Source organism: Arthrobacter crusticola, from assembly GCF_004357995.1.
Lineage (GTDB): Bacteria > Actinomycetota > Actinomycetes > Actinomycetales > Micrococcaceae > Arthrobacter_D > Arthrobacter_D crusticola.
Genome location: NZ_SMTK01000003.1, coordinates 559,199 through 614,723, shown reverse-complemented (window position 1 = coordinate 614,723; position 55,525 = coordinate 559,199). Strand labels below are relative to the sequence as shown.

Genomic DNA, 55,525 nt, shown 5'->3' with positions numbered 1-55,525 from the left:
GGCCCCGGAGCGCGCGAGCGACACCAGCGTCGTCGCGTTGAGCAGGCCGAGGGCGATCGTGAGGTAGCGCGTGTACTGGGTCAGGCGTGACTGGCCCTGGGCACCTTCCTCATGGAGTTCCTGGAAGCGGGGAATCACGACGCGCAGCAGCTGCGTGATGATGCTCGCGGTGATGTAGGGGGTGATGCCCAGGGCGAACACCGACACCTGGAGCAGGGCTCCGCCGCTGAACAGGTTGACGAACTCGTAGAGGCCGCCCTGCGTGTTGCCGAGGCTCAGGCACTGCTGGACGTTGCCGTAGTCGACTCCGGGGGCCGGGATGAAGGCGCCGAGCCGGAAGATGGTGATGATGCCCAGCGTGAACAACAGCTTGCGCCGCAAGTCTGGCGTCCGGAATGCCCGGCCAATAGCGCTTAGCAAGCGTCCTCCTGAAGGTCTTGGATGTCCGAAGCGGACAGTACACAACAACCGAGTCTAACGGTCGCAGCCCGGTGTTCTGGAACCGGACGGTGTTGGGTCGGCGCTTAAGCCGGAAAACTCCTGGTGGGCCGGATTGCACCGGCCCACCAAGAGTCTAGTTCCTGGCCGTGGTTGAACACAGCCGGATCACGAGCAGATCTGCCTAGAGCTGGCTGATGGAGCCGCCGGCGGCAGCGATCTTCTCGGCTGCGGTCGAGGAGAAGCGGTGAGCCTTCACATCGACTGCCACGGTGATGTCGCCGGTCCCCAGCACCTTCACGGGCTGGTTCTTGCGCACCGCACCCAGGGCGACGAGCGACTCGACGGTCACGTCGCCACCGTTGGGGTAGAGCTCCGAGATCTTGTCCAGGTTCACGACCTGGAACTCGACGCGGAACGGGTTCTTGAACCCGCGCAGCTTGGGCAGACGCATGTGCAGCGGCAGCTGGCCGCCTGCGAATCCTGCCTTCACCTGGTAGCGGGCTGCGGTTCCCTTGGTGCCACGGCCTGCCGTCTTACCCTTCGAACCTTCACCACGGCCCACACGGGTCTTCTTGGTTTTGGCTCCGGGGGCCGGACGCAGGTGGTGGACCTTCAGAGCGTGGACGCGCTCCGTCTTTCCTTCGGCTACAGCCGTTGTCTTTTCCTCTGCCATTACTTGGCCTCCTCAACCTTCAAGAGGTGCGGAACCGTGTTGACCATGCCGACGGTCACAGCATCGGCTTCACGGACCACGGTGTGGCCGATCCGCTTCAGTCCGAGGGACCGCAGGGTGTCGCGCTGGTTCTGCTTGCCGCCAATGGCGGACTTGATCTGAGTGATCTGCAGCTTCGCCGTGCTCACCTGCACGCGCTTGGGAGTGATCGCGGTCATTACGCACCTACCTTCTGTGCTGCGATGGCGCGGAGCATCTGGTGCGAGGCAACCTCGTCCAGGGGCAGGCCACGGCGGGCAGCCACGGCCTGGGGCTCTTCGAGCCGCTGCAGCGCGTCAACGGTCGCGTGAACGATGTTGATGGCGTTGGAGGAACCGAGGGACTTCGACAGGACGTCGTGGATGCCGGCGCACTCGAGGATCGCGCGGACCGGACCACCGGCGATAACACCGGTACCCGGGGACGCGGGACGAAGGAGCACGACGCCGGCAGCGGCTTCACCCTGCACCAGGTGCGGGATGGTTCCACCGATGCGCGGGACGCGGAACATCGTCTTCTTGGCTTCCTCGACGGCCTTCTGGATAGCCGAGGGAACTTCCTTGGCCTTTCCGTAGCCGACGCCGACCATGCCGTTGCCGTCGCCTACCACCACGAGGGCGGTGAAGCTGAAGCGGCGGCCGCCCTTGACGACCTTGGCGACGCGGTTGATGGTGACGACGCGCTCAATGAACTTGTCCTTGTCGTCACGGCCGCCGTCGCGCCCGTCGCGGCCACCACGGCCGCCACGGTCGCTCTTGCCGCCACGCTCGCCGCCGCGCCCGCTTCCGCGGGAGCCACGGTCGCCTCGGCTGTCGGCCGATGCGGTCTCAGTCGAACCGGCAGCCGGGGCGTCGGTTGCTGGCTGCTCTGTAGCCGTATTCAATGGCGCTTCCTTTGCCTTGTTTTCTTCGGTCACAGTGACAGCCCACCTTCGCGTGCGCCGTCTGCGATGGCCGCGACACGGCCGTGGTACTTGTTACCGCCGCGGTCGAAAACGACAGCTTCGATACCGGCAGCCTTCGCGCGCTCTGCGACGAGCCCGCCAACACGCTTGGCCTTGGCGGTCTTGTCGCCGTCAAAGGCACGCAGGTCCGCTTCGAGCGTCGAGGCGGAAGCCACGGTGATGCCCTTGGTGTCGTCGACGACCTGCACGAATACGTGCCGGGCCGAACGGTTGACGACCAGGCGCGGACGGACCGCGGTCCCCGAGACGCGCTTGCGCACGCGCAGGTGGCGGCGTCCGCGGGAGGCGGACTTGCTCTTGGAGGAGCGCTTCTTATTGATGCTGATTGCCATGGTTACTTACCGGCCTTTCCGACCTTGCGGCGGATGATCTCGCCTGCATAGCGGATGCCCTTGCCCTTGTACGGGTCGGGCTTGCGCAGCTTGCGGATGTTTGCAGCGACCTCGCCGACCTGCTGCTTGTTGATGCCCGACACCGAAAGCTTGGTGGGGGAATCGACAGTCAGGACAATGCCCTCGGGGGCCTTGACGGCAACCGGGTGGCTGTAGCCCAGAGCGAACTCCAGGTCGCTTCCCTTGGCCTGGACACGGTAACCCGTACCCACGATCTCAAGGTTCTTCTTGTACCCCTCGGTGACTCCGACAATCATGTTGGAGATCAGCGTGCGGGTGAGGCCGTGCAATGAGCGTGAAACACGCTCGTCATTGGGCCGGCTGACGGTGAGAGTGCTGTCCTCGAGCGAGACCTCGATCGGGCTGGGCACGGTGTGGCTCAGCTCGCCCTTGGATCCCTTGACGGAGACTTCACTGCCGTTGACCTTGACCTCAACACCTGCAGGTACGGTGATGGGGAGACGTCCAATACGTGACATTTTTCTTTCCCTTCCCGCTACCAGACGTAGGCGAGGACTTCCCCACCCACACCCTTCTTGGATGCCTGGCGGTCCGTGAGCAGACCGGAGGACGTGGACAGGATGGCAATTCCCAGGCCGCCCAGCACGTGGGGCAGGTTGGTGGACTTCGCGTAAACGCGGAGGCCCGGCTTGGAGATGCGGCGGATGCCGGCGATGGACCGCTGGCGGTCCGGGCCGAACTTGAGGTCGATGGTCAGCTTCTTGCCGACCTCCGCTTCCTCTTCCTTCCAGCCGGCGATGTAGCCTTCGGCCTTCAGGATGTCGGCTACGCGAGCCTTGAGCTTGCTGTACGGCATCGACACGGAGTCGTGGTACGCCGAGTTTGCATTGCGCAGACGCGTGAGCATGTCTGCGACAGGATCTGTCATTGTCATGTGGGCTCTTGCCCTTCCTCGTAACGGTTTCCGGGTCCCGGGTCAGGAACGGGCTTTCGCTCGCCCCGGCCGGAACGGACCTGCAACGTAGTTAGATTAATCTTCGGATTTGAACGGGAAGCCAAGCGCCTTCAGCAGCGCGCGGCCCTCGGCGTCGGTCTTGGCTGTGGTGACGACGGTGATGTCCATGCCACGCACGCGGTCGATACGGTCCTGGTCGATCTCGTGGAACATCGACTGCTCCGTGAGGCCGAAGGTGTAGTTGCCGTTGCCGTCGAACTGCTTGCCGTTGAGGCCGCGGAAGTCGCGGATACGGGGCAGGGCGAGGGTCACCAGGCGGTCGACGAATTCCCACATGCGGTCGCCGCGCAGCGTCGCGTGGGCGCCGATGGGCATACCCTCACGAAGCTTGAACTGGGCGATGGACTTGCGGGCCTTGGTCACCTGGGGCTTCTGGCCGGTGATCGCGGTGAGGTCCTTGACGGCGCCGTCGATGAGCTTGGAGTCCTTGGCGGCATCTCCAACACCCATGTTTACGACAACCTTCACCAGGCGGGGAACCTGGTTGACGTTGGCGTAGCTGAACTCTTCCTGCAGGGCAGACTTGATTTCAGCGGCGTAGCGGGCCTTGAGGCGAGGGAGAACCTTGGTCTCTGCGGTTTCAACAGTCATTACAGATCCTTCCCTGATGACTTGGCCACGCGGATGCGGACGGTGCGCTGCCGGCCGTCGCGCTCGACGGTCTCGGTGCGGTAGCCCACGCGGGTCGGCTTCTTGGTCTCGGGGTCGACGATGGCAACGTTGCTGATGTGCAGCGGTGCCTCGACGACCTGGATTCCGCCGCCGTGGCTGTGGCCCTCGTGCTGGGTGGCCTTGGTGTGCTTGGTGATCCGGTTGATGCCCTCGACGAGCACGCGGTTGGTCTCCGGGAACACCTTCAGGACCTTGCCCTGCTTTCCGCGGTCGCCGCCGCGCTCCTGCTTGGCTCCGGTGATGACCTGAACCAGGTCACCCTTCTTGATCTTGAGCTTTCCAGTCTTCTGTGCCATGGGCTAGAGCACCTCCGGCGCCAGTGAAATGATCTTCATGAAACGCTTGTCGCGCAGTTCGCGGCCGACAGGGCCGAAGATACGGGTACCGCGGGGGTCGCCGTCGTTCTTCAGGATCACTGCTGCGTTTTCATCAAACTTGATGTAGGAACCGTCCGCGCGGCGGCGTTCCTTCTTGGTGCGGACGATGACCGCCTTGACGACGTCGCCCTTCTTGACGTTGCCGCCGGGGATTGCGTCCTTGACGGTGGCGACGATTACGTCGCCGATGCCTGCGTAGCGGCGTCCGGATCCTCCGAGAACACGGATGGTCAAGATTTCCTTGGCCCCCGTGTTGTCGGCGACCTTGAGCCGCGACTCCTGCTGAATCACTTATTACTCCTGTCGTCGCGCTGGTTCTCTCATCGAGCCTTGCGGAACGGATATGGGTGGGCCCCGTAATACTGGTACTCAGCACAAACGCGCGCCGAAACGCGCTGCGGTTTAGAGCGGATTTGTGTTGAACAAGATCATCGGGCTTTTGCCTATTTGCCGGTGTGAGGGCATGCGCCAGCCCACCAGACAGACAAGATTCTTATCATATCGCGAAAATGCCCCGGACACGAATCGTGTCCGGGGCATCTGCGCAGCTGGTGCTACTTGGCCTTTTCGATAACCTCGACCAGGCGCCACCGCTTGGTGGCGGACAGCGGCCGGGTCTCCGAGATCAGAACCATGTCGCCGATGCCGGCGGTGTTCTGCTCGTCGTGGGCCTTGACCTTGGACGTACGGCGGATGACCTTGCCGTACAGGCCGTGCTTCACGCGGTCCTCGACCTGGACGGTGATGGTCTTCTCCATCTTGTCCGAAACGACGTAGCCACGGCGGACCTTGCGGTACCCGCGTGCCTCGGCGTCGGTCACGGCTGCGTTTTCGCTCTTCTGCTCACTCATTTGGCGTCCTCCTCAGAAGCCTCGGTGTCCACGGACTTGGCGTCCTTAGTGGAGGCCTTCTTGGATTTCTTGGCCGGCTTTTCCTCGGTCTTTGCTTCCTCAACGGTCACAACGACGTCGGGCCGGATGCCCAGCTCGCGCTCACGCAGCACCGTGTAGATGCGGGCGATGTCGCGCTTGACCAGGCGCAGGCGGCCATGGCTCTCCAGCTGGCCGGTGGCCGACTGGAAGCGGAGGTTGAACAGCTCCTCCTTGGCCTTGCGGAGCTCCTCGACGAGACGATCCTTGTCGAACCCGTCAAGCTGATCCGTTGCTAGTTCCTTTGAACCCAATGCCATGCTATTCACCACCCTCACGACGCACGATGCGTGCCTTCAACGGCAGCTTGTGGATCGCGAGGCGCAGGGCTTCGCGGGCTACCTCTTCGGAAACACCGGACAGTTCAAAGAGAACCCGTCCCGGCTTGACGTTGGCCACCCACCACTCGGGCGAACCCTTACCGGAACCCATGCGGGTTTCGGCAGGCTTCTTGGTCAACGGGCGGTCCGGATAGATGTTGATCCAGACCTTGCCGCCACGCTTGATGTGGCGGGTCATGGCGATACGGGCCGACTCGATCTGGCGGTTGGTGACGTATGCCGGGCTCAGAGCCTGGATACCCCATTCGCCAAAGCTGACCTCGGTGCCGCCGGTCGCAGCGCCGGAACGACCCGGGTGGTGCTGCTTACGGAACTTGACTCGACGTGGGATAAGCATTTAAGCCTGTCCTCCTTCAGCCGCTGCGGGTGCTGCGGCGGTTTCGGCGGGTGCAGCTGCCGGCGCCTCGGCGGCGGGACGGCGGCGGCGGTCTCCACCGCGGTCGCGGTCGCCACCGGCGGGGCCACGGCCCGGACGGTCTCCGCCACGGCCGCGCGACGGAGCTGCCGCAGCCTGGGCTGCCAGTTCCTTCGCGGTGACGTCACCCTTGTAGATCCAGACCTTCACGCCGATGCGGCCGAAGGTGGTCTTGGCTTCGAAGAACCCGTAGTCGATGTTCGCGCGGAGGGTGTGCAGGGGCACACGGCCTTCGCGGTAGAACTCCGAGCGGCTCATTTCGGCGCCACCCAGGCGGCCGGAGCACTGGACACGGATGCCCTTGGCTCCTGCGCGCTGTGCCGACTGCATTGCCTTCTTCATCGCGCGGCGGAAGGCCACGCGGGAGGAAAGCTGCTCGGCGACGCCCTGGGCGACAAGCTGAGCCTCGATCTCGGGGTTCTTGACCTCGAGGATGTTCAGCTGAACCTGCTTGCCGGTGAGCTTTTCGAGCTCGCCGCGGATGCGGTCCGCTTCGGCGCCGCGGCGGCCGATGACGATGCCCGGGCGTGCCGTGTGGATGTCCACGCGGACACGGTCGCGGGTGCGCTCGATCTCGACCTTTGCGATGCCGGCGCGGTCCATGCCCGTGGACATGAGCTGGCGGATCTTGATGTCCTCGCGGACGAAGTCCCTGTAGCGCTGGCCCGGCTTGTTGCTGTCAGCAAACCAGTGAGACCTGTGGTCCGTGGTGATGCCGAGTCGGAACCCGTGCGGGTTTACTTTCTGTCCCACTTAGCGGACCTCCACTTTCTCAGGGGTAGCTACTACAACTGTGATGTGGCTGGTCCGCTTGTTGATGCGGAACGCGCGGCCCTGGGCACGCGGACGGAACCGCTTCATCGTGGGGCCCTCATCGACAAATGCTTCGCTGATGACCAGGTCGCCCTCGTCGAAGGCAACGCCATCGCGGTCCGCGAGAACGCGGGCGTTGGCCATTGCCGACTGAACTACCTTGAATACCGGCTCTGAAGCAACCTGTGGGGCAAACTTCAGAATAGCCAGAGCCTCATTCGCCTGCTTACCACGAACAAGGTTGACGACGCGCCGGGCCTTCATAGGCGTTACGCGGATATGACGCGCAATTGCCTTGGCTTCCATTGCTTTCCTTCTCTCGTCTTAGCCGTAAAAGCCAGCGCCTAGCGGCGCTTGCCCTTGCGGTCGTCCTTAACATGGCCGCGGAAGGTCCGCGTAGGAGCGAATTCGCCGAGCTTGTGCCCGACCATCGACTCGGTGACAAACACCGGAATGTGCTTGCGTCCGTCGTGCACCGCGATCGTGTGCCCGAGCATGTCGGGGACGATCATGGAGCGGCGGGACCACGTCTTGATGACGTTCTTTGTGCCCGATTCGTTCTCGCGAGCGACCTTTACGTAAAGGTGCTGATCGACGAAGGGGCCTTTCTTCAGGCTGCGTGGCATGTTCCCAGGCTCCTATCGCTTGTTCTTGCCGGAACGACGGCGACGCACAATGAGTGAATCGCTTTCCTTGTTGGGACGGCGGGTGCGTCCCTCTGCCTTGCCGTTGGGGTTGACCGGGTGGCGTCCACCGGAGGTCTTACCTTCACCACCACCATGGGGGTGGTCGACGGGGTTCATGGCCACACCACGGACGGTCGGGCGGATGCCCTTCCAGCGGTTACGGCCGGCCTTGCCCCAGTTGATGTTCGACTGCTCGGCGTTGCCGACCTCGCCGACCGTTGCACGGCAGCGGACGTCGACGTTGCGGATTTCACCGGAGGGCAGACGCAGCTGGGCGAAGCGGCCTTCCTTGGCGACGAGCTGGACGGACGCACCGGCGGAGCGGGCCATCTTGGCGCCGCCGCCCGGACGGAGCTCCACAGCGTGGATGACCGTACCAACGGGGATGTTGCGCAGCGGAAGGTTGTTGCCGGGCTTGATGTCAGCCCCGGCGCCGGCCTCGACGAAGTCGCCCTGCTTGAGCTTGTTCGGCGCAACGATGTAGCGCTTGGTGCCATCAACGTAGTGCAGGAGAGCGATGCGCGCCGTGCGGTTGGGATCGTATTCGATCTCAGCTACGCGGGCGTCAACGCCGTCCTTGTCGTGGCGGCGGAAGTCGATCAGACGGTACTGACGCTTGTGTCCACCACCCTTGTGACGGGTCGTGATCTTGCCGGTGTTGTTACGGCCGCCCTTCTTGGGGAGCGGACGCACCAGGGACTTCTCCGGTGTCGATCGTGTGATTTCTGCGAAGTCGGCAACGCTGGAGCCGCGGCGGCCCGGCGTTGTCGGCTTGTATTTACGGATTCCCATGTGTCATTTCCTCGTTAAAGTGGTCTCCGCTCTAGGCGAGCGGACCGCCGAAGATGTCGATTGTGCCTTCTTTGAGGGACACAATGGCACGCTTGGTGCCCTTGCGCTGTCCCCAGCCGAACTTGGTGCGCTTGCGCTTACCGACACGGTTGATGGTGTTGATCGAGTCGACCTTGACGGAGAAAATCTTCTCCACGGCCAGCTTGATCTCTTCCTTGTTGGAACGCGGGTCGACCAGGAAGGTGTACTTACCTTCGTCGATCAGGCCGTAGCTCTTTTCCGAGACGACGGGTGCAATGACGACGTCGCGCGGATCCTTTGCGATGCTGCCGCTCACTTGGCCTCCTCCTTCGATGTTGCGTCGGCCGACTGGACGAACTCGTCGTAGGCGGCCTTCGTGAAGATCACATCGTCGGAAACCAGCACGTCGTACGTGTTGAGCTGGTCAACGTACAGCACGTGAACCCCGGGGACGTTGCGTACCGACAGGGCCGATACGTCGTTGGCGCGCTCGATGACCACGAGCAGGTTGGGCCGCTCGGAGATCGAACGCAGCGTCTCGATGGCACCCTTGGTCGACGGCTTGTCGCCGGCCACCAGGGACTCAAGAACGTGGATGCGGCCGTTGCGGGCGCGGTCCGAGAGGGCTCCGCGCAGGGCGGCGGCCTTCATCTTCTTGGGGGTGCGCTGGCTGTAGTCGCGGGGCGTGGGCCCGTGGACAACGCCACCACCGGTCATGTGCGGGGCGCGGATCGAACCCTGGCGTGCGCGGCCGGTGCCCTTCTGCTTGAACGGCTTGCGGCCTGCACCGCTCACCTCGGCGCGGGTCTTGGTCTTGTGGGTACCCTGACGGGCAGCCGCAAGCTGGGCCACGACAACCTGGTGCAGCAGCGGCACGTTCGTCTGAACGTCGAAGATCTCGGCGGGGAGATCGACCTTTACTGTTTGGACAGCCATCTGGCTATGCTCCCTTCACGGCAGTGCGTACGAGGACGACCTGGCCGCGGGCGCCGGGTACAGCGCCCTTGATCAGCAGCAGCGACTTCTCGGCGTCCACGCCGTGAACCGTGAGGTTCAGCGTGGTCTGGCGAACGGCGCCCATGCGGCCTGCCATTTTCATGCCCCGGAAGACGCGGCTGGGGGTGGACGCACCACCGATGGAGCCGGGCTTGCGGTGGTTCTTGTGGGCACCGTGCGAGGCACCGACGCCGTGGAAACCGTGGCGCTTCATGACGCCGGCAAAGCCCTTGCCCTTGGTGGTGCCGATAACGTCGACCGTCTGGCCGGCAGCGAACATCTCAACGGAGAGTTCCTGGCCCAGCTCGTAGGTGTCGGCGTCGGCGGTGCGCAGCTCGACCACGTGACGGCGCGGGGTGACCCCGGCCTTGTCGAAGTGGCCAGCCAGCGGCTTGGTCACCTTGCGGGGGTCGATCTGGCCGAAGCCGATCTGCACGGCGCTGTAGCCGTCCTTGTCCGCGGTGCGCAGCTGCGTGATGACGTTCGAGTCCGCCTGGACGACGGTGACAGGAACGAGGATGTTGTTCTCATCCCAGACCTGGGTCATGCCGAGCTTGATGCCCAGCAGGCCCTTGACCTGGCGCGTAAGTGAAGTAGACATGTGTATCCGCTCTCCCTTACAGCTTGATTTCGATGTTCACGTCCGCAGGCAGGTCGAGACGCATCAGCGAATCAACGGCCTTAGGCGTGGGGTCAATGATGTCGATCAGACGCTTGTGAGTCCGCATTTCAAAGTGCTCACGGCTGTCCTTGTACTTGTGCGGGGACCGGATCACAACGAAAACGTTCTTCTCCGTCGGCAGCGGCACGGGGCCAACTACCGTAGCGCCTGCGCGCGTCACCGTCTCAACGATCTTCCGCGCTGAAACATCAATGACCTCGTGGTCATATGACTTCAGCCGGATGCGGATCTTCTGTCCCGCCATGGCGTCTCGACTCTCTCTCTACATGAAAACTGCCGGGGGCAGTTCCGGTACGTACATTGTCTGCGCCCGTTGTTCGGCGCTCCCCCACAGGCTGAATCCGGACGATTCCGGGTTCCTCACCCTGCTGAGGATCCGACCCCCGCGCTCGGGCGTGTCGCGTTTTTCTCGACACGCACAGTCCGCGCATATCAGCCAGGCTGAACGGGATGGATTATATTTGGGCCACGCTGACCGGTGAACCTTGACCCTGCATCAGGCATTATCCTGACCGGGACCCGGGTCTCAAACCGCACGCGCAAGCACTTGAACAACTTGTCTAGTCTGGCAGAGATACCGTGCAAACGCCAATCCGCGGGGATTTCCAGTCCTCCGGGCGGCGTGTCGTCTGCGGCGCGCGGAGGTGACGGGCCTCTCCCCCGCCCGGCCGCAGTGCGTCGGGTGCCGCGCCGGGCGGAGGGCGTGTCGACGCCCCCCTGCTGCGCCCGATCACGACCCGCGCGCCCAGTCCCGGCCAGCGCACCCGAAAGCGACCTGCGGACCGGAAATATCGCGTCGGTTTGTCGTTTGTGGGTCCGCACATCGCGACCGCACGCGCTGCGACGTGCGCCTGGTCCACCGACCGACGCCGTGCTGGCCGGAGCTGTCACCCCACTCGCCGCGCCCAAGCACCACCAACACGCGCCAATGCGACCACCACGCCCGAATACGACATGCGGACCGGAAATAATGGGGCAGCTTGTCGTTTTCGGGTCCGCGTCGCCACCACACGCTCCGTGACCTGGACCGCGCGCCATCTACGCCACTCTCGAGAGCGGCTTCGTCCTCGTTGGCCGTACCCGCGCACGATTAACACGCCCGAAAGCGACCTGCGGATCGGAAATATCAGGTTAGGTTGTCGCTTAAGGGCAAGTGCGTCGACGCGCTCCAGAGAGTCAGGTGGTTCTATCCTTGGGCGCGAAGTACACGTCCCGGCATGACCGGACGCCCAGCAACAAGGCCGGCCGAGGCGAGAAGGTCGCGCAAGAGTGCTGGATTGCGAAGGTCTTCCCACGTCCAGCGGACCACCCGCAGCCCCAGGGCCCGCAACCGGTCTTCCCTGCGCTTTTCCTCGACGACGACCTCGCTGGGGGTCCTGCCATTGAGGAACTCCGGCTTCGAGTACTTCACTAGCCCATCGAACTCCCCTATGAGACGCGCCTGCGGCCAGTAGAAGTCGACTCGGCCAATGACTCCCCGCGGATCGGTGAACACCCGCTGCAGCTCAGGCGCCGGAAAGCCCATCACCATCATCTGCACCCGGCTCAATGACTCCCCCGGCGACTCTGCGTCGCCGCGGGCAAAATCGAGCACCGCTGAAACCCGTGTCCGGGCTGCAGCCGACCGTGTCATCTGCACCAGCTCGGAAACCTTGCCCAAATCAGTCATTCCCCGACGCAGCGCGTCATCGAGAGCGAGGACGCCGGCGGAGAAACCCGAACCGGCGGCGAGTGCGACGACCGTCGACTCGAGCGAAGTCACTCTCAGGCCGGAAATGTGGACCACTGAGGGCTCAACCATGGAGCTGCAGTGACGCCGGACCCCTCCGCGCGAGTGCGCCGAGCCGTCGGCGCTCTGCTGGACATGCACGTCCGAAGGGACCGTGACGAGCGGTAGTCCATGAACCAGCGCCGCCGTTTCACGGCAAAAGACGGGTGGGCGGTGCGCTGCCAGGTGCACGGCCAGGACCCTCATTCGATAGCGGTCCCATCGATCGAGGGCAGCCCACCTTTCGCTGGTGACATATAGCCCCTGTCGGATCCGCACCAGTTCTCCTGCTGCGCAACTCCGCTGAAGCGATCGGGAGCTCCGGCCCTGGGCCGAGAGTTCGGCGGTCGACAGCAGGAAGGTTCTGAGCGTGGAATACGTCGTCATGCCTCAACATTGACGGCCAAGCGCCACTCCGCCGGCCACCGTCGTCGTTATGTGGACCAGCAACTGCATCCGGGTCGGGATGGGCCCGGCGGTACACCTGCCGTTAGACGTCGCCGCTGCCGTTTGCAGGATCGGAGACGGATCAGGGCGCGGAACCCTTTCCGGGACTACCGGACCGGCAGCTCCACGACCGCGTGCGACCGCCGTACCCAACTGCGACAAACAGGCCTGACAAGACCGGCCCCGTCGACGTTTTCGGGTACGTGGGACGCAACCGGATGCGGAAACGTCTCTCCCCGGTGCCCCGCATACACGGTGGCCGCCCGCCGGCAGTTCCCCCAACCCTGCTGATCACGACGGGCGGACCCGATTGCGACAAACAGACCGCACAAAACCCGTGCCGCCGTCGCTTTCGGGTACGTGGGACGCAACCGCGCCGAACCTTTCGCGGGAGGTATCCGCCGGCCGCCGTCCCCACGCCAGCCCGCCCCCGGGCACACAAAAGGGCCCCGCTGCCGAAGCAGCGGGGCCCTTCCGTTAAGACTCAGGCAGTCGGAAGACTACTTGATGATCTTGGTGACACGTCCCGAACCAACGGTGCGGCCGCCTTCGCGGATAGCGAAGCCGAGGCCCTCTTCCATTGCGATCGGCTGGATGAGCGCAACGGTCATCTCAGTGTTGTCGCCGGGCATAACCATTTCAGTGCCCTCGGGGAGGGTGATGACGCCGGTTACGTCCGTGGTGCGGAAGTAGAACTGCGGGCGGTAGTTCGAGTAGAACGGGTTGTGACGCCCGCCCTCATCCTTGGCCAGGATGTAGACGTTGGCCTCGAAATCGGTGTGCGGGGTGATCGAACCCGGCTTGACGATAACCTGGCCGCGCTCGACATCTTCGCGCTTGATGCCGCGGAGCAGCAGGCCACAGTTCTCGCCGGCCCATGCTTCGTCGAGCTGCTTGTGGAACATCTCGATACCGGTAACCGTGGTCTTCTGGACCGGACGGATGCCGACGATCTCGACCTCGGAGTTGATCTTCAGGGTTCCACGCTCGGCGCGGCCCGTAACAACGGTGCCACGGCCGGTGATGGTGAAGACGTCCTCGACGGGCATGAGGAAGGGCTTGTCCTTGTCGCGGATCGGGTCCGGAACGGACTCGTCCACAGCAGCCATCAGGTCCTCGACGGACTTGACCCACTGGGCGTCGCCCTCGAGGGCCTTCAGGCCGGAAACGCGGACGACAGGAGCTTCGTCACCGTCGAAGCCCTGCGCGCTGAGCAGCTCGCGGACCTCCATCTCGACGAGGTCAAGCAGTTCCTCGTCTTCGACCATGTCGGACTTGTTCAGCGCGACCAGCAGGTAGGGAACACCAACCTGGCGGGCGAGCAGAACGTGCTCGCGGGTCTGGGCCATCGGACCGTCGGTGGCGGCAACAACGAGGATGGCGCCATCCATCTGAGCCGCACCGGTGATCATGTTCTTGATGTAGTCAGCGTGACCGGGAGCGTCTACGTGTGCGTAGTGGCGCTTCTCAGTCTGGTACTCAACATGCGAGATGTTGATGGTGATGCCGCGCTGCTTCTCCTCGGGAGCCGAGTCGATCGACGCGAAGTCACGCTGCTCGTTGAGAGTGGGGTACTTGTCGTAAAGCACCTTGGAAATGGCAGCCGTCAACGTGGTCTTTCCATGGTCAACGTGACCGATGGTGCCGATGTTAACGTGCGGCTTAGTCCGCTCGAACTTTGCCTTCGCCACGGGTTCCTCCTAGAACGTTTGAGAAGATTTGCTTCCCAGCCGCGCTTTTCGCAGCTGAAACTCATGCAAGTCTACTTGGGGGCTTTGGTTTTCTTGAAATTGCAGGGTACTGCCGGCCCCGGGGGGCCGTTGGCTGGAGCGGGGCCGGCGGACGGAATGTCCGCCGGCCCCCACCGGATGCCTCAGTCGTTGCCGACCGGGGATCCGAAGTTACTCACCGCGGGTCTTCTGGATGATCTCGTCGGCAACAGCCTTGGGGACCTCCGAGTAGCTGTCGAACTGCATCGAGTACACGGCGCGGCCCTGGGTCTTGGACCGCAGGTCGCCGATGTAACCGAACATTCCGGACAGGGGCACGAGGGCGCGGATGACCTTTACGCCGCTTGCGTCCTCCATGGACTGCATCTGGCCGCGGCGGGAGTTCAGGTCGCCGATGACTTCGCCCATGTACTCCTCGGGCGTACGGACCTCAACATCCATGAGCGGTTCGAGCAGCACCGGCTGCGCCATCCGAGCGGCTTCCTTGAACGCCATGCGACCGGCGATCTTGAATGCCATTTCAGAGGAGTCGACGTCGTGGTACGCGCCGTCAAGCAGCGTCGCCTTGATGCCGACGACCGGGTAGCCGGCGAGCACGCCGTCGTTGAGGGCATCCTGGATGCCTGCATCAACGCTGGGGATGTACTCGCGCGGAACGCGTCCACCGGTGACCTTGTTGTCGAAGGTGTACAGCTCGCCTTCGGCGGTGTCCAGCGGCTCGATCGCGATCTGGATCTTCGCGAACTGACCCGAACCACCGGTCTGCTTCTTGTGCGTGTAGTCGTGCTTGGCGACCGTGCGCTTGATCGTCTCGCGGTAGGCGACCTGAGGCTTGCCCACGTTCGCCTCGACCTTGAACTCGCGGCGCATGCGGTCCACCAGGATGTCCAGGTGGAGCTCGCCCATGCCGGCGATGATCGTCTGTCCGGTGTCCTCGTTGAGGGAGACCTGGAAGGTCGGGTCCTCGGCCGAGAGCTTCTGGATAGCCGTCGACAGCTTCTCCTGGTCGCCCTTGGTCTTGGGCTCGATCGCAACCGAGATCACGGGCTCCGGGAAGCTCATGGACTCGAGGACGATCTGGCTGCCGGCGTCGGAGAGGGTGTCACCGGTGGTGGTGTCCTTCAGCCCGATCGCTGCGTAGATGTGGCCGGCCAGTGCCTCGTCAACAGGGTTCTCCTTGTTGGCGTGCATCTGGAACAGCTTGCCGATGCGCTCCTTCTTGCCCTTGGTGGAGTTGACCACCTGGGTGCCGGCGGAGACCTGCCCGGAGTACACCCGGATGAAGGTCAGCTGGCCGAAGAACGGGTGGGTCGCAACCTTGAACGCCAGGGCCGAGAACGGCTCCTCGGTGCTCGGCTTGCGGGTCATCTCGACGGTCTCGTCGCGGGGGTCGTGACCGACCATGGCGGGAACGTCGAGCGGGGACGGCAGGTAGTCGACGACGGCGTCAAGCATCGGCTGGACGCCGCGGTTCTTGAACGCCGAGCCGCAGAGGATCGGGTAGACCTCGGAGGCGATCGTCATCTTGCGGATGCCGGCCTTGATTTCCTCGACGGTGAGTTCTTCACCCTCGAGGTACTTGCCCATGAGGTTGTCAGAGGACTCTGCAACGGTCTCGACGAGCGCGGCGCGGTATTCCTCGGCCTTTTCCTGAAGATCGGCGGGGATCTCCTGGACCTCGTACTTGGCACCCATCGTCACGTCGCCCTTGGCGTCGCCCGGCCAGACCAGGGCGCGCATTTCGATCAGGTCGACGACGCCGATGAAGTCGTTCTCGGCACCGATGGGCAGCTGGAGGACCAGCGGCTTGGCGCCGAGGCGGCTGATGATGGTGTCGACGGTGAAGTAGAAGTCGGCACCCAGCTTGTCCATCTTGTTGACGAAGCAGATGCGGGGAACTTCATACTTGTCGGCCTGGCGCCAGACGGTCTCGGACTGGGGCTCAACGCCCTCCTTGCCGTCGAACACGGCGACGGCGCCGTCGAGGACGCGCAGTGAGCGCTCAACCTCGACGGTGAAGTCAACGTGGCCGGGGGTGTCGATGATGTTGATCTGGTTGTTGTGCCAGAAGCTGGTCACGGCGGCAGACGTGATGGTGATGCCGCGTTCCTTCTCCTGTTCCATCCAGTCGGTCGTCGAGGCGCCGTCGTGGGTCTCGCCGATCTTGTGGTTTACACCCGTGTAGAACAGGATGCGCTCGGTAGTAGTGGTCTTGCCGGCATCGATGTGCGCCATGATGCCGATATTGCGGACCTTTGTAAGGTCTGTAAGCACGTCCTGTGCCACGGTGTCTCCCTTTTGACGAAGATGGAGTTCTGCTGGACCCCCGGGCGGGAACTGCCGATCGGCAGGCCCCGCCGGGAGCTCGTTTTACCAGCGGTAGTGTGCGAAGGCCTTGTTGGACTCGGCCATCTTGTGCGTGTCTTCGCGGCGCTTGACTGCGGCGCCGAGGCCGTTGGAGGCGTCGAGGATCTCGTTCTGCAGACGCTCGGTCATCGTCTTCTCGCGGCGGGCCTTGGAGTACCCGACCAGCCAGCGGAGGGCGAGGGCGGTCGAACGCCCCGGCTTGACCTCGACGGGCACCTGGTAGGTGGCGCCACCGACACGGCGTGAGCGGACCTCGAGGGTCGGCTTGACGTTGTCCATTGCCTTCTTCAGTGCTGCGACGGGGTCGCCGCCGGACTTGGCGCGTGCGCCTTCGAGTGCACCGTAGACGATGCGCTCGGCGGTGGACTTCTTGCCGTCGACGAGGACCTTGTTGATCAGCTGAGTGACCAGGGGGGAACCGTAGACGGGATCTACAACGAGCGGCCGCTTCGGGGCCGGGCCCTTACGAGGCATATTACTTCTTCTCCATCTTTGCGCCGTAGCGGCTGCGGGCCTGCTTACGGTTCTTGACGCCCTGGGTATCCAGCGCCCCACGGACAATCTTGTAACGGACACCCGGGAGGTCCTTCACACGTCCGCCGCGCACCAGCACGATGGAGTGTTCCTGAAGGTTGTGCCCAACACCGGGGATGTAGGCGGTGACTTCGATGCCGCCGTTGAGACGCACGCGGGCAACCTTGCGGAGCGCGGAGTTCGGCTTCTTCGGGGTGGTCGTGTAGACGCGGGTGCAGACGCCGCGCTTCATCGGGCTGCCCTTCAGTGCGGGCGCCTTGGTCTTGGCGACCTTCGGTGACCGGCCCTTGCGGACCAGCTGGTTAATCGTAGGCACTTTCGTGTTCTCCGTAATGTCTCGGATGAGTTCTCTGTTAGCCCGACCCTGCGGTCATCCGGAACCACATGGGCAGCGGACCACCCGTGAGCGGGGGTTCTCAGTCGTTTGGCGCCGCCTGACAAGCTGCCGCAAAACGACCGTAGGCGTGCAAAAATGTGGCATTCGTTGTACAAGATCCCTACAACACGGAGATACGTTTCGCAACGCCAATCCACTGCCACACAAACAATTGAGGTCAAGTCTATCAGAGATTGGGCCGCGGCCGCGCCGCTCCCCCTGCCCGGGCCCGGAAACGCGCGGATGCACGCGGTGGAATGCGCCGCTGACGGCGGCCCGTAAAGCAGGGACGACGGCGGCGGCGGGTAAGGCCCGAGCGGCGGCAGTCGGCACCCGGGACAACGGCGGCCGGGGCCGGACGCGCGCCCCGGACCCCCGAGACCAGGACCGGACCCGGGAACGGCGAAGGCCCCGGACCGTTTCCGGTCCGGGGCCTTCGCCGTGTTCTACCGCTGCTCGCGCAGCGCGGGCTTCCTAGCGGAAGTCGTTGCCGAGGTCGTAGTCATCCAGGGGGATGGCGTGGAACTCGGGGTTCATTCCGCCCTCGACGCCGGCGTAGTCGAAGTCGCTGAACGCGCTCGGACCGGTGAAGAGGTTGGCCTTGGCTTCCTCGGTGGGCTCGACCGTGATCTTCGTGTAGCGGTCCAGGCCGGTTCCGGCCGGGATGAGCTTACCGATGATCACGTTCTCCTTCAGGCCCAGCAGCGGATCGCTCTTGCCTTCCATGGCGGCCTGCGTGAGAACACGCGTGGTCTCCTGGAAGGAAGCGGCCGACAGCCACGACTCGGTGGCGAGCGAGGCCTTGGTGATGCCCATGAGCTCGGGACGGCCTGAGGCCGGCTTCTTGCCCTCGGACACCACGCGGCGGTTCTCGTCCTCGAAGCGGCGGCGCTCGGCCAGCTCTCCGGGGAGGAGATCCGATTCACCGGACTCGATGACGGTCACGCGGCGCAGCATCTGCCGGACAATGACTTCCACGTGCTTGTCGTGGATACCAACACCCTGGCTGCGGTACACGCGCTGGACCTCGTCCACCAGGAACTCCTGGGCCTTGCGGGGGCCAAGGATACGCAGGATCTGCTTGGGGTCGACCGCACCGAAGACGAGCTGCTGCCCGACCTCGACGTGCTCGCCGTCGGCGACCAGCAGGCGTGCACGGCGCAGGACCGGGTACGCGATCTCCTCCGAGCCGTCGTCAGGGGTGACCACCAGGCGAAGCTGCTTCTCGGCATCCTCGATGGTGACGCGCCCTGCGACCTCGGAGATCGGGGCGACACCCTTGGGGGTGCGCGCCTCGAAGAGCTCCTGGATACGGGGCAGACCCTGGGTGATGTCCTCGGCCGAGGCAACACCGCCGGTGTGGAAGGTACGCATGGTCAGCTGCGTGCCGGGCTCACCGATGGACTGTGCGGCGATGATGCCGACGGCCTCTCCGATGTCCACGGTCTTGCCGGTCGCAAGCGAACGGCCGTAGCAGAGGGCGCAGGTTCCGACGCTCGACTCACAGGTCAGCACGGAGCGGACCTTGATCTCGGTGACACCCGCGGCGAACAGTTCGCCGATCAGGACGTCTCCGACGTCGGAGCCGGCAGCCGCCAGCACCTCGCCCTTGGAATCGACGACGTCGGTGGCCAGCGTACGGGCGTACGCCGAGTTCTCGACCTCTTCGTGAAGGACCAGTTCACCGTTGGCGTCAGGCACCGCAATGGTGACCTTCAGGCCGCGCTCGGTGCCGCAGTCGTCCTCGCGGACGATGACGTCCTGGGACACGTCCACGAGACGGCGGGTCAGGTAACCCGAGTTCGCCGTACGCAGGGCGGTGTCCGCGAGGCCCTTACGGGCACCGTGGGTCGCGATGAAGTACTCCAGCACCGACAGGCCCTCACGGTAGGAGGACTTGATCGGACGCGGGATGATCTCACCCTTGGGGTTTGCCACCAGGCCACGGATACCGGCGATCTGCCGGACCTGCAGCCAGTTACCTCGGGCACCGGAGGACACCATACGGTTGATGGTGTTGTCCTTCGGCATGGCCTCGCGCATGGACGCGGCCACCTCGTTGGTTGCCTTGTTCCAGATGTCGATGAGCTCCTGGCGGCGCTCCTCGTCGGCGATCAGGCCCTTGTCGAACTGCGACTGGACCTTGGCGGCCTGCGTCTCGTAGCCCTCCATGATTCCGGCCTTGTTGATCGGCGCGGAGATGTCGGAGATGGCGACGGTGACACCGGAGCGCGTGGCCCAGTAGAAGCCGGCGTCCTTGAGGTTGTCCAGCGTCGCGGCGGTGACGACCTTGGGGTAGCGCTCCGCGAGATCGTTGACGATCGTGGAGAGCTGTCCCTTGTCGGCGACCTTCTCGACCCAGGGGTAGTCCTCGGGAAGGGTGTCGTTGAACAGGACCTGCCCGAGGGAGGTCTCGATCAGCGCCGGGGTGCCCGGCTCCCAGCCCTCAGGCGCGGGGGTGTCCGCGCTGGGGACGAAGTTGGGAACGCGGATACGCACCACGGAGTTCAGGTGCAGCTCGCCGGCGTCGTGCGCCATGATGGCCTCGGCGGGGCTGGTGAACACGCGGCCTTCGCCCGCACTGCCTTCACGCTTGGTGGTGAGGTGGTGCAGACCGATGATCATGTCCTGTGACGGGAGGGTCACGGGACGGCCATCGGAGGGCTTCAGGATGTTGTTCGAGGAGAGCATCAGGATGCGCGCCTCGGCCTGGGCCTCGGGGCTCAGCGGCAGGTGCACTGCCATCTGGTCGCCGTCGAAGTCCGCGTTGAACGCAGCACAGACCAGCGGGTGGAGCTGAAGGGCCTTGCCTTCAACCAGCTGGGGCTCGAACGCCTGGATGCCGAGGCGGTGCAGGGTAGGTGCACGGTTCAGCAGCACGGGGTGTTCGGTGATGATCTCTTCGAGAACGTCCCAGACCTGCGGGCGGTAGCGCTCGACCATCCGCTTGGCGCTCTTGATGTTCTGCGCGTGGTTGAGGTCAACCAGACGCTTCATCACGAACGGCTTGAAGAGCTCCAGCGCCATCTGCTTGGGCAGACCGCACTGGTGCAGCTTCAGCTGCGGGCCGACGACGATCACGGAACGGCCCGAGTAGTCGACGCGCTTGCCCAGGAGGTTCTGGCGGAAGCGTCCCTGCTTGCCCTTGAGCATGTCGGAGAGCGACTTCAGCGGACGGTTGCCCGGCCCGGTGACGGGACGGCCGCGGCGGCCGTTGTCGAACAGGGAGTCAACGGCTTCCTGCAGCATGCGCTTTTCGTTGTTCACGATGATCTCGGGGGCACCGAGGTCGAGCAGGCGCTTGAGGCGGTTGTTCCGGTTGATGACGCGGCGGTACAGGTCGTTGAGGTCGGACGTCGCGAAACGGCCGCCGTCGAGCTGGACCATCGGGCGCAGTTCCGGCGGGATCACCGGGACCGCATCCAGCACCATGCCCAGGGGGCTGTTGGTGGTGGTGAGGAACGCGTTGACGACCTTCAGGCGCTTCAGGGCACGCGTCTTGCGCTGGCCCTTGCCGTTCTGAATGATGTCGCGGAGCATCTCGGCCTCGCCGGCCATGTCGAAGTTCTCAAGACGCTTCTTGATTGCTTCGGCACCCATGGAGCCCTCGAAGTACAGGCCGTAACGGTCGCGCAGCTCGCGGTAGAGGCCCTCGTCGCCTTCGAGGTCGGCGACCTTGAGGGTCTTGAAGCGCTCCCACACCTGGACCAGGCGCTCGATGTCGGCATCGGCGCGCTTGCGCACGTTGGCCATCTGACGGTCCGCGGAGTCGCGGGCCTTCTTCTTATCGGCGGCCTTGGCGCCCTCGCCCTCGAGGCGGGCAAGCTCGTCCTCAAGGTCCTTGGCGATCGCGGCGATGTCGGAGTCGCGCTGGTCGATCATCTGCTTCTTCTCGAGGTCGTGCTCGGCCTGGAGGTTCGGCAGTTCGGCGTGACGGTTCTCTTCGTCGACCGAGGTGATCATGTAGGCAGCGAAGTAGATGACCTTCTCGAGGTCCTTCGGTGCAAGGTCGAGCAGGTAGCCAAGGCGTGAGGGAACACCCTTGAAGTACCAGATGTGCGTGACGGGAGCGGCGAGCTCGATGTGGCCCATGCGCTCGCGGCGCACCTTGGCACGGGTGACCTCGACGCCGCAGCGCTCACAGATGATGCCCTTGAAGCGCACGCGCTTGTACTTGCCGCAGTAGCACTCCCAGTCGCGGGAAGGGCCGAAGATCTTCTCGCAGAAGAGGCCGTCCTTCTCGGGCTTGAGCGTGCGGTAGTTGATAGTTTCCGGCTTCTTGACCTCGCCGTAAGACCAGCCGCGGATTTCGTCCGCGGTGGCAAGGCCGATTCGCATGAGGCCGAAGGAGGATTCGCTGGACATATGGTCCCTGTTCTCTCTTTGTTCTCTAAATTCTTGAAGTCTTTGGGGTGCGGTGGGCAGCCAGGGCCCGCACCGGACCGGTGTTCGAGGAAGCGGCCTTTAATATTTCAAGGCCGTCCGCGGCCGAAGAAATTTCGTTGGCCGCGTTCGAACGCCGGTTCGGTGCGGTGAAACCTAAACTTCCTCGACAGAGCTCGGCTCGGCCCGTGACAGGTCGATGCCCAGCTCTTCCGCGGCCCGGAAGACTTCTTCATCCGAGTCACGCATCTCAATCGTCGTGCCGTCGGTGGAGAGGACTTCCACGTTCAGGCAGAGCGACTGCATTTCCTTGATCAGCACCTTGAAGGACTCCGGCACGCCCGGCTCGGGGATGTTCTCGCCCTTGACGATCGCTTCGTAGACCTTGACGCGTCCGTGGATGTCATCCGACTTGATCGTCAGGAGCTCCTGGAGCGTGTAGGCGGCGCCGTAGGCCTCGAGGGCCCAGACTTCCATCTCACCGAAGCGCTGTCCGCCGAACTGCGCCTTACCACCCAGCGGCTGCTGCGTGATCATGGAGTACGGTCCGGTGGAGCGTGCGTGGATCTTGTCGTCGACAAGGTGGTGCAGCTTCAGGATGTACATGTAGCCGACGGAGATCGGGTCCGGGAACGGCTCGCCGGAGCGGCCGTCGAACAGGCGCGCCTTGCCGGACTCGCCGATCAGGCGCTGGCCGTCGCGGGTCACGTTGGTCGAGTTGAGCAGACCGACGATCTCGTCCTCGGTGGCACCGTCGAACACGGGGGTCGCGACGGTGGTCGAGGCGACCTCGCGGGGCAGGTTCGGAAGGTTCTTGACCCAGTCGGGCTCCCCTTCGATCTTCCAGCCCTGCTTGGCGGCCCAGCCCAGGTGGATCTCCAGGACCTGTCCGACGTTCATGCGGCCCGGAACACCCAGCGGGTTCAGGACGATGTCGACGGGGGTGCCGTCCTCGAGGAACGGCATGTCCTCGATCGGCAGGATCTTGGAGATGACGCCCTTGTTGCCGTGGCGGCCGGCCAGCTTGTCGCCGTCGGTGATCTTGCGCTTCTGCGCAACGTAGACGCGCACGAGCTGGTTGACGCCCGGGGGCAGCTCGTCGTCGTTGTCGCGGTCGAAGATGCGCACGCCGATGACGGTTCCCGACTCGCCGTGGGGAACCTTCAGGGAGGTGTCGCGGACCTCGCGGCTCTTCTCACCGAAGATGGCGCGCAGCAGGCGCTCCTCCGGGGTGAGCTCCGTTTCACCCTTGGGGGTGACACGGCCGACGAGGATGTCGCCCGCCTCAACCTCGGCACCGATGTGGATGATGCCGCGCTCGTCGAGGGCGCCAAGGACCTCTTCGGAGACGTTCGGGATGTCGCGGGTGATTTCCTCGGCACCGAGCTTGGTGTCGCGGGCGTCGACCTCGTGCTCCTCGATGTGGATCGAGGTCAGCACGTCGTCGGAGACGATGCGCTGCGAGAGGATGATCGCGTCCTCGAAGTTGTGGCCTTCCCAGGACATGAACGCGACGAGCATGTTCTTGCCCAGGGCCAGTTCACCCTGGTCGGTGGAGGGACCGTCGGCGATGATCGAGTTGTACTCGACGCGGTCGCCCTCGCCCACCAGTACACGCTGGTTGTATGCGTTGCCCTGGTTGGAGCGGGCGAACTTCATGATCGGGTAGCTGGTCTCGGTGCCGTCGTCGTTGAGCACGGTGACGAGGTCGGCGGAGACTTCGCGCACGACGCCGGCCTTGGCGGCGGTGACAGCGTCACCGGCGTCGACGGCGGCGTACTTCTCCATGCCGGTGCCCACGAGCGGACGCTCGGAGCGCAGCAGGGGAACGGCCTGGCGCTGCATGTTCGCACCCATGAGGGCGCGGTTCGCATCGTCGTGCTCGAGGAACGGAATCAGGGCCGTTGCCACCGACACCATCTGACGCGGGGAAACGTCCATGTACTCGACCTCGTCGGCGGCGACGAGCACGGGTTCGCCGGAGCCGCCGCGGGTACGCACCAGGACCATGTCCTCGACGAACTTGCCCTCGGCGTCGAGCGGGGCGTTGGCCTGTGCGATCAGGCGCTCCACCTCGTCATCGGCGGTCAGGTAATCAATCTGGTCGGTGACGACACCGTTGACTGCCTTGCGGTACGGGGTCTCGATGAACCCGAACGCGTTGATGCGTCCGTAGGAGGCCAGCGAACCGATGAGGCCGATGTTCGGGCCTTCAGGGGTTTCGATGGGGCACATACGGCCGTAGTGCGACGGGTGGACGTCACGGACCTCCATGCCGGCGCGGTCGCGGGACAGACCACCCGGGCCCAGCGCGGACAGGCGGCGCTTGTGCGTCAGCCCGGCGAGCGGGTTGTTCTGGTCCATGAACTGCGAGAGCTGGGAGGTTCCGAAGAACTCCTTGATCGCGGCGACGACCGGACGGATGTTGATCAGGGTCTGCGGCGTGATCGCCTCGACGTCCTGCGTGGTCATGCGTTCGCGGACGACGCGCTCCATGCGGGACAGGCCGGTGCGGACCTGGTTCTCGATGAGCTCGCCGACGGCGCGGATGCGGCGGTTGCCGAAGTGGTCGATGTCGTCGACCTCGACGCGCAGCTCGACGTCTTCGCCGTCGCGCTTGCCGCCGATGGTCTTCTCACCGGCGTGCAGGGCAACGAGGAACTTGATCATCGCGACGATGTCGTCGATGTTCAGCACCGACGCATCGGAGTCGGTGAGGTCCTTGTCGATGCCGAGCTTGCGGTTGATCTTGTACCGGCCGACCTTGGCCAGGTCGTAGCGCTTGGGGTTGAAGTACAGGTTGTCCAGCAGGGTCTGGGCAGCCTCAACCGTCGGCGGCTCTCCCGGGCGCAGCTTGCGGTAGATGTCGAGCAGGGCGTCCTCACGGGTCTCCGTGGCGTCCTTCTCCATGGTGGCGCGGATGGAGTCGTACTCGCCGAAGGTCTCGAGGATCTGGCCTTCGGTCCAGCCGAGGGCCTTGAGCAGCACGGTGACGGACTGCTTGCGCTTGCGGTCGAGGCGGACGCCGACCTGGTCGCGCTTGTCGATCTCGAGCTCGAACCAGGCACCGCGCGACGGGATGATCTTCGCGGAGAAGATGTCCTTGTCGCTGGTCTTGTCGGCGGTGCGCTCGAAGTAGGCGCCGGGCGAACGGACCAGCTGCGAAACGACGACACGCTCGGTGCCGTTGATCACGAAGGTGCCCTTGTCCGTCATCAGCGGGAAGTCGCCCATGAACACGGTCTGCTGCTTGATCTCGCCCGTGTTGTTGTTCATGAACTCGGCCTTCACGTACAGCGGAGCCGAGTACGTTGCGTCACGGTCCTTGCACTCGGCCATGGTGTACTTCGGGTCGGCGAACTCCGGCTCGGAGAAGCTCAGGGACATGGTGCCCTGGAAGTCCTCGATCGGTGAGATCTCTTCAAAGATGTCGGCCAGACCCGAGGTCGTGGCTACGCCCTGAAGTCCCTTCTCCAGGGCTTCCTCAACGCGCGCCTTCCAGCGCTCGTTGCCGACCAGCCAGTCAAAGCTGTCGGTCTGAAGGGCGAGGAGATTCGGAACGTCGAGGGGTTCGTGAATCTTTGCGAATGAGAGCCGGGGTGCGGCGCCGTCGGCGTCGACCTGGCTGTTAGCGGTTGCATTATTAGAGGTGCTCGAGGCGACCAAGAGGGATCCTTCCACAGACCTTCAGGCTTGTCAGCGATCCGCCCTCAGCACCACCGCCGCAGATTGGTGCGGGGATCGAGTGCTAACCTGATGTCTCCACGCGTCATCTGAACCAAGTGGCCCGTTAAATGACGAGAGCAGAACAAAGCCCACCGCTATATGAAGGCTGAGGTTTAGAGGGAAGACGCAAATCCCTACACTACGGGACTCTTAGCGCAATGTCCAATGCCGCGTCAACCTCGCCACGCCCCTCAAGTGTCGCCTCCCTGATCCGCGGCACGTATGCACTCCCCTTCTGGAACCCGTCCGCTTGGTGTCCGCCCGCCGTCAGGCCGGCTCCGGCAGCGGCCCGGTTGAGGTGTCGGAGCGCAGCCGCTTTACCACGAGCTCGGCGCTGATCAGGCACATCGGGATGCCGATGCCCGGCACGGTGGAGCTTCCCGCGTAGTAGAGTCCCTCCACCTTCCGGCTGCGGTTCGATCCGCGCAGGAACGCGCTCTGCCGCAGCGTGTGGGCCGGGCCGAGGGAGGTCCCCCGCCAGGCGTTGAGGTCGGAGGCGAAGTCCCGCGGACCGTAGGTGCGCCGCAGCACGATCCGTTCGGCGAGGTCCGGGATGTGCGCCCACTCGGCGATCTGCGCGATCACCGCGTCGGCGAGTTCCTCGACCCGCGCGTCCCCGGCGCGGTCCACGCCCCCGCCGCCGATACTGACGTCCGCTGGGATGGGCACCAGGACGAAGACGTTCTCGTCCCCCGCCGGGGCCACCGAGGGGTCGGTGGCGCTGGGCCGGCAGACATAGAGGGAGGCCGGGGACGGGATGGAGGTCTCGGCGCCGAAGATCCGCCCGAAATTGTCCTTCCAGTCGGCGGTGAACAGCAGCGTGTGGTGCTCGAGCTGCGGCAGGGAGCCCTTCACGCCGAGGTAGAGCAGCAGCGCGCTGGGACCCGGAACCCGCCGGGACCAGTACTTCGTGGGGTAGGTCTGCCGGTCATCGGGCAGCAGGACCGTCTCGGTGTGGTGGAGGTCCGCGGCTGAGACCACGACGTCGGCCTCCACCCGGTGCACGGCTCCCCCGGACCGGTAGCTGACCCCGGTGACCCGGGCGCCGGGACGGCGGGGGCCCCGCCGGCGGGAGGATCCGCGGTTCGCGGCTGCTGTATCAAGAGGGGTGGTGTCGATGGACACGACGTCGGCGCCGGTGCGGATCTCCACGCCGGCCTCCTCAGCGACCTTCGTCATCGCCGAGATCAGGGAGGTGAACCCGCCCATCGGGTAGAGCACGCCGTCGTCGAGGTCCAGGTGGCTCATCAGGTGGTACATGCTGGGGGCGTCGAACGGTGAGCTGCCGAGGAAGACCGCCGGGTAGCCGAGGATCTGGCGCAGCCGAGGATCGGCGAACCGGCCGGCCACGAACCCGGAGAGGGGCTGCAGCAGCAGCCGGACCAGCTTGGGCAGCCGGACCAGGACGTCGGGTCGAAGCAGCGGCAGGAAGGATTCGAAGGTGGAGTACAGGAAGCGCCGCTTGGCGATCGTGTAGGTGTCCTCGGCCGAGTCCAGGTACTTCTCGAGCGCCTCCCCCGCGCCGGGCTCGAGGGATTCGAAGAGCTTCACCACGGCCGGGCGGTCGGCCGGGACGTCGACGGCCTCGCGGTTCTCCTCGAAGATCACGCGGTAGCCGGGGTCGAGCCGGATCAGCTCGAGCTGCTCGGCGGCGGAGGTGCCCATCAGTTTGAAGAAGTGGTCGATCACCTCGGGCATGAGGTACCAGGACGGTCCGGTGTCGAAACGGAACCCGCCGGCCTCCCAGGACCCGGCACGGCCGCCCACCTGGCCCTGCTTCTCGAGCAGGGTCACGGTGTGCCCCTCGGCGGCCAGCAGCGCCGCGGTGGCGAGACCGCCGATTCCACCGCCGATGACGGCGGCCCGTCGGCCGCCGACGCGGGGGGTTCCGGTGTTTCCCTGGACGCTCATGGTGTCGTTTCCTTCGGGTAGGTTTCCGGTGCCGTGCTTCCGGACAGGGTCCGTGCCAGGATGCGCAGCTTGACCCCGTTGGGCACCCGGATCCGGGCCCGGAGCAGCTCCTCGGCCGGGGTGCGCCGCAGCCTCAAGGCCAGTTCGGTGAAGAGGGCCTGGGCCAGGGCCACAGCCCGGCGCGGTGCAGGAGGAAGTCCGGGCAGACTCGCCAGGGAGATCCGGAGGTCCTCGTCGATATCGTCGAGCAGTCGGTGCTTGTCCTGCTCGGTGAAGGATCCAGGGCGGATGCCCGGGAAGTAGCTGCGGCCCAGCGTAGAGAAGTCCTCGGCAAGGTCGCGCAGGAAGTTGATCTTCTGGAAGGCCGCCCCGAGGTGCCGCGCCCCATCCGCGAGGATTTCCTCCTGCGCCGGATCGGTGGGGCGCCCGGCCAGGAACGCCTTGACGCACATCAGCCCGACCACCTCCGCGGAGCCGTAGACGTACCGGGAGAACGACTCCGGGGTGTGTTCGCGCTGGGTGATGTCGGCGCGCATCGACGCGAAGAAGGGGCGGGTGAGGTCCGTGCCGATGCCGGTGGCCCGGGCGGTGACGGCGAAGGCGTGGACCACGAGGTTGGCGCTGTACCCGGTGTGGAGGGCGGTTTCGGTCTCACGCTCCAGCGCGTCCAGCATCGCCTCGACCTGTTCGGCGGAGAGACCGGCGGCGGCGGCCGGGCCGTCGACGACCTCGTCGGCGACCCGGACGAGGGCATAGACGGCTTCGATCCGCGCCCGGGTGGGGCCGTCGAGGAGCCGGCAGGCCAGGCCGAAGGACGTCGAGTAGCAGCGGATTACTTCGGCCGAGGTCTTCAGTGCGGCGGCGTTGTACCGCTCGAGCGCTGTCGTGTTCGCCATGGTCACCGTGTCCTGTCCACGGCCGCGGAGGCCACCGGTTGAAGTACATCGCGCAGCCCGCGCGGCACGAGGTCGGAGTCGAGGTGGCGCCGGGCGCGGGAGGCATAGTCGACGGCGAGCCCCGCCGAGTACTCGCGGGCCCCCGAGTCCTCGAGGACCCGGCGGACGTAGTCGGCGTCGGCGGCGGACATCGCCGGCGACCCGACAAGGGAGGAGATCTCCTCCCATTCCGGGCGGTCCGCGACGAAGGACATCAGGGCCGTCCGCTTGCCTTCGCGCAGGTCCCCCCAGTTCGTCTTGCCCGTGCGGGATTCACTGCCGAAGACCCCCAGGAGGTCGTCGGCGATCTGGAAGGCGATGCCGGCGTCGCGGCCGAAGTCGCCCAGGCAGTCCACCAGGGGGTCCTCCGCACCGGCGAGCACAGCCCCGGCCTGCAGGGGCCCTTCGAAGGAGTAGACGGAGGTCTTCAGCCGGGCCATGTGCAGGATGTCCTCAAGCGGTGGCATCCGCGGGGCCAGCATCGCCTCGATGTCGAGGTACTCCCCCGCCGCCGAAGCGAACACCGCCTCGTCGAGGATCTCGTTGAGCCGGCGGTGGGTCGCCGGGCCGGTGTGCACCCGGTCGAGGAGCCGGTAGGCGTTGGAGAGCGCGAGGTCCCCGGCAATGACCCCGGCGGAGAAGCCGATGTGGTCGGCGGCGGCGGGGGCCATACCGGCGTCGCGCGCGATCGCGCGGTAGCGGCCGGATACGTTGGGGACGCCCCGGCGCACGAAGTCCCTGTCGATCACGTCGTCGTGGATGATGAACGCCGTATGCAGCAGTTCGAAGGACGCACCGACCAGGGCGGCGCTGGCCAGGTCCGTTCCACCCAGCAGGGAGTAGGCGGAGAGCACCAGGCGCGGGCGGAAGCGTTTGCCACCGGCGGTGCACGCTTCAAGCGTTTCCCACAGCCCCAGGTACCCGGGGCCCACCGAGGCGGCCCGCTGCCGGGACCTTTCAAAGAAACACCGGAGCACGTCCTCGACCTGCTCGAGCCCCTCCGGCTCGACCAACAGATCGTCGATGTTCATAGGTAAAGTAAACACGGACAAGCCGCCTGCAACTAACCAGGCGGACCACCGCACGGCCGGGCAGCAAGCCGCCGTGGGAAAACCTCCCGGAATCCTTGCGGGAGACGACCGGGATGAGGACAATGGCGCGACATCTTGACGAGCACCCCGCCGACCCCGAACTGGTGGTGCTGCTGGCCGAGGACGGCAAGCCCATCGGCACCCAGGACAAGGCGAGTGTCCACACCGAGGCCACTCCCCTTCACTTCGCCTTCTCCACCCATGTCTTCAACGACGCCGGACAGATCCTCGTGACTCGCCGTGCGCTGACCAAGAAGGCCTGGCCCGGCGTGTGGACCAACTCCTTCTGCGGACACCCGGGGCCCGGCGAGACGCCGGAGGAGGCGGTGGTGCGCCGCGCGCGTCAGGAGCTCGGAATGACCGTCCGCTCGATCACGCCTGCGCTTCCCGATTTCCGCTACCGTGCCGTCGATGCCTCGGGCATCGTCGAAAACGAAATCTGCCCGGTCTTCACCGCGGTGATCGATGGTCCGATCGACCCGTCTCCGGAGGAGGTCATGGACGTTCAGTGGGTCGAGCCCGGCTGCCTGGTCAACGCCGTGGAGGCCACGCCCTGGGCCTTCAGCCCCTGGCTTACGCTCCAGCTGCCGCTGCTCTACCCCTCCGGGAACCAGTTAATAACCGTTAGCTGAAATGGGCGGGGAGCGGTAGCCTTAAGGGGAGTTCTTCAGGATTTCAATGACGAAAGCGAGCACTCCCCGCCATGGCACTTCCAACCAACGCGCCCGACGACGTAGTCATCGTCGGCGGAGCACGAACCCCGTCCGGCAAGCTGAACGGCCAGCTGTCGGCCTTCAGCGCCGTTGAGCTCGGCGGCTTCGCCATCGCGGGCGCTCTGGCCAACGCCGGAGTGCCGCCCGAGTCCGTCGACACGGTGATCATGGGCCACGTGGTGCAGGCCGGCTGCGGCCAGAACCCGGCACGTCAGGCCTCGCTCCGCGCGGGCATCGGCTGGGACGTTCCGGCCGTCACCGTAAACAAGGTGTGCCTCTCGGGCCTCACGGCGGTCATCGACGCCGCCCGCCTGATCCGCAGCGGCGAGGCCTCCATCGTCGTCGCCGGCGGTCAGGAATCGATGTCCCGCGGACCGCACCTGCTGCCGGGCTCCCGTCAGGGCTGGACCTACGGCAATATCTCCGCCCTCGACTCGGTCGCCCACGACGGGCTGACCGATGCCTTCGACAACGAGTCAATGGGCGCGTCCACCGAGCGCGGGAACCGGAACCTCGGCATCGACCGGACCGCCCAGGACGAGGTGGCCGCGGCGTCCCACCAGCGGGCGGCGGCGGCCATTGAGTCGGGCATCTTCGCCGAGGAGATCGTGCCGGTCACCGTGCCGCAGCGCCGGGGCGACTACGTCGTCCTCTCCACCGATGAAGGGGTCCGCCCGAAGACCACCGTGGACACCCTGGCCGGGCTCCGTCCGGCGTTCGACAAGGAGGGCACCATCACGGCGGGCAACTCCTCGCCCCTGTCCGACGGCGCCTCCGCGCTGGTGCTGACCTCCCGCGCCACCGCCGAACGGCTGGGCCTGAGGATCCTCGCCGTCACCGGGCAGCCCGGGCAGGTTGCCGGGCCGGACAATTCGCTGCATTCCCAGCCCTCCAACGCCATCACCCATGCGCTCAAGCGGGCCGGGTGGACGGCCTCGGAGCTCGACTTCATCGAGATCAACGAGGCCTTCGGCTCGGTGGCCGTGCAGTCCCTCAAGGACCTTGACTACCCGGCCGAGAAGTGCAACCTGCACGGCGGGGCCATCGCGCTCGGGCACCCCATCGGTGCCTCGGGGGCACGGCTCGCGCTGCACGCGGCGTTCGAACTCCACCGGCGCGGCTCCGGCAGGGCCGCCGTGTCCCTGTGCGGCGGCGGCGGGCAGGGCGAGGCGCTCCTGCTCTGGCGCGACTAGCAGTTCCGGATTAAACCGGAAGGGCCCCGACCAGAGGTCGGGGCCCTTCCTGTCTGGAAGCCGGGGGGCGGACCCCCGGCTGCCGGATCTACTACTTGAGGGAGACGGTGGCGCCGGCAGCTTCCAGAGCTTCCTTTGCCTTCTCTGCGGTCTCCTTGTTGGCGCCTTCGAGGACGGCCTTCGGAGCGCTGTCGACAACGTCCTTGGCTTCCTTCAGACCCAGGGAGGTCAGCGCGCGGACCTCCTTGATGACTGCAATCTTCTTGTCGCCTGCAGCTTCGAGGATGACGTCGAAGGAATCCTTCTCCTCCTCGGCTGCGGCGCCGTCGCCGCCACCGGCGGGGCCGGCAACTGCAACAGCTGCAGCGGTGACGTCGAAGGTCTCCTCAAACAGCTTTACGAAGTCGGAGAGTTCGATGATCGACAGTTCCTTGAAGGCTTCGATGAGCTCTTCGTTGGTGAGCTTCGCCATGGCTAAAGCATCCTTCCGTGAGTGGTGCACTGCACCGAGATTGGTGGGTGAAGAGAACTAGTTCTCTTCGGGTGCCGCAGCTTCTTCAGCCGGAGCCTCTGCCGGGGCAGCGGTCTCTTCGGCGGCGGGAGCATCGGCGCCCGCGGGTGCAGCACCATTGCTCTCTTCGAGCTTGACGCGCAGGGCGTCAACGGTGCGGGCGAGGGCTGCCATCGGTGCCTTGAGGACACCGGCAACCCGGGCGAGCTGGAGTTCACGCGACTCGAGGGCTGCCAGGGCAGCGACCTCGGAGGCGTTGAGGGGCTTGCCCTCGAAGACTCCGGTCTTGATAACGAGCTTCGGGTTGGCCTTTGCGAAATCCGTGAGGCTCTTAGCGGCAGCAATTGCGTCGCCCTTGATGAAGGCGATGGCAGTGGGTCCGGCGAGCTGGCCGTCGAACGCGTCGATGCCGGCTTCCTTGGCTGCAATGCCCGTCAAGGTGTTCTTGACGACAGCGAACTTGGTGTCCGCACCGAGTGAACGGCGCAGTTCCTTGAGCTGTGCGACCGTGAGCCCGCGGTATTCGGTTAGGACAGCAGCGGTGGAGTCCTTGAAATCGTTAGTGATTTCCTCCACTGCATCTACCTTTGTTGGCGTTGCCATAACCCTCCTTCCGGGGAATAAAAGCCGGTTTTTCAGCCCCAATAAAAAACGCCCCGCGCAGATGCACGGGGCTTTCTCGACGCACGGCACGTGGTGCTGTGCGGAGGAGAGCTTCGTTCACCTGCGTTGGCCGCCCTTGACGGGAACTTTCAGATCTACTTCCTTACCTTTCCGCACAGCATTGCTGCTGGTGGAAAGGGTGGAGGCACATCGACCGACGGTCTTTGGTAGTTCAAGGGTACGTGAAGCGGCGGCGGCCTCCAAATCCGCTACACGGCGGACGGTCCCAGCCGCTTCTGCCAGCCGGCCACCCACCCCGCCGGAACGAAGCCCAGCTCGACGTTGACGGCCAGCATGAAGGCGTTTTCCTCAGCATTCCAGGTGTAGATCCGTTCCACGCCGGGCCAGGCGGACCGCAGGGCCAGCAGGTTCGCGGCCTTCAGCAGCATGCCCAGCCGGTGGCCGCGGTGCGCCCGGAGCACCAGGGTGTCCTCCTGGTTCGCGACGGCCGGAGCCGCCTCGTACCGCTCCAGGACGGTATGGCCTGCCAGCTCGCCGGTTGGCCGGTGCAGCACGGCTGCGACGAGGCTGCGGCCGCCACCGCGCTCCAACCGGTTCTCCGCCTCACGCACCCGCGCCCCGTCCCAGTCCTCCTCGTCGAGGTCCAGGTCCCCGAGGGGCGCATCGGTGCTCATGGCCTGGCGGAGCCGGGCGTACTGGTCGAGGCGGTCATCGGGGCAGTGCCCCTCCCAGCGGAGCACTTCATAGTCGGGGCCTGCGGCGGCCTGCGCGGCGGCAAAGGCGTCAGCGGCGGCATTCCTCCCGCTGCCGAGGTCGAGCACGCTGCAGCGGTCCACCTGCGCGAGGTCGAACCCCCGGCTGAGGGCCATCCGGGCGGCGGGATCCCCCGAAGGGAAGCTCCCCGCGCCGCTGGCGGGCACCAGGTCCTCGCCCCGGCCGGGCGCCCCCGGCGCGCGGCCGTCAGCTGTCAGCGACACCTCGCTCCAGGCCATGACGGTGGACCGCCCCCGGCTGCGGACATACCGCTCCGCCTCGGCGTAGAGGGCGCCTCCGACTCCCTCGCTGCGCGCCTCGGGGTGCACTGACAGATCGAGGTAGCAGGCCGAAAGGTTGTCCGTCAGCGGAAGGTCGATGATGGCCCGGCCCACGATCCGTCCGTCCCGCTGCGCCGCCAGGATGAGCCGCTCTTCATAGGGGTTGGACCGGAACGCGGCGTGTTCCTGCCTGCCGTCGCGGCGGAAGTCGTCACTGCCCCACACGCCGCGCTGGACGAGGTTGCCGAGTTCGACGACGTCCAGGAAGTCCGCGGCGTCCGGCGAGGAGAGGTCGGGCGGGACGGGGACCGGCCCGATGTGCAGGGAATCGGTGCTCATGCTCGATTGTAAAACGGGCGCGTCTGCCCGCATCCGTCCGCGGGCCAGCCTCTACCGGTGGGCAGAACCGACTGGAAGCGGCCCTTCGGAGGCTCCAGCCCACCGACTAACCGCCGTGAGTGGGCAGAAGCGGCCCGCGCTGCCCGAGGAAAGAAATCACCCACCGGCCAGGGGTGGCCGATGGGCAGGAAGATGCGGATTAACGCAGCGGGGGTGGCCGCAGCCGTGGCTGCGGCCACCCCCGCTGGGTGGTCAGGTTCTGCGGGACGCTTACGCGTCGGCGAGGACCTTCGTGACGCTCGGGTCGACGGAGATGCCGGGGCCGAAGGTCGTGGAGACGGTGGCCTTCTGGATGTAGCGGCCCTTCGAAGCCGAAGGCTTCAGGCGCAGGACCTCTTCGAGGGCTGCGGCGTAGTTCTCCGCCAGCTTCTGAACATCGAAGGAAACCTTGCCGATGATGAAGTGGAGGTTCGAGTGCTTGTCGACGCGGAAGTCGATCTTTCCGCCCTTGATGTCGGTAACAGCCTTGGCCACGTCGGCCGTGACGGTACCGGTCTTCGGGTTCGGCATGAGGTTGCGCGGGCCGAGGATCTTACCGAGGCGGCCGACCTTACCCATCAGGTCCGGGGTGGCAACGGCGGCGTCGAAGTCCACCCAGCCGCCGGAAACCTTCTCGATCATGTCGTCCGAGCCCACGAAGTCGGCGCCGGCGGCGATGGCCGCTTCGGCCTTCTCGCCGGTCGCGAAGACGAGGACGCGGGCGGTCTTACCGGTGCCGTGGGGCAGGTTGACGGTGCCGCGGACCATCTGGTCGGCCTTGCGGGGGTCGACGCCGAGGCGGAAGGCAACCTCAACGGTCGCGTCGAACTTGGAAGGGTTGGTGTCCTTCGCGAGGACTACCGCCTCGAACGGAGAGTACTGCTTCTCCGCCTCGATCTTGGCGGCAGCTCCTTTATATGCTTTGCTGCGCTTTGCCATCTGCTTTTTCTCCTTATGCAGTTGTGGTCTGCGGACCGCGCGGGGCCCTGCCACACTCCCACCGGGCGCCTGGCGCCCAGTTTCGATTTTGGTTAGTGGTGGCCTCGGCGGCGGGTGCCGCGTCGGCCGGGTGGAGGGCTGTTAGCCCTCGACCGTGATGCCCATGGAGCGGGCGGTGCCGGCGATGATCTTGGCCGCGGCCTGGACATCGTTGGCGTTGAGGTCATCCATCTTCGTGGTGGCGATTTCCTCGACCTGGGCCTGGGTCAGCTTGGCAACCTTGACGGTGTGCGGCGTACCGGAGCCCTTCTGGACGCCGGCGGCCTTCTTGATCAGCTCGGCTGCCGGAGGGGTCTTGGTGATGAAGGTGAACGAACGGTCTTCGTAAACGGTGATCTCAACGGGGATGACGTTTCCGCGCTGGGATTCCGTCGCGGCGTTGTACGCCTTGCAGAATTCCATGATGTTGACACCGTGCTGACCGAGCGCGGGACCAATGGGGGGAGCCGGGTTGGCGGCGCCTGCATTGATCTGCAGCTTGATGAGGCCGGTGACCTTTTTCTTCGGGGCCATGAAAGGGTCCTTTTCTTGCATTAGGTCCCCCGGGACAGGAGCGTCCCGTGGGTTGGTGGTCATCATGGCGTGATGACCGGCCGTCCTCCCCGGCTAAGCGGTCCGGGAGAGAACGAAGCTTGGCGTCGCCGTCCTACTGGATCTTGGTGACCTGGTTGAAGGACAACGTGACGGGGGTTTCGCGTTCGAAGATCGACACCAGCACGACCAGCTGCTGGGATTCGGGCTTGATCTCCGAGATGGTGGCCGGCAGGGTCTCGAACGGTCCCTCGTTGACGGTGACGGACTCGCCGACCTCGAAGTTGACGGTGACCGGGGTGGACTGCTGCTTGACCGGCTTGCCGGAGGCCGCGTCGGTGTGAACGACGGTGTGCTCGAGCATGGAGAACACCTCGGCCAGGCTCAGCGGGACCGGGTTGTGGGCGTTGCCGACGAAGGCGGTGACGCCGGGGGTGTGCCGGACGGCGCCCCACGACTCGTCGGTGAGGTTCATGCGCACCAGCACGTAGCCCGGGATGCGGACCCGGTTGACGATCTTGCGGGTGGTGTTCTTGATCTCCACGACCTCTTCCATGGGGACCTGGATTTCGAAGATGAAATCCTCCATGTCGAGGGTCTGGATGCGGGTTTCGAGGTTGGCCTTCACCCGGTTCTCGTAGCCGGCGTAGGAGTGGATGACGTACCAGTCACCCTCCTGCCGGCGCAGCTTGGCCTTGAAGGCCTCAACCGGGTCCTCCTGGGCGGGCGCCTCGGCCTCGCCGGATTCGGACTGCTCCGCGTCCTCGGCCTCGTCGGAAGCCTCCACGTCGGAGTCTTCTACTTCCGAACCTTCTGCCTCGGAATCCTCTGCGGCGGTCTCCGCGGGCACGTCAAGGGCGGCGGAGTCGTCAGCGACGCCCGCCTCGACGGCCTGATCCTCGTTCTCCAGACCATCGTCAATTGTGATCTGCCGTTCGAGTTCTTGCTCGGACACCTAGCTGCCTGCTTTCTGGGTTTCTTCAGCTTCGTATTGCTTGGGCTATAACGTCACCTGCCGGCTGGGGGGGTCAGCTTTCGCTGTCCCCGAACACCCAGACCGCACCGGTTCCGAAGACATAGTCGAGACCTGTGACGATGAGGATCATCAGGACCACGAACGCCAGCACCGTGATGGTGAACCTCACCAGTTCCTGACGGGTGGGGGTGACGACCTTCCTCAGTTCGGCGATGACCTGCCGCACAAAGAGAGTGATCCGCGCGAAGAACCCGCGCTTGGGGTTCTCCTTGCTGGCGGGGCTACCCTTGGAGCTGCTCGCGGCCGTATCGGTCACCTTCAACCTCATCAATCTGTGTGGGTTTCCAGCCGGGCCGCATTCACGCGGCTCCGACTACTCATAAGTCATGCCGAGCAGGTTCTGTGCCTGTACCGGAAACTTCGTGATGTTCTACTGCCGCACCGCCGCGTCCTGCTCGACGGTTACGCGCAGGGCAGACAGGACTCGAACCTGCAACCTGCGGTTTTGGAGACCGCTGCGCTACCAATTGCGCCACTACCCTATGGAACCGGACCACCGTCCGATCCGCTCCGCTGCGGTCCCTGGGGGACGTTTCGCGGGCACGAACCATTGGAGTGATCCAACACCGAGGATCAAGTCTACGCAATACCCGCCGGAGAGTCGAACCGGCGCCTTCGGGGCGGGGGCCGGATGGCTCGGGCGTCACGGATCGGCGCAGGATCGGGACAAGAGCCTAAGCTGGGACTGCCACACTTCTTCACGAGAAAACGGGACCCGATGACCGAGCTTTCCACCCGTCACTCCCTGCCGCGCGTCTCCCGCAGGATCGCCTCGATCGCCGAATCGGCGACGCTCGCCGTCGACGCCAAGGCCAAGGCCCTGAAGGCCGCGGGCCGACCGGTGATCGGCTTCGGCGTCGGCGAGCCTGATTTTCCCACTCCGGATTACATCGTCGAGGCGGCCGTTGAGGCGGCCCGCCAGCCGCGCTTCCACCGCTACTCCCCCGCCGGGGGCCTCCCGGAGCTGAAGCAGGCCATCGCGGCGAAGACGCAGCGTGACTCCGGCTATGCCATCGACCCCGCCCAGGTGCTCGTGACCAACGGTGGGAAGCAGGCCGTCTACGAGGCGTTCGCCTCACTGCTCGATCCCGGCGACGAGGTGCTTGTGCCCACCCCGTTCTGGACCACCTACCCCGAGGCCATCCGTCTGGCCGGCGGTGTTCCCGTGGAGGTGTTCGCAGGGCCCGAGCAGGGCTACCTGGTCACCGTCGAGCAGCTCGAGGCGGCCCTGACGCCGCGGACGAAGGTGCTCCTGTTCGTGTCGCCGTCGAACCCGACCGGCGCCGTGTACCCGGCGGATGCGGTCCGGGAGATCGGGAACTGGGCGGCGGACCAGGGGCTGTGGGTGGTCACCGACGAGATCTACGAGCACCTGACCTACGACGGCGTTCCCTTCACCTCGATCGCCGCGGCGGCGCCCGCCCTGGGCGACCGGGTGGTGATCGTCAACGGCGTGGCGAAGACCTATGCCATGACGGGCTGGCGGGTCGGCTGGATGGTCGGCCCGACGGACCTCGTGAAGGCGGCGACGAACCTCCAGTCGCATGCGACGTCGAACGTGGCGAACGTGTCGCAGATGGCCGCCCTGGCCGCCGTGTCGGGCCCGCTCACCGCGGTCGAGGAGATGAAGACCGCCTTCGACCGGCGCCGCAGGGCCATGGTGGCGGGGCTGAACGCCATCGACGGCGTCGAGTGCCCCACGCCCCACGGCGCGTTCTACGCCTACGCCGACGTGCGCGGCCTGCTGGGGCGCAGCCTGGCCGGAACCACCCCGCGGACCTCCGCCGAGCTGGCCACCCTCATCCTGGAGCAGGTCGAGGTGGCCGTGGTCCCCGGTGAGGCCTTCGGTCCGAGCGGTTTCCTCCGGCTCTCGTACGCCCTCGGCGATGAGGACCTGGCCACCGGAGTGGCGCGGCTGCAGGAGTTCCTCTCCGGCGCGAAGTAGGCCCGGCTCAGAGAAGCCGCCGCTCGGCGGCCCACCGGGTCAGTTCGTGGCGGGAGGAGAGCTGGAGCTTGCGCAGCACCGCCGACACGTGGGTTTCGACCGTCTTGACCGAGATGAACAGCTCCTTGGCCACCTCCTTGTAGCTGTAGCCGCGGGCGATCAGCCGCATCACCTCGAGCTCGCGGGCGGACAGCCGGTCCAGTTCGGTGCCGGTGGAGGCGACGGCGGCGGTGCCGAAGGCGTCAAGGACGAAGCCGGCCAGCCGCGGGGAGAACACCGCGTCGCCCGAGGCGATCCGGAAGACGGCGTCGGAGATCCCCGCACCGGAGATGGTCTTCGTGACGTACCCGCGGGCGCCGGCGCGGATGACCGCCACGACATCCTCGGCGGAATCGGAGACGCTCAGGGCCAGGAAGCGCGTCGTGGCGCCCAGGTCGCCGCAGCCGGCGATCACTTCGGCTCCTCCCCCGCCCCGGCCGCCGGGCAGGTGGACATCGAGCAGGACGACGTCCGGCCGGCGGGCCCGGACCACGGCGACCGCTTCCTCGACGGTGGCCGCCTCGCCCACCACCCGGATCCGGCTGTCGAGGTCCGATCGGAGGCCGGAGCGGAAGATGGCATGGTCGTCGACGACGACGACGGACACCGATGGAGGCAAATTGTTCGGTACGGGCTCATCAGTCATGGCTGCGGTTCTCCTGCTCGGGCATCGACAGTCGGACTTCGGTCCCGTCGGGACCGCTGCGGATGGTGGCGGTGCCCCCGTGCCGCTGCATTCGCGTGGTGATGGACTCCCGGATTCCGAGGCGGTCGGCCGGCACCGCGAGCGGGTCGAACCCGGGCCCCCGGTCCCGTATGAAGGCCTCGGATCCGGAGGGCCCCGCCTCCAGGTAGACCGAGACGGTGCCTCCGGCGTGCTTGGCCGCGTTGACGATCGCTTCGCGCGCCGCCTGGGCGAGCGCCTCCTGCCCGGCGGTCAGAGGAGCGTCCCCGACGGCGACGACCTCCACGGGATGCCCGTAGCTGTCCTCGACCTCTCCGGCTAGGGCCCGAAGGCGCTCGGTGAGGTTGCCGGAGTGGCCGGCCGGATCGGAGTAGAGCCAGTGCCGCAGTTCACGCTCCTGCGCCCGGGCCAGGCGCACGACGTCCTGTTCGGAGCCGGCGCGGTTCTGGATCAGGGCGAGGGTCTGCAGCACCGAGTCGTGGAGGTGGGCGGCAATTTCGGCGCGCGCCGCCTCCCGCACCCGCCCTGCCCTCTCATCCTCGAAGTCCTTCCAGAACCGGAGCGCCCAGGGGGCGAGCACCAGCGCCACCCCGGCGAGGACAGCCCCGGTGGCCAGGAGGGTTGCCCAGGTCAGGTCCCAGGAGATCGTCCCGGAGACCATGACCAGGACGCCGACCATGACCAGCACCAGGCCCAGCAGGAGCCGGGCCAGTCCGGCGGCGCGGTCGGCGCCTGCCTTGTTCCTCAGTCCCTCGCGCCGCGCGTCATCGAGCTGGCTCCACGCCAGCACAGCGCCCACCCCCGCCGCGGCGACGGGGAGGACCTGCCTCAGGCTCACGGCGAAGCCGAGCTCCTGGGCGGTGAAGACTCCGGCCAGGAGCAGCAGGGCGACGCCCAGGAGCAGCTCCTTCCGCCCGGGACGGAAGCGTCCGCCGGTCCGCCGGGGCGCCGGCTCGAACGCACCGGCCACCGGCGGAGCGGCGTTGCCGGGCTCCGCGGACGCGGCCGGTGGATGCGGCGCGGCCGGGGAAGGCAGGGCGGTGGCAGCCGGGAGGAAGAGCGCAGGAGGGGGCGGGGTCTTCAGCGCGGCGGGAGCGAACCGGAGCGGGGCGGCGACCCGGTCCGAGGCCATGGGCACGAAGATCCAGAGCCAGGCGTAGAGGAAGACCCCCGCACCGCCGGCCAGGGCCAGCAGGACCATGAGGACCCGCACGACGCGCAGTTGTACGCCGAGGTGGACGGCCAGTCCACCGCACACACCGGCGACAAGGCCGTCGGGCGAACGCAGCAGGGGCGGTTTCATAGCTCAATCCAAGCACGCCGATGGGCTTCGGGGATGCCCCGGGCGCACAATCAGGGGTTCCCTCAGGGGCGAATTCAGGGCAGCCCCCGATGGCCGGCCCAGCGGCACACTGGAAGGATCGGGCTATGACTTCCGAACCGCCCCTTGAACCACTGCCGCCCGAACGCCCCACCGGCGACGCCCTTCCAGGCCGCGTCCCCGGTCCGGCCGGTTTCTCGACCGGCCCGGGCGGAGGCTATTCGGCCCGGTCCGGCTCCACGGCAGCCCCGCCGCCCCGCCCTGCGCCGTCGAACGCCTTTTTCGAGCGGATGCGCTCACTGCAGATTACCCGCACCTCCGACCGTTGGATCGGCGGGGTGGCGGGAGGCATCGCCTACCGCACAGGGCTCGATGTGGCCCTGGTCCGGGGCATCGTCGTGGTGCTGGTGATCTTCGGCGGCATCGGCGTCCTGCTGTACGGCCTGGCGTGGGCGCTCCTGCCCGAACCGGACGGACGGATCCACGTCGAATCGGCCGGACGCGGCAACTGGACCTCGGGAATGACCGGGGCGCTGCTCCTGGTCATCGCCGGGCTCTGGCGGCCGAACCTGCCGTTCCTCGGCGATGAGGGCGGCGGCTGGGGGGTGCTCTGGACCCTGATCTGGGTCGGTGCTGCCGTCTATGCCGTGTACTGGGCGCTGACCGCGCGCAGCAGGAACAACGCGGCAGCCGCCGGCAGGCCGGCAGGTGCCCCCGGAGTGGGTGGATACGCGGCGGGCGCGTACGGCGTGCCCGGAACGACCCAGCAGTTTCCGGCCACGAGCTATCAGGCGGGGCCTCCGCCCACCGGCTCTCAGTACGCGTCGACGGAGCCTCTGGCCACGGACGCTGTCCCTCCGCGCCCGGCCGGCCCGCTGCCGGCTGACTTCCCCGGATCCGGGTATCCGCCGGCCACCGGTTACACGCCGTCCGATTACCTCGCCGCCGGATCCGTCCCTCCGGGGTCAATGCCTCCGGGCTACTCCCTGCGCCCCGTACCGCCGCCGCGCCCCCGCACCCCCGGCCCCACCGGCAGCGGCGTGGCACTCAGCCTGGGTGTAGCCGTGCTCGCCGCCGGCACCATCCTCGCCCTCGACTACGCGGCCCTGATCGACCTCGGCCGGACCGCGCTTCCCGTGGCCCTCGCCTCGGGCGCCGCCGTTCTGGGCATCGCCGTCGTGACCCTGGGCCTGCTCGGGCGGTCCTCGGGGTTCGTCGGTTTCGCCGCCGGCGCCTCGGTCGTCGCCGCCCTCCTCGGCTCCGCGGTGGCTGCCGCCAACTTCGACGACGGCGCCTCGGTCGTCGGCAGTGACACACCGCTGTCGGCATCCTCGGCGCGGGCCGCGGAGGAGGGCTACACGGTTGTCGCCGGGCGCAGCACGCTCGACCTGCGCAGCCTCGACAACCTGAGATCCGACGTCGTCATCCCGGTACGGGTGCTGGCCAGCAATGTGGACGTCCTTGTCCCCAGCGACGTGCCCGTCGAAGTCCGCTCGGAGGTCGCCCTTGGCTCGGTGCGGACGGGCGAGGGCGTCGACGCCTCGGTCGCCGAAGGGTTCTGGCAGCCCGGAACCACCGAGCTGAACGAAACAGCCGACGGCCCGTCGATCATCCTTGAGGTCGGCGGCGCGGTCAGCCAGGTCAGCGTGTCCCAAAACGAGATTGGATTCGACCAATGAGTACCTCCGAAAAGTCAGCAGTACCCCGCCGGGTGCGTACGGGAACCGTCGTCTGGGGGGCGGTGATCCTGGCGATCGCGGCCCTGATCCTTGTCTCACTGCTCACCGGCATCCGGTTCGACCCGGGGATCGTGCTCCTGGGGCTGCTCATCGGCGCCGGTATCGCGCTCGTGGTGGGTGGCATCTACTCGATGACGCGCCGGTCATCTGCGGCAGGCGACGACCCCGATGGCGATAACGGCCATACTGAAACCGCAGGCCTCTGACGAAAGCCCAGCCAAACGAAAGGCTCACCATGGACACCTTCTTCCGGATCCTCCGCTCCTCCCCCGTCAAGCGCGCACCCGGCGGCATCCTTGGGGGCGTCGCCTCGGGGATCGCGGCGCAGTTCAACTGGCCGGTGTCCTATGTGCGGATCGCAATGCTCCTGAGCTTCCTGCTTCCGGTAGTGAGCCTTCCGATGTACGGGGTGCTGTGGCTCCTGCTGCCCAAGACCGACGGGACGATCGCCCTGGAGCAGCTGCTGAACCGCACCACCCGCCGGTGATCAACGGAAGACCCGGTGCGGCGCCTCCGCACCGGGTCTTCCGCTGCCCGGCCCCGGTGCGCCGGGCGGGCACCGGAACTACGATGAAGCCGTGGAGCCCCTCTTCGAATTCGCCGGCAGCTACTGGTGGCTCATCTTCCCGCTGAGCGGGGTGTTCGCTGCCTGGGGGCGGTCCTGGTCCCGGGCCAACGAGCGCAGGCACCAGCGCAGGGTGGAGCTTTACACCCTGAAGCACCAGGGCGAGCAGGTCCGGCAGGCGCGGATCGGCGAAGTGGAAGCGGTGACCGCCGCCCACGATGCCGTCAATCGGAAGTGGCTGGACTATGAACTCGACGTGGGGAAGCTGATCGACTACCCCCTGATGACCGACGTGCGTGAACCCCTGACGGTCGCCTTCCTCCGCGCCAAGCGCACGGCCGACGCACTCCGCCCGGCCGAGCCGGACACCCTGAGCGCCGCCGAATTCGCCGAGTACCGCGCGGCGGTCAACGACTACGACGTCGCCTTCCAGGTCGCCGAGGCGGAGGCGCGCCGGCTGAAGGACTCGGCCTTCACCGGGCCCGAACGCCAGCGGCTGGCCCGGGCACGGAAACTCCTCGCCCTGGCGCTGGACAACGCGGCCAGCCCGGCCGAGCGTCAGACCGCGTACCGGCGGGCGCGGCGGGAACTCGACGGACTGATCGTGCTGCCGGACACGGCGGTTGCCTCCCTGGAGGCGAAGGTGGCAAGGATGCTGGACGGCGGTCCGGGGCCCTCCGCCACCGGATGACCTACACTTCCACCATGTCCCCGCCGGTCCTCTTTTCCGCGCAGCCCACCCTCAGGGGAAACCTGTGCACGCTGCGGCCCTTCACCGCCGAGGACATCGAGGCGATGGGGCCGGTCCTTGCGGACCCCGAGGTGCGGCGCCTCACCGGAAGCGTCCACACCTCCGCGGAGGCGGAGGCCGGGACGCAGGGGCTGGATGAGCGCACGCGCACCTGGTACCGGACGCGCGCCCACCAGACGGACCGCCTCGACCTGGCTGTCCTCGATTCGGGCACCGGGCACTGCGTGGGTGAGGCGGTGCTCAACGAATGGCAGCCCGACGACGACGCCTGCAACTTCCGCATTCTGCTCGGGCCGGCGGGGCGGGACCGCGGCATTGGATCCGAGGCGACGCGCCTTCTCATCGGCCATGCCTTCGCCGCCACAGGGCTCCACCGGATTTCCCTCGAAGTCTTTGCGTTCAACCCCCGCGCCCGCCGGGCCTACGAGAAGGCGGGCTTCGTCGTGGAGGGCACCCTGCGGGAGGTGTTCAAGTTCGACGGCGAGTACATCGACGCCGTCCTGATGTCGGTTCTGCGCCCTGATTGGGAGCGCGCAGGCGGCTGAAGCTGCCCTCCACCTGAAGCAGCGGGCCTCCTTGGCTGGAGGACCCGCTGCTTCGGTCGAGGGCAGCTTCGTCCGGGACGGAGCGGCCGGTTAGCTGGCCCTGAGGTCCCGGACGGTGAGGTCGGGGTAGAGCTGCGAGAGGTCGCCGGCGAGCGCCCCGCGCACATTGTGGGTCAGCTCGCCGAAGAGCACCTCCGGCTCACCGTCCTCGACGGCGTCCAGGGCTGCGGAGACCACCTCGGCGGGGTCGGACTTCTGCTCGGCCGGGATGTGCGCGCCCATATCGGTGTCCATCCAGCCGACGTGCAGCGCGGAGACGGCGATGCCCCGGGGGGCGAGTTCCTGCCGGGTGGCGTTCGTCATCGCCCAGGAGGCCGCCTTCGCGGCGCTGTACGCTCCGACGTCGGGGAAATGCGCCCAGGACAGCACGGAGAGCACATTGTGGATCGCTCCACCGCCGTTCGCGGCGATGATCGGCGCGAATGCCCGCGTCATCTCGAGGGTGCCGAAGAAGTTGGTCTCCATCTCCTGTCGCACCGCGTCCGCGGAGCCCTCGAGGAGGCTCGTGGGGGTGAGGATGCCCGCGTTGTTGATCAGGATGTTGACGTCCTGCGCGGCGGCCGCGGCCGCGGCGACGGCGGCGGGATCGGTGATATCCAGGGCTAAGGGCACGACGCCGGGCTGGCCGACCTCGATGCCGGACCGTGAGGCCGCGTAGACCTTCACTGCTCCCCGTTCGAGGAGCTCCTCGACGAAGAGACGGCCGAGGCCACGGTTGGACCCGGTGACAAGAACAGTTGAACCCTGAATACGCATGAGAGAAGCCTTTTGTTGGAGGATTGGTCCCATTTTAGGACCATATACTCCTAAACTATGACGAAAGCCCCTCCTATTCCCCGTTAAGGGTTGATCGCCAGGAAGATGAACGCCGCCAACAGGATGAGGTGCACGGTTCCCTGGAGCCGCGTCGCCCGGCCCGGCGCCACGGTGAGGACGCTGACGACCACCGTCAAGGTCAGCAGCACAATTTGGGTGGAGCCGAGGCCGAGGATCAGGGGGCCCTCAAGCCAGAGGGTGGACAGGGCAATCACGGGAACGGTCAGTCCGATGCTCGCAATCGCCGAGCCGTACCCGAGGTTGAGGCTGGTTTGAATGCGGTCCCGCAGTGCCGCGCGGGTGGCGGCGATGCCCTCCGGCGTGAGCACCAGCAGTGCGATGACCACACCGACGAACGACTCGGGAATGCCGGCCGCCTTCACCCCCGCCTCAATGGCGGGTGACACGGCCTTCGCCAGTCCGACGACAGCCACGAGGGCAACGGCCAACAGGCCGAGGCTGAGCAGTGCCGCGCGCGTGCTGGGAGGTGGGGCGTGCTCCTCGGCGTCGTCGGCGGCCGCAGCACGCCGGCCCGGGTGTGCCGGCACCGGCAGGAAGAAGTCGCGGTGGCGCACTGTCTGGGTGGAGACGAAGGCGGCATACAGGGCAAGGGAGGCGATCCCGGCGAAGGCCAGCTGCGCCGGGGAGAATTCCGGCCCGGAGCGGGCGGAGGTGAAGCTGGGCAGCACCAGGGTCATGGTGGCGAGCATGGCGATCACGCCCAGGGCGGCACCCGTCCCTTCGGTGTTGAACCGGACGGTCCCGAAGCGCACTGCGCCCACGAGCAGCGCCAGTCCCACGATTCCGTTCGCGGTGATCATCACCGCGGCGAACACCGTGTCCCGAGCCAGGGAGGCGGTCTCGGGTCCGCCGGAGATCATGAGCGTGATGATCAGCGCCACCTCGATCACCGTCACCGCCACGGCGAGGACGAGCGACCCGAAGGGCTCCCCCACCCGGTGTGCGATCACCTCTGCATGGTGCACCGCGGCGAGGATCGATCCCACCAGGACGACGGCGACGGCGGCGACGGCCAGGGCGCCAAGGTTCCGCTGCCAGGTCAGGACCAGCACGACCAGTGCCACCACAGGGACGGTGACGGTCCAGGAGGACTGCAGGCGTCCGATCAGCGAGGTCACAGGGTCCCTCCGCCCGTTGGCCCATTCGTTCTGGCCCCACCGTCCGTTCCCGGTCCGGTTCGCTTCCAGTTCCGGTCCACGCCGCTCCTCCACCCTGTTCCGACCTCCACTGTTACTCCGACCTCCACTGTTACGATCCATGCTGCTCCGACCCTCGAGTCGGACTACCACTTCCCTCCACCTTCGCCCGTTGCGGCCCCCCGGCGCAACGCGGGACGGGCCGTACCGGCGCGGCGGCCGGGTGTCATACGAGTGCGGTGCACGGGCCGGAGTGCCCATAATGGTCCACCGGGGCCCGCAACGAGCGAAGGAACTCCATCATGACTTCCGAAGACGACTTCCCCAGAAACTTCCTGAATGACGTCGGTCCGGCCGAAAGCCCGGCCAGCGAGCCCGGGGGCCTGCTACCGGAGGAGGAGCCGTTTTCCTTCGCCGGCGCCACCGGGTGGCTCAACTCGCCCCCCTTGACCGGGGCGGCCCTGCGCGGCCGTGTGGTCCTGGTCAACTTCTGGACTTACACGTGCATCAACTGGCTCCGGGCCCTGCCGTACGTGCGCGCCTGGGAGGAGGCCTACCGGCGCCATGGCCTGGTGGTGATCGGGGTGCACTCACCCGAATTTTCCTTCGAACACGACGTCGGGAATGTCCGGCCCGCCATGGAGGCCCTGTCCATCGGCTATCCGGTCGCTGTCGATAACTCCTTTCGAGTCTGGCGCTCCTTCGACAACCATTACTGGCCGGCGGTGTATCTCGTGGACGCGCAGGGCCGCCTCCGCCATACCAGCTTCGGTGAGGGCGGCTACGACGAAACCGAGGCGGCACTCCGGCGGCTGCTGACCGAGGCGGGGGCCGCCGATCCCGGTCCGGCGGTGGGGCCGGTCTCCGGCACGGGAATTGAAGCGGCCGCGGACTGGAAAACCCTCCGGTCGGCCGAAACCTACCTCGGATATCAACGGACCTCCGGGTTCGCGTCCCCGGACGGCCTGGCGGGCGACAGCGTGCACGCCTATACCGCGCCTCCACGACTGCGCCGCGGGCAGTGGGCGCTGGCCGGCAGTTGGAGGGCCGGTGCGGAGGCGGCGGTGTCCGAAGCTCCTGGAGGACGTCTTTTCTGCCGCTTCCACGCCCGCGACGTCCACCTGGTCGCGGCTCCGGCGGCACCGGGATCGGAGGTGCGCCTGCGGGTCATGGTTGACGGCCGGGAACCCGGCGCCGCTTCCGGCCTGGACATCGACCCGGCCGGCTACGGCACCATCACCCGGCCCGGCCTGTACCAGCTCCTCCGCCGCAGCGGCCCCGGCGCCGAGGGCACCGCCGAGATCGAGTTCCTTGACCCGGGAGCGGGGGTCTACTGCTTCACCTTTGGGTAGGGGAACCGGCCCGCCGGCGTCCCTGCCTGTGGCCCCGCGCGGCGCCCCGCACATGCAGAACGCGCCACCCGGTGGGTACCGGATGGCGCGTTCGTCGTGCGTTAGGCTGCTGCCCCGCGGAGCCGGGCGGTCTATGCGGCCCTGCAGGAGCCCGTTACGGGCGGGCCGAGGCTAGGCCCGGGCCGTGCGGGTGATGCGGAACTGTGCGATCAGGCCGATCAGCACGAGGAGCAGGATTACGGCTCCATATCCCACAATCGTGGTCGGAAAACCCAGGGGCGCGGCGAGCAGGCCGACGAGGACGACCGGCAGGCCGAAGGCGATGTAGGCGACGACGAAGACGGACGCGATGGTTCCCGCGCGGTGCTGCGCGTCGGTCAGCGGCATGATGAGACGCAGGGATGCCGAGAAGGCGCTGCCGAAGCCGATACCCCCGATCACGAAGCTGACGACCATCAGAACGAGGGTCCCGGTGAGCACGCTCGTTACGTTGCCGATGGCAGCGACGGCCGCGGCGTAGATCCCGAGCTTTATTCCGGCGCGCGGGGCCAGGCGGGAGAACACGATGCCGGAGACCGCCGAGGCGGCCGACGCAACGAAGCCGACCAGGCCGTTGACCAGGGCGCTGTCAACCTCGAAGACGTTCCGCACGAGCGTCGGCGCGAGCCCGAGGGAGAGCCCGCCGAGCATCCAGGTCGCGGCGATGACGGGGGCGGCGGCGGCGAATTCCTTCCGGGCAGCGGCAGCGACGGCCATGCGCGGGATCAGGGAACGCCACGCTCCGGGGCGGCGCGTCGCACTCTCGGGGGTCAGGGCGACGACGATGATCCCCAGAACCGCGATGACGGCGAGGACCGTAAAGATCAGGCCGTTCGGGGAAGGGGTGAACTCGATGGCCAACCCGGCAAGCAGGGCGCCCAGGGCGAGGCCGCCGGTCACGGCGACACTGCCAAGGATGGCACCGAGTTTCTTGTGCTTCACCGGGGCGAGCTCGGCGAGCGAGGCCGAGAAGGCGCTGGTCGCGGCGCCCGTGGCGATGCCCTGGACAACCCGCGCAGCGATCACCCAGCCGGCGTCGGGCGCGAGAATGAACATTATGGTCGAGACGAACTGCACCAGGAGAGCGCCGATGAGCACGGGCCTGCGGCCGATGTGGTCGGAGAGGGAGCCCGCCGTCAGGAGGGCCGCGAGGAAACCTCCGGCGTAGGCGGCGAACGCCGCCGTCAGGACGACCGCCGGAAAGTTCCATTCGTCCTGGTAAAGCGGTAGCAGGGGTGTCGGCGCTCCTGCCGCAAGGTACAGACTGGTGAAGGCGATCGCGCTTCCCACGAAGGCTACCGGGGCGGGAAGGGTGAAGCGGGAACGAGCAGCAGGTGCTGAGCTGTCGATGGGTGATTGGGTGGTGGACAAGTGAGTCTCCTGGTGGCGCGGCTGACCGCGAGGTGATGTTGACCGCCGCACGCTGGCCGTGCAGCTCGTGGTTGACGGGCTCCGGCCTGAAAAGCTGGACGTGCGGTCGACTTTGACTAAATGTGAATTACTGAAAGCGAACCGGAGTTTCCGCGTCTGCGGGCTCCGCCGTCCGACCACCCAACGCACTTCCGTACGAAAGGAACCGGCCTTGTGAACGCCTCCACGTATAGAGCTAACCGTTTTGCTATCACTCGCATTCCCCGGCCGGTGATCCAGGCGCCGATGGCCGGTGGCCCGTCCACGCCGCGGCTGGCCGCCGCGGTGAGCACGGCGGGCGGACTTGGGTTCCTCGCCGCGGGTTACAAGACGGCCGGCGCCCTGCGCGCCGAGATCACCGCGGTGCGGGAAGCGACCGAGGCCCCGTTCGGCGTCAATCTCTTCGTCCCCCAGCCCTCGGTTGCCCGCCCCGGAGAACTGGCCGAGTATGCGCGGACCCTCACCCCCGAAGCGGAACGCCTCGGGGTGGAACCGGGCGAGCCGAGGTACGACGACGACGACTGGGAGAACAAGATCGCCGTCCTGCTCGACCTCGCTCCGGCCGTCGCGTCCTTCACCTTCGACGTACCGGAGCCCGGGATCATCGAAGCGCTTCAGGACCGGGGGGTGGCCGTGACGGTCACCGTCACGTCGCGGCCCGAAGCGGAACGGGCCGCCGCCGCGGGGGCCGATTCGCTTTCGGTTCAGGGGCCCGAAGCCGGCGGCCACCGCGGAACCTTCGACGCCACCGCACCGGGCGATCCAACGCCCCTGTACGCGCTCCTCGAAGACCTGGCCGGGCTCGGAATCCCCCTCATCGCCGCCGGCGGCATCGCCACCCGTGCCGATGTCCAGGAGGCACTGTCCCGCGGTGCCGTGGCCGTGCAGGCCGGCACCGCCTTCCTGCAGGCCGAGGAGGCGGGAACGCGGGCGGCGCACCGGGCGGCGCTGGCCTCACCCGCGTTTCCCGCCACGGCTGTCACGAGGGCCTTCTCGGGGCGGTACGCCCGGGGCCTTTCCAACGACTTCATGAGGCGTTACGACCCGGTGGCGCCGTTCGGCTATCCCGAAATCCATCACCTGACGAGTCCGCTGCGGGCGGCCGCGGCCGCGGCGAACGACCCCCACGGCATCAATCTGTGGGCCGGCACCGGCTTCGACCGGTGCGTTGCCGGGTCCGCGGCGTCGATCCTGGCCCGGCTCAGCGACTGAGTGCGGTGCCGGGCGCCGGTCGAATGATCAACGCCGAAGTTCGGGAAGCAACCACTGAGGGGTGGGCGGCTTCGGTCCGGCTGTGCTTAGCGCGACGTGCAGGCCGGCGACCATCACGGCGAAGCCAAACACGCCGACAAAGATGCTGGGAGCCAGGCCCGGAAGCATCAATCCCACGAAAACGGTGACGATTCCGACGAAATCGATCAACACGCCGAGGACGATTCGCCGGGTTGATAGGGTCGGCGCCGCAGGCGCGGCCAATGTAGCGGCTAACCTGGGGTCCTCGTCCTCGAGCTGTTTCTCAAGCTGTTCGAACAGTTGCTGCTCGCGGTCCGAAAGCGCCATCGGGATCTCCTTGACTGTCCGGCACAGATGCCGGGGTGGTGTGCCCTGGTACGGGCGGGTGGTGGTGTGCCCTGTACGGGCGGTGGGTGGGCGTGTACCGCCAGGGGCGGCCCGGACGGGGCCGCCCCTGGCGGAGCTGCGGTTTCTGGCGGGGCCGGCTACTTGGCCCGGACCGGCTCGGGGCGGCCGTAGGTCTCGAGCAGGCGGAGCCAGATCTCACTGATCGTCGGGTACGCCGGCACTGCGTGCCAGAGACGGTCGAGGGGGACCTCGCCGACGATGATCATGGTCGCGGCCTGGACCAGCTCGGCGACGTCGGGTCCGACGAAGGTCACCCCGAGGACCACCTTGCGCTTTTCATCGACGATCATGCGGGCCTTGCCGGTGTACCCATCGGCGTGGACCGAGGCGCCCGCAGTCCAGCCGAGCTCGTAGTCCACCACCCGGATTTCATAACCGGCGCGGCGCGCGGCCGCGGCGGTCAGGCCCACCGAGGCGACCTCGGGGTCGGTGAAGGTCACCTGCGGAACCGCCTCGTGATCGGCGGTCGCCACATGCGTGCCCCACGGCCCGTCCGAGACCACGGCGCCGGTGGCCCGGGCCGCAATCACGTCGCCTGCCGCGCGGGCCTGGTACTTGCCCTGGTGGGTCAGCAGCACCCGCCCGGTCACGTCGCCGACGGCGTAGAGCCAGTCGTAGCCGGGCACCTGCAGCGTGTCGTCGGTTGCCAGCCAGGCTCCGGGGGTGAGCCCCACGGTCTCCAGGCCGATGTCGGAGCTGCGCGGGCTGCGCCCGGTGGCCACGATCACCTCTCCGGCGGTGATCGTGCCGCCGTCGGCCGTCTCGACGGTAACGGTATCCCCGTCCCGGGTGACCTTCGTGGTCTTGGTGTCGGTGAGCACGGTGGCACCCAGCTCGCGCAGGGATGCGCCCACCATTTCGCCCGCGAAGGGCTCCATCTCGGTGAGCAGGCCGCTGCGGGCGATCAGGGTGACCTTCGTGCCGAAGCCGGCGAAGGCGGTTGCCATCTCCGTTGCCACGACACCGCCGCCAATGATGGCAAGGCTTTCGGGCACGGATTTGATGCTGGTTGCCTCCCGGGACGTCCACGGGCGGGCCTCGGCCAGGCCTTCGATGGGGGGAATCACGGCATCGGAGCCGGTGGTCACAGCCACCGCGTGGCGTGCGGTGAGCACGGTGACGGTCCCGTCGTCGGCGGTCACGGTGACCTCCTTGGTGCCGCTGATCCGTCCGTGGCCGCGCACAAGGTCGATTCCGGCACCTTCGAGCCAGCCCACCTGGCCGGCGTCGTCCCAGTTGCTGGTGAACGCGTTCCGCCGGGCGAGCACCGCGTCAACGTCCAGCTCGCCGGTGATGGCCTCGGCCGCGCCGGGCATGTGCCGGGCCGCGCGCAGCACCTGGGCCGAGCGCAGCAGGGCCTTCGAGGGCATGCACGCCCAATACGAGCACTCGCCTCCGACCAGCTCGGCCTCAACGACCACTGCGGTCAATCCGCCCTGGACAGCACGGTCGGCCACATTCTCACCAACCGCACCTCCACCCAGGACGATCAGGTCGTACTCTTTCTTTTCCATTGTCGTGTCTTCCCTCAAAATTTCGCTCTGCCTTGAATCTCTTCTGCGTGGATGTCTTCTACGTTCCGGTGTTGCTCCACCGGCACGGTCCTGCTTGTTCGAACCGCCGCGGCGCCCGGTGATCCGGACGCCGCGGCGGGGTCTATTGGCCGGAGTTAGATGCGGCCGGGCAGGCGGGTGGTGATTTCCTGGAGGAACCAGCCGTTGCCGTCGGGGTCGGTGAAGGAGGCGTAGGAGGCGTAGGTCTTGCGCTCCGGGTCGGGCCCGGGGACGCGGTCCTTCTCCCCCTCGTGGTGCCAGATGCCCTTGGCGTCGTGCCAGACCTCCGAGATCTCGATGCCGCGGGCGGCGATGTCCTCGCGGGCGGCAATGATGTCATCAACGATCAGGTACAGGCCCTGCAGGGAGCCGGGGGCGCCGGCAGTGATGCCCTTGCCGATCATGATCGAGGCACCCGAGCCCGGAGGGGTGAACTGGACGACCCGGAGGTCCTCGTCAACGGTGAAGTCGGCGTCGAAGCGCCAACCCAGCGAGTCGTAGAAGGCCTTGGCCCGGTCCACGTCCGTGACGGGAACGGCTACGACCTCAAGCTTGAATTCCATAACAATCCTCTTCCTGGTTAGTGGTGGTGGTTGATAGTGGTGGTTGGTGCCGCCGCGGCGCCCGGTGATCCGGACGCCGCGGCGGGGTCTATTGGCCGGAGTTAGATGCGGCCGGGCAGGCGGGTGGTGATTTCCTGGAGGAACCAGCCGTTGCCGTCGGGGTCGGTGAAGGAGGCGTAGGAGGCGTAGGTCTTGCGCTCCGGGTCGGGCCCGGGGACGCGGTCCTTCTCCCCCTCGTGGTGCCAGATGCCCTTGGCGTCGTGCCAGACCTCCGAGATCTCGATGCCGCGGGCGGCGATGTCCTCGCGGGCGGCAATGATGTCATCAACGATCAGGTACAGGCCCTGCAGGGAGCCGGGGGCGCCGGCAGTGATGCCCTTGCCGATCATGATCGAGGCACCCGAGCCCGGAGGGGTGAACTGGACGACCCGGAGGTCCTCGTCAACGGTGAAGTCGGCGTCGAAGCGCCAACCCAGCGAGTCGTAGAAGGCCTTGGCCCGGTCCACGTCCGTGACGGGAACGGCTACGACCTCAAGCTTGAATTCCATAACGGGTCCTTTTCTTCCTCGGCTGTGTGATTTGTTGTTGAAGGTGCCGCCGGGCCGGATTCCCCTGCACTATCCCGGCTCTCGTAAAGGCGGAAATGGGAAGTGTTATTCCGCGGAGGGCCGGCAGAACAATCACGGCCGGCTATTGAAATGCGTATTGCTCGACGGTGGGCCTGCAAGCTGCCCATCCGGAGAATTCTGGTACTCCTAAAGTAGGAGTACTCGATCGTGTATGCGTATCAACTCGAAGGCGGAGAAAATAATTCCCCTGCGGCCGAACCCCCTTCCGACGGTTGCTCCGCAGACGCCGGGACGGGATACCGAGCAGGCGGAGGCAGAGATCTGCAGGGTGGAGCAGCGGGCATCCGGCAGCGGCAGCGGCCCGAACGGACTGCTGTTGAGCGCGTGGAAGACTCCTGCGCCGGGAGCGTCCGGCCCCCTCAGGAGGGCCGGCCGGCACCTACGGCCGCAGCACGGGACGGCGCCCTCCTAGTCGGCAATGCCGAACGGGCCGAGGCTTCCGTAGTCGAGGCGCAGGGCCTCCATCATGGCCCAGGCGTTGGGCAGGGTGAACACGTCCGCTCCGCCCAGCCGGTCCACCCAGCGCGGAATCAGTTCGTCGGCCGACTTCGCCGCGACCGCATCAAGGTAGGCCCGGAAGACCGCCCAGGCGTTCGACATATCAACCGGGGCCATAATCTCCCCAAAATCCACCGAGGACAGCGCCGCCTCCGTCGTCTTGTGCAGGTCGGCCAGGTACTCGGCCTGCACCTCGACATCCTTGCGGGTGCCGGTGCGGGTTACGTGTCCGGGGACCAGCTTCTCGAAGGAGTACCCGAGCGTCTGGTCGACGGCGGTGACGTATCCGGGGATATTGGCGGACACGGCAAGGTTCGAGAACGGCACCCACCCCGGGAAGATGACGTCCACAAGCATCAGCACCTGGCGCTTGGGCTCGTGGATGAAAATGTTCCCTTCGGCATGGTTGGGACCCTTGTAGTCGAGCTGCAGGGTGTGATCGCCCGACTGCAGCGTGTAGCCGTCGTCGAACTCGACCGTGGGAAGGGGGCGGTTCGGATCGCCGAGCTTCCGCAGCCGCTCCGCAGTGATCCGTTGGGCATACCGGGGTACGTCCTGGGGGTAGAGCGACATTGCCCCGACGTGGTCGGCATGCTGGTGGCTGTAGACAATCTGGGTGATGGGCTTCGACGTCACGCCCTTGATCGCCCGAAGAATGTTGTGACCCAGGGTCGGCGGAGCATCGACGGCAATGACTCCATCATCGGTGACGACGAACATCATCTGATAGGTGCCGTCACTCAACAGGAACATTCCGTCGGCGAGCTCCTCGACGTAGTATCCCTCATCCGGAACCTTCGGCCCGCGGGCGATCTCGGGAACGGGTGCGGTGGGGACCAATCGCAGCGACGCTGCGGCCTCGGTAAAACTGAACGGCTTCCAGGGGGCTTCCGGGTCTGCAGACATGGTGGAACGCCTTTCTAGATGTTCGGTCTACTATGGGGCTTTAGTTATAGGTGAGTGCCTAATGTCATGTCAAGAATGGAAAGGTCAACAATGAAACATCACGAAATGAAAGGCCGGCAAGCATGACTTTGCTGCGGCAGACACGGGTGGCCGACCTGCTCGGCCTAAATTTCCCCATTATCCAGGGCCCCTTCGGCGGCGGCCTCTCCTCCGAACCCCTTGTCGCCGCCGTCGCGGAGGCGGGCGGACTTGGATCCTTTGGCGCCCACCACCTCCGTCCCGAGGAGATCACGGCGCTGGTGGGCCGGCTCAAGACCGCGACAGCCCGGCCCTTCGCGGTCAACCTCTGGATACCGCTGGGTGGTGAACCAGCGGCCAGCGTCGACCAACTGGCGGCACAGGCGGCGTTGCTGGCCCCGTATTTCGAGGAGTTGGGCATCGACCCGCCGGACCCGACGGTGGGTGCGCCGATTGACTTCGATGCCCAGCTGGACGCACTCCTGGCCGCGGCACCGCCGGTCATCAGTTTCGTGTTCGGCGCGCCTGCTGCCGACACCGTGGACCGCGCGCGGCGCGCCGGAATCCGCCTGGTGGGAACGGCAACGACGGTCGACGAGGCGGCCACCCTTGAGGAGGCCGGCGTGGATGTGATCGTCGCCTCGGGCAGCGACGCCGGCGGGCACCGCGGAGCCTTCCTTGCCCCGGCGGAGGAATCCCTGGTCGGGACGTTCTCGCTGGTGCCCCAGGTGGTGGCGGCTGTTCACACGCCGGTCGTCGCCGCCGGCGGAATTGCCACGCCCTCCCAGGTCCGTGCG

59 protein-coding genes and 1 tRNA gene (2 of these 60 cut by a window edge) are annotated in these 55,525 nt (G+C 66.6%); 11 read left to right on the top strand and 49 right to left on the bottom strand.

Going from position 1 to position 55,525, the window contains the following annotated elements; all coding sequences use genetic code 11:
* The 31 genes from secY to E2F48_RS10550 all read right to left on the bottom strand — a co-directional run.
* A protein-coding gene (secY, locus tag E2F48_RS10700; RefSeq protein ID WP_133403938.1) for a preprotein translocase subunit SecY crosses the window boundary here: on the bottom strand, positions 1-420 show its 5' portion. The gene continues 894 nt to the left of window position 1, outside the view; the window shows 420 of its 1,314 coding nt (coding positions 1-420); the start codon lies at positions 418-420; its stop codon lies beyond the left edge, outside the window.
* Positions 421-622: 202 nt separating this feature from the next.
* Positions 623-1,114 carry a 50S ribosomal protein L15 gene (rplO, locus tag E2F48_RS10695; RefSeq protein WP_120164765.1) on the bottom strand — a complete coding sequence of 164 codons (492 nt, stop codon included), beginning with the start codon at positions 1,112-1,114 and terminating at the stop codon, positions 623-625.
* Complete coding sequence (gene rpmD / locus E2F48_RS10690; RefSeq protein ID WP_120164763.1) at positions 1,114-1,332, bottom strand: 50S ribosomal protein L30; 219 nt, start codon at positions 1,330-1,332, stop codon at positions 1,114-1,116. The genes rplO and rpmD overlap by 1 nt, the downstream gene beginning before the upstream one ends.
* Positions 1,332-2,069 carry a 30S ribosomal protein S5 gene (gene rpsE, locus E2F48_RS10685; protein WP_120164761.1) on the bottom strand — a complete coding sequence of 246 codons (738 nt, stop codon included), beginning with the start codon at positions 2,067-2,069 and terminating at the stop codon, positions 1,332-1,334. Before rpsE ends, rpmD begins: the two co-directional genes overlap by 1 nt.
* A complete protein-coding gene (gene rplR / locus E2F48_RS10680) occupies positions 2,066-2,449 on the bottom strand; it encodes a 50S ribosomal protein L18 (protein ID WP_120164759.1) in 384 nt (127 codons plus the stop codon). Before rplR ends, rpsE begins: the two co-directional genes overlap by 4 nt.
* Before the next feature lie 2 nt (positions 2,450-2,451).
* On the bottom strand, positions 2,452-2,988 hold the full coding sequence (gene rplF / locus E2F48_RS10675; RefSeq protein WP_120164758.1) for a 50S ribosomal protein L6: 537 nt from the start codon (positions 2,986-2,988) through the stop codon (positions 2,452-2,454).
* A 17-nt stretch (positions 2,989-3,005) separates the two neighbouring features.
* Positions 3,006-3,404 (bottom strand): 30S ribosomal protein S8, encoded by a 399-nt coding sequence (gene rpsH, locus E2F48_RS10670; RefSeq protein WP_043440638.1) that lies wholly within the window; start codon positions 3,402-3,404, stop codon positions 3,006-3,008.
* Between the two features lie 96 nt (positions 3,405-3,500).
* Positions 3,501-4,076: a 50S ribosomal protein L5 gene (gene rplE / locus E2F48_RS10665; RefSeq protein WP_133403937.1), complete on the bottom strand. Its 576-nt coding sequence runs from the start codon at positions 4,074-4,076 to the stop codon at positions 3,501-3,503.
* Positions 4,076-4,453 carry a 50S ribosomal protein L24 gene (gene rplX / locus E2F48_RS10660; RefSeq protein ID WP_120164755.1) on the bottom strand — a complete coding sequence of 126 codons (378 nt, stop codon included), beginning with the start codon at positions 4,451-4,453 and terminating at the stop codon, positions 4,076-4,078. Before rplX ends, rplE begins: the two co-directional genes overlap by 1 nt.
* A gap of 3 nt (positions 4,454-4,456) precedes the next feature.
* The gene (rplN, locus tag E2F48_RS10655) at positions 4,457-4,825 is read right to left on the bottom strand and encodes a 50S ribosomal protein L14 (protein WP_049829173.1); all 369 of its coding nucleotides are present in this window, start codon (positions 4,823-4,825) and stop codon (positions 4,457-4,459) included.
* Between the two features lie 263 nt (positions 4,826-5,088).
* Positions 5,089-5,385 (bottom strand): 30S ribosomal protein S17, encoded by a 297-nt coding sequence (gene rpsQ, locus E2F48_RS10650; protein WP_133403936.1) that lies wholly within the window; start codon positions 5,383-5,385, stop codon positions 5,089-5,091.
* Positions 5,382-5,723: a 50S ribosomal protein L29 gene (gene rpmC, locus E2F48_RS10645; RefSeq protein ID WP_133403935.1), complete on the bottom strand. Its 342-nt coding sequence runs from the start codon at positions 5,721-5,723 to the stop codon at positions 5,382-5,384. The genes rpsQ and rpmC overlap by 4 nt, the downstream gene beginning before the upstream one ends.
* Before the next feature lies 1 nt (position 5,724).
* On the bottom strand, positions 5,725-6,141 hold the full coding sequence (gene rplP / locus E2F48_RS10640; protein ID WP_049829176.1) for a 50S ribosomal protein L16: 417 nt from the start codon (positions 6,139-6,141) through the stop codon (positions 5,725-5,727).
* Positions 6,142-6,972, bottom strand: a complete 831-nt coding sequence (gene rpsC / locus E2F48_RS10635) for a 30S ribosomal protein S3 (RefSeq protein WP_120164750.1) — start codon at positions 6,970-6,972, stop codon at positions 6,142-6,144.
* Positions 6,973-7,338, bottom strand: a complete 366-nt coding sequence (rplV, locus tag E2F48_RS10630; RefSeq protein ID WP_120164749.1) for a 50S ribosomal protein L22 — start codon at positions 7,336-7,338, stop codon at positions 6,973-6,975.
* Between the two features lie 38 nt (positions 7,339-7,376).
* Positions 7,377-7,658 carry a 30S ribosomal protein S19 gene (rpsS, locus tag E2F48_RS10625; protein ID WP_026549122.1) on the bottom strand — a complete coding sequence of 94 codons (282 nt, stop codon included), beginning with the start codon at positions 7,656-7,658 and terminating at the stop codon, positions 7,377-7,379.
* Positions 7,659-7,670: 12 nt separating this feature from the next.
* A complete protein-coding gene (rplB, locus tag E2F48_RS10620) occupies positions 7,671-8,510 on the bottom strand; it encodes a 50S ribosomal protein L2 (protein ID WP_120164747.1) in 840 nt (279 codons plus the stop codon).
* A 31-nt stretch (positions 8,511-8,541) separates the two neighbouring features.
* Positions 8,542-8,847 (bottom strand): 50S ribosomal protein L23, encoded by a 306-nt coding sequence (rplW, locus tag E2F48_RS10615; RefSeq protein ID WP_120164745.1) that lies wholly within the window; start codon positions 8,845-8,847, stop codon positions 8,542-8,544.
* Positions 8,844-9,467, bottom strand: coding sequence for a 50S ribosomal protein L4 (rplD, locus tag E2F48_RS10610; protein WP_133403934.1), 624 nt, complete (start codon positions 9,465-9,467; stop codon positions 8,844-8,846). Before rplD ends, rplW begins: the two co-directional genes overlap by 4 nt.
* A 4-nt stretch (positions 9,468-9,471) precedes the next feature.
* Positions 9,472-10,128 (bottom strand): 50S ribosomal protein L3, encoded by a 657-nt coding sequence (rplC, locus tag E2F48_RS10605; protein ID WP_120164742.1) that lies wholly within the window; start codon positions 10,126-10,128, stop codon positions 9,472-9,474.
* 16 nt (positions 10,129-10,144) lie between these two features.
* Complete coding sequence (gene rpsJ / locus E2F48_RS10600; RefSeq protein WP_026531952.1) at positions 10,145-10,453, bottom strand: 30S ribosomal protein S10; 309 nt, start codon at positions 10,451-10,453, stop codon at positions 10,145-10,147.
* Positions 10,454-11,395: 942 nt separating this feature from the next.
* Positions 11,396-11,971, bottom strand: coding sequence for a PDDEXK family nuclease (locus tag E2F48_RS10595; RefSeq protein WP_133403933.1), 576 nt, complete (start codon positions 11,969-11,971; stop codon positions 11,396-11,398).
* 953 nt (positions 11,972-12,924) lie between these two features.
* Positions 12,925-14,115: an elongation factor Tu gene (gene tuf / locus E2F48_RS10590; protein WP_120164739.1), complete on the bottom strand. Its 1,191-nt coding sequence runs from the start codon at positions 14,113-14,115 to the stop codon at positions 12,925-12,927.
* A 210-nt stretch (positions 14,116-14,325) separates the two neighbouring features.
* Positions 14,326-16,440, bottom strand: a complete 2,115-nt coding sequence (gene fusA, locus E2F48_RS10585) for an elongation factor G (RefSeq protein ID WP_133403932.1) — start codon at positions 16,438-16,440, stop codon at positions 14,326-14,328.
* An 84-nt stretch (positions 16,441-16,524) separates the two neighbouring features.
* A complete protein-coding gene (rpsG, locus tag E2F48_RS10580) occupies positions 16,525-16,995 on the bottom strand; it encodes a 30S ribosomal protein S7 (protein WP_043440595.1) in 471 nt (156 codons plus the stop codon).
* A 1-nt stretch (position 16,996) separates the two neighbouring features.
* Positions 16,997-17,371, bottom strand: a complete 375-nt coding sequence (rpsL, locus tag E2F48_RS10575; protein WP_120164735.1) for a 30S ribosomal protein S12 — start codon at positions 17,369-17,371, stop codon at positions 16,997-16,999.
* A 534-nt stretch (positions 17,372-17,905) separates the two neighbouring features.
* Entirely contained in the window at positions 17,906-21,796 is a 3,891-nt protein-coding gene (locus E2F48_RS10570; RefSeq protein ID WP_133403931.1) for a DNA-directed RNA polymerase subunit beta', read from the bottom strand.
* A 174-nt stretch (positions 21,797-21,970) separates the two neighbouring features.
* Positions 21,971-25,480: a DNA-directed RNA polymerase subunit beta gene (gene rpoB / locus E2F48_RS10565; protein WP_133403930.1), complete on the bottom strand. Its 3,510-nt coding sequence runs from the start codon at positions 25,478-25,480 to the stop codon at positions 21,971-21,973.
* A 327-nt stretch (positions 25,481-25,807) separates the two neighbouring features.
* A complete protein-coding gene (crtI, locus tag E2F48_RS10560; protein WP_133403929.1) occupies positions 25,808-27,451 on the bottom strand; it encodes a phytoene desaturase family protein in 1,644 nt (547 codons plus the stop codon).
* Positions 27,448-28,347: a phytoene/squalene synthase family protein gene (locus E2F48_RS10555; RefSeq protein WP_133403928.1), complete on the bottom strand. Its 900-nt coding sequence runs from the start codon at positions 28,345-28,347 to the stop codon at positions 27,448-27,450. Before E2F48_RS10555 ends, crtI begins: the two co-directional genes overlap by 4 nt.
* Before the next feature lie 2 nt (positions 28,348-28,349).
* Complete coding sequence (locus tag E2F48_RS10550) at positions 28,350-29,417, bottom strand: polyprenyl synthetase family protein (RefSeq protein WP_133403927.1); 1,068 nt, start codon at positions 29,415-29,417, stop codon at positions 28,350-28,352.
* A gap of 122 nt (positions 29,418-29,539) precedes the next feature.
* On the opposite strand from E2F48_RS10550, the gene idi reads away from it, so the two are divergent.
* Together idi and E2F48_RS10540 are read left to right on the top strand one after the other, a co-directional pair.
* On the top strand, positions 29,540-30,109 hold the full coding sequence (idi, locus tag E2F48_RS10545; RefSeq protein ID WP_133403926.1) for an isopentenyl-diphosphate Delta-isomerase: 570 nt from the start codon (positions 29,540-29,542) through the stop codon (positions 30,107-30,109).
* 71 nt (positions 30,110-30,180) lie between these two features.
* Positions 30,181-31,383, top strand: coding sequence for an acetyl-CoA C-acetyltransferase (locus tag E2F48_RS10540; RefSeq protein ID WP_133403925.1), 1,203 nt, complete (start codon positions 30,181-30,183; stop codon positions 31,381-31,383).
* A gap of 91 nt (positions 31,384-31,474) precedes the next feature.
* On the opposite strand, the gene rplL is transcribed toward E2F48_RS10540, so the two are convergent.
* The 8 genes from rplL to E2F48_RS10500 all read right to left on the bottom strand — a co-directional run bounded on the left by rplL (position 31,475) and on the right by E2F48_RS10500 (position 36,978).
* Positions 31,475-31,855 carry a 50S ribosomal protein L7/L12 gene (gene rplL / locus E2F48_RS10535; RefSeq protein WP_133403924.1) on the bottom strand — a complete coding sequence of 127 codons (381 nt, stop codon included), beginning with the start codon at positions 31,853-31,855 and terminating at the stop codon, positions 31,475-31,477.
* Between the two features lie 57 nt (positions 31,856-31,912).
* Positions 31,913-32,497: a 50S ribosomal protein L10 gene (gene rplJ, locus E2F48_RS10530; protein ID WP_133403923.1), complete on the bottom strand. Its 585-nt coding sequence runs from the start codon at positions 32,495-32,497 to the stop codon at positions 31,913-31,915.
* 269 nt (positions 32,498-32,766) lie between these two features.
* Complete coding sequence (locus tag E2F48_RS10525; protein ID WP_165968743.1) at positions 32,767-33,891, bottom strand: GNAT family N-acetyltransferase; 1,125 nt, start codon at positions 33,889-33,891, stop codon at positions 32,767-32,769.
* A gap of 270 nt (positions 33,892-34,161) precedes the next feature.
* Positions 34,162-34,869: a 50S ribosomal protein L1 gene (rplA, locus tag E2F48_RS10520; RefSeq protein ID WP_133403921.1), complete on the bottom strand. Its 708-nt coding sequence runs from the start codon at positions 34,867-34,869 to the stop codon at positions 34,162-34,164.
* A gap of 141 nt (positions 34,870-35,010) precedes the next feature.
* Positions 35,011-35,442 carry a 50S ribosomal protein L11 gene (rplK, locus tag E2F48_RS10515; RefSeq protein ID WP_133403920.1) on the bottom strand — a complete coding sequence of 144 codons (432 nt, stop codon included), beginning with the start codon at positions 35,440-35,442 and terminating at the stop codon, positions 35,011-35,013.
* Positions 35,443-35,575: 133 nt separating this feature from the next.
* Positions 35,576-36,415: a transcription termination/antitermination protein NusG gene (gene nusG, locus E2F48_RS10510; protein WP_185149812.1), complete on the bottom strand. Its 840-nt coding sequence runs from the start codon at positions 36,413-36,415 to the stop codon at positions 35,576-35,578.
* Between the two features lie 73 nt (positions 36,416-36,488).
* Positions 36,489-36,764: a preprotein translocase subunit SecE gene (secE, locus tag E2F48_RS10505; RefSeq protein ID WP_185149811.1), complete on the bottom strand. Its 276-nt coding sequence runs from the start codon at positions 36,762-36,764 to the stop codon at positions 36,489-36,491.
* A 141-nt stretch (positions 36,765-36,905) separates the two neighbouring features.
* A tRNA-Trp gene (locus tag E2F48_RS10500) sits at positions 36,906-36,978 on the bottom strand.
* Between the two features lie 236 nt (positions 36,979-37,214).
* Here E2F48_RS10500 and E2F48_RS10495 point away from each other — a divergent pair.
* Positions 37,215-38,441 carry a pyridoxal phosphate-dependent aminotransferase gene (locus E2F48_RS10495; RefSeq protein ID WP_133403918.1) on the top strand — a complete coding sequence of 409 codons (1,227 nt, stop codon included), beginning with the start codon at positions 37,215-37,217 and terminating at the stop codon, positions 38,439-38,441.
* Between the two features lie 7 nt (positions 38,442-38,448).
* Here the strand turns inward: E2F48_RS10495 and E2F48_RS10490 are convergent, their stop codons facing one another.
* Both E2F48_RS10490 and E2F48_RS10485 read right to left on the bottom strand, forming a co-directional pair.
* A complete protein-coding gene (locus E2F48_RS10490; protein WP_133403917.1) occupies positions 38,449-39,126 on the bottom strand; it encodes a LuxR C-terminal-related transcriptional regulator in 678 nt (225 codons plus the stop codon).
* Positions 39,119-40,468, bottom strand: coding sequence for an ATP-binding protein (locus E2F48_RS10485; protein ID WP_133403916.1), 1,350 nt, complete (start codon positions 40,466-40,468; stop codon positions 39,119-39,121). Before E2F48_RS10485 ends, E2F48_RS10490 begins: the two co-directional genes overlap by 8 nt.
* A 125-nt stretch (positions 40,469-40,593) precedes the next feature.
* Here E2F48_RS10485 and E2F48_RS10480 point away from each other — a divergent pair, with 125 nt between their 5' ends.
* From E2F48_RS10480 to E2F48_RS10460, 5 genes are all read left to right on the top strand, one after another.
* Positions 40,594-42,165, top strand: coding sequence for a PspC domain-containing protein (locus E2F48_RS10480; RefSeq protein WP_165968742.1), 1,572 nt, complete (start codon positions 40,594-40,596; stop codon positions 42,163-42,165).
* A complete protein-coding gene (locus E2F48_RS10475) occupies positions 42,162-42,431 on the top strand; it encodes a hypothetical protein (RefSeq protein WP_133403914.1) in 270 nt (89 codons plus the stop codon). The genes E2F48_RS10480 and E2F48_RS10475 overlap by 4 nt, the downstream gene beginning before the upstream one ends.
* 29 nt (positions 42,432-42,460) lie before the next feature.
* Positions 42,461-42,712 carry a PspC domain-containing protein gene (locus E2F48_RS10470; RefSeq protein ID WP_133403913.1) on the top strand — a complete coding sequence of 84 codons (252 nt, stop codon included), beginning with the start codon at positions 42,461-42,463 and terminating at the stop codon, positions 42,710-42,712.
* Between the two features lie 91 nt (positions 42,713-42,803).
* Positions 42,804-43,481, top strand: coding sequence for a hypothetical protein (locus E2F48_RS10465; protein ID WP_133403912.1), 678 nt, complete (start codon positions 42,804-42,806; stop codon positions 43,479-43,481).
* A gap of 14 nt (positions 43,482-43,495) precedes the next feature.
* Positions 43,496-44,086, top strand: coding sequence for a GNAT family N-acetyltransferase (locus tag E2F48_RS10460; protein ID WP_133403911.1), 591 nt, complete (start codon positions 43,496-43,498; stop codon positions 44,084-44,086).
* A 90-nt stretch (positions 44,087-44,176) separates the two neighbouring features.
* Here E2F48_RS10460 and E2F48_RS10455 read toward each other — a convergent pair whose 3' ends face one another.
* Both E2F48_RS10455 and E2F48_RS10450 read right to left on the bottom strand, forming a co-directional pair.
* Complete coding sequence (locus E2F48_RS10455) at positions 44,177-44,902, bottom strand: SDR family oxidoreductase (RefSeq protein ID WP_133403910.1); 726 nt, start codon at positions 44,900-44,902, stop codon at positions 44,177-44,179.
* A gap of 83 nt (positions 44,903-44,985) precedes the next feature.
* Positions 44,986-46,092: a calcium:cation antiporter gene (locus tag E2F48_RS10450; protein WP_165968755.1), complete on the bottom strand. Its 1,107-nt coding sequence runs from the start codon at positions 46,090-46,092 to the stop codon at positions 44,986-44,988.
* Positions 46,093-46,421: 329 nt separating this feature from the next.
* Here E2F48_RS10450 and E2F48_RS10445 point away from each other — a divergent pair, with 329 nt between their 5' ends.
* Positions 46,422-47,471: a redoxin domain-containing protein gene (locus E2F48_RS10445; RefSeq protein WP_133403908.1), complete on the top strand. Its 1,050-nt coding sequence runs from the start codon at positions 46,422-46,424 to the stop codon at positions 47,469-47,471.
* 171 nt (positions 47,472-47,642) lie between these two features.
* Here the strand turns inward: E2F48_RS10445 and E2F48_RS10440 are convergent, their stop codons facing one another.
* Positions 47,643-48,881: an MFS transporter gene (locus tag E2F48_RS10440; protein ID WP_221411665.1), complete on the bottom strand. Its 1,239-nt coding sequence runs from the start codon at positions 48,879-48,881 to the stop codon at positions 47,643-47,645.
* Between the two features lie 213 nt (positions 48,882-49,094).
* On the opposite strand from E2F48_RS10440, the gene E2F48_RS10435 reads away from it, so the two are divergent.
* Positions 49,095-50,132: a nitronate monooxygenase gene (locus E2F48_RS10435; protein ID WP_281274799.1), complete on the top strand. Its 1,038-nt coding sequence runs from the start codon at positions 49,095-49,097 to the stop codon at positions 50,130-50,132.
* Positions 50,133-50,159: 27 nt separating this feature from the next.
* Here the strand turns inward: E2F48_RS10435 and E2F48_RS10430 are convergent, their stop codons facing one another.
* From E2F48_RS10430 to E2F48_RS10410, 5 genes are all read right to left on the bottom strand, one after another.
* Positions 50,160-50,480 (bottom strand): DUF3040 domain-containing protein, encoded by a 321-nt coding sequence (locus E2F48_RS10430; RefSeq protein WP_133403906.1) that lies wholly within the window; start codon positions 50,478-50,480, stop codon positions 50,160-50,162.
* A gap of 158 nt (positions 50,481-50,638) precedes the next feature.
* On the bottom strand, positions 50,639-52,075 hold the full coding sequence (locus E2F48_RS10425) for a dihydrolipoyl dehydrogenase family protein (protein WP_133403905.1): 1,437 nt from the start codon (positions 52,073-52,075) through the stop codon (positions 50,639-50,641).
* 155 nt (positions 52,076-52,230) lie between these two features.
* Positions 52,231-52,677, bottom strand: a complete 447-nt coding sequence (locus E2F48_RS10420) for a VOC family protein (RefSeq protein ID WP_133403904.1) — start codon at positions 52,675-52,677, stop codon at positions 52,231-52,233.
* A gap of 101 nt (positions 52,678-52,778) precedes the next feature.
* Positions 52,779-53,225 (bottom strand): VOC family protein, encoded by a 447-nt coding sequence (locus tag E2F48_RS10415; RefSeq protein WP_133403904.1) that lies wholly within the window; start codon positions 53,223-53,225, stop codon positions 52,779-52,781.
* A gap of 489 nt (positions 53,226-53,714) precedes the next feature.
* A complete protein-coding gene (locus E2F48_RS10410; protein WP_133403903.1) occupies positions 53,715-54,710 on the bottom strand; it encodes an MBL fold metallo-hydrolase in 996 nt (331 codons plus the stop codon).
* A gap of 122 nt (positions 54,711-54,832) precedes the next feature.
* Between E2F48_RS10410 and E2F48_RS10405 the strand changes: the two genes are divergently transcribed.
* Positions 54,833-55,525, top strand: partial view of an NAD(P)H-dependent flavin oxidoreductase gene (locus tag E2F48_RS10405; protein WP_133403902.1) — the 5' portion only. Its footprint extends 366 nt past the window's final position; the window shows 693 of its 1,059 coding nt (coding positions 1-693); its start codon is at positions 54,833-54,835; the stop codon falls past the right edge of the window.

What these genes read in the sequence shown, in the direction of transcription:
- E2F48_RS10460 (WP_133403911.1), top strand. Translation starts at nt 43,496, where the DNA reads ATGTCCCCGCCGGTCCTCTTTTCCGCGCAGCCCACCCTCAGGGGAAAC.
- rplX (WP_120164755.1), bottom strand. Translation starts at nt 4,453, where the DNA reads ATGGCACAGAAGACTGGAAAGCTCAAGATCAAGAAGGGTGACCTGGTT.
- E2F48_RS10525 (WP_165968743.1), bottom strand. Translation starts at nt 33,891, where the DNA reads ATGAGCACCGATTCCCTGCACATCGGGCCGGTCCCCGTCCCGCCCGAC.
- E2F48_RS10540 (WP_133403925.1), top strand. Translation starts at nt 30,181, where the DNA reads ATGGCACTTCCAACCAACGCGCCCGACGACGTAGTCATCGTCGGCGGA.
- E2F48_RS10485 (WP_133403916.1), bottom strand. Translation starts at nt 40,468, where the DNA reads ATGAAACCGCCCCTGCTGCGTTCGCCCGACGGCCTTGTCGCCGGTGTG.
- E2F48_RS10550 (WP_133403927.1), bottom strand. Translation starts at nt 29,417, where the DNA reads ATGAACATCGACGATCTGTTGGTCGAGCCGGAGGGGCTCGAGCAGGTC.
- rplC (WP_120164742.1), bottom strand. Translation starts at nt 10,128, where the DNA reads ATGTCTACTTCACTTACGCGCCAGGTCAAGGGCCTGCTGGGCATCAAG.
- rpsH (WP_043440638.1), bottom strand. Translation starts at nt 3,404, where the DNA reads ATGACAATGACAGATCCTGTCGCAGACATGCTCACGCGTCTGCGCAAT.
- rplO (WP_120164765.1), bottom strand. Translation starts at nt 1,114, where the DNA reads ATGGCAGAGGAAAAGACAACGGCTGTAGCCGAAGGAAAGACGGAGCGC.
- rplD (WP_133403934.1), bottom strand. Translation starts at nt 9,467, where the DNA reads ATGGCTGTCCAAACAGTAAAGGTCGATCTCCCCGCCGAGATCTTCGAC.
- E2F48_RS10455 (WP_133403910.1), bottom strand. Translation starts at nt 44,902, where the DNA reads ATGCGTATTCAGGGTTCAACTGTTCTTGTCACCGGGTCCAACCGTGGC.
- rplL (WP_133403924.1), bottom strand. Translation starts at nt 31,855, where the DNA reads ATGGCGAAGCTCACCAACGAAGAGCTCATCGAAGCCTTCAAGGAACTG.
- E2F48_RS10430 (WP_133403906.1), bottom strand. Translation starts at nt 50,480, where the DNA reads ATGGCGCTTTCGGACCGCGAGCAGCAACTGTTCGAACAGCTTGAGAAA.
- rplA (WP_133403921.1), bottom strand. Translation starts at nt 34,869, where the DNA reads ATGGCAAAGCGCAGCAAAGCATATAAAGGAGCTGCCGCCAAGATCGAG.
- rplV (WP_120164749.1), bottom strand. Translation starts at nt 7,338, where the DNA reads ATGGAAGCCAAGGCAATTGCGCGTCATATCCGCGTAACGCCTATGAAG.
- rplE (WP_133403937.1), bottom strand. Translation starts at nt 4,076, where the DNA reads ATGACTGTTGAAACCGCAGAGACCAAGGTTCTCCCTCGCCTCAAGGCC.
- rplJ (WP_133403923.1), bottom strand. Translation starts at nt 32,497, where the DNA reads ATGGCAACGCCAACAAAGGTAGATGCAGTGGAGGAAATCACTAACGAT.
- E2F48_RS10480 (WP_165968742.1), top strand. Translation starts at nt 40,594, where the DNA reads ATGACTTCCGAACCGCCCCTTGAACCACTGCCGCCCGAACGCCCCACC.
- E2F48_RS10490 (WP_133403917.1), bottom strand. Translation starts at nt 39,126, where the DNA reads ATGACTGATGAGCCCGTACCGAACAATTTGCCTCCATCGGTGTCCGTC.
- E2F48_RS10570 (WP_133403931.1), bottom strand. Translation starts at nt 21,796, where the DNA reads ATGTCCAGCGAATCCTCCTTCGGCCTCATGCGAATCGGCCTTGCCACC.
- crtI (WP_133403929.1), bottom strand. Translation starts at nt 27,451, where the DNA reads ATGAGCGTCCAGGGAAACACCGGAACCCCCCGCGTCGGCGGCCGACGG.
- rplB (WP_120164747.1), bottom strand. Translation starts at nt 8,510, where the DNA reads ATGGGAATCCGTAAATACAAGCCGACAACGCCGGGCCGCCGCGGCTCC.
- E2F48_RS10495 (WP_133403918.1), top strand. Translation starts at nt 37,215, where the DNA reads ATGACCGAGCTTTCCACCCGTCACTCCCTGCCGCGCGTCTCCCGCAGG.
- E2F48_RS10445 (WP_133403908.1), top strand. Translation starts at nt 46,422, where the DNA reads ATGACTTCCGAAGACGACTTCCCCAGAAACTTCCTGAATGACGTCGGT.
- E2F48_RS10415 (WP_133403904.1), bottom strand. Translation starts at nt 53,225, where the DNA reads ATGGAATTCAAGCTTGAGGTCGTAGCCGTTCCCGTCACGGACGTGGAC.
- idi (WP_133403926.1), top strand. Translation starts at nt 29,540, where the DNA reads ATGGCGCGACATCTTGACGAGCACCCCGCCGACCCCGAACTGGTGGTG.
- rpsJ (WP_026531952.1), bottom strand. Translation starts at nt 10,453, where the DNA reads ATGGCGGGACAGAAGATCCGCATCCGGCTGAAGTCATATGACCACGAG.
- E2F48_RS10470 (WP_133403913.1), top strand. Translation starts at nt 42,461, where the DNA reads ATGGACACCTTCTTCCGGATCCTCCGCTCCTCCCCCGTCAAGCGCGCA.
- E2F48_RS10425 (WP_133403905.1), bottom strand. Translation starts at nt 52,075, where the DNA reads ATGGAAAAGAAAGAGTACGACCTGATCGTCCTGGGTGGAGGTGCGGTT.
- E2F48_RS10410 (WP_133403903.1), bottom strand. Translation starts at nt 54,710, where the DNA reads ATGTCTGCAGACCCGGAAGCCCCCTGGAAGCCGTTCAGTTTTACCGAG.
- rpmC (WP_133403935.1), bottom strand. Translation starts at nt 5,723, where the DNA reads ATGGCATTGGGTTCAAAGGAACTAGCAACGGATCAGCTTGACGGGTTC.
- secE (WP_185149811.1), bottom strand. Translation starts at nt 36,764, where the DNA reads ATGAGGTTGAAGGTGACCGATACGGCCGCGAGCAGCTCCAAGGGTAGC.
- rpsG (WP_043440595.1), bottom strand. Translation starts at nt 16,995, where the DNA reads ATGCCTCGTAAGGGCCCGGCCCCGAAGCGGCCGCTCGTTGTAGATCCC.
- rpsQ (WP_133403936.1), bottom strand. Translation starts at nt 5,385, where the DNA reads ATGAGTGAGCAGAAGAGCGAAAACGCAGCCGTGACCGACGCCGAGGCA.
- rpsS (WP_026549122.1), bottom strand. Translation starts at nt 7,658, where the DNA reads ATGCCACGCAGCCTGAAGAAAGGCCCCTTCGTCGATCAGCACCTTTAC.
- E2F48_RS10475 (WP_133403914.1), top strand. Translation starts at nt 42,162, where the DNA reads ATGAGTACCTCCGAAAAGTCAGCAGTACCCCGCCGGGTGCGTACGGGA.
- rplP (WP_049829176.1), bottom strand. Translation starts at nt 6,141, where the DNA reads ATGCTTATCCCACGTCGAGTCAAGTTCCGTAAGCAGCACCACCCGGGT.
- rplK (WP_133403920.1), bottom strand. Translation starts at nt 35,442, where the DNA reads ATGGCCCCGAAGAAAAAGGTCACCGGCCTCATCAAGCTGCAGATCAAT.
- E2F48_RS10420 (WP_133403904.1), bottom strand. Translation starts at nt 52,677, where the DNA reads ATGGAATTCAAGCTTGAGGTCGTAGCCGTTCCCGTCACGGACGTGGAC.
- rpmD (WP_120164763.1), bottom strand. Translation starts at nt 1,332, where the DNA reads ATGACCGCGATCACTCCCAAGCGCGTGCAGGTGAGCACGGCGAAGCTG.
- rplR (WP_120164759.1), bottom strand. Translation starts at nt 2,449, where the DNA reads ATGGCAATCAGCATCAATAAGAAGCGCTCCTCCAAGAGCAAGTCCGCC.
- E2F48_RS10555 (WP_133403928.1), bottom strand. Translation starts at nt 28,347, where the DNA reads ATGGCGAACACGACAGCGCTCGAGCGGTACAACGCCGCCGCACTGAAG.
- rplF (WP_120164758.1), bottom strand. Translation starts at nt 2,988, where the DNA reads ATGTCACGTATTGGACGTCTCCCCATCACCGTACCTGCAGGTGTTGAG.